This is a genomic window from Chromobacterium sp. LK11, assembly GCF_001043705.1.
Classification (GTDB): domain Bacteria; phylum Pseudomonadota; class Gammaproteobacteria; order Burkholderiales; family Chromobacteriaceae; genus Chromobacterium; species Chromobacterium alkanivorans.
Genome location: NZ_LDUR01000029.1, coordinates 1 through 57,671, shown reverse-complemented (window position 1 = coordinate 57,671; position 57,671 = coordinate 1). Strand labels below are relative to the sequence as shown.

The following is a 57,671-nucleotide window of genomic DNA, read 5'->3' as shown; positions in this document are numbered from 1 at the left end:
CGCCCTTCCTGTACAATGAAGACCTCGTCGGTATCCGCGTGCCGATGCCACACGAAATCGCCCTGCACTTTCACCAGCTTGAAGTGATAGTCGTTCATTTGAGCAATGATCTTGGGCCGCCATTGCTCTTGAAACAGCGCGTACTTTTCCTCCAGATTGACGACAAGAAAATCGTTTTGCATGACAAGGATCTCCTTCTTCATTGATCTTGATTTCGTCAGTCAAAAAACAGACATTACCATGACAGCCAAACTGCAAACATGCGGCGTGGCCCAGCCCCGAACCGCCGCCGCTACTGCCGCCTGTCGCTCTCGCGGATTGCCCCTCGCGCGCATATCGCCTAAGCTCTGTAACAAAACCGCAGCCGGCGCGGGCCGGCCATGACAACCTCTTTACCGTGGAACTCGAACCCATGTGCCAGTTATTGGGCATGAATTGCAATACTCCAACCGACATCCTGTTCTCCTTCGAAGGCTTTCACCGCCGCGGCGGTCAGACCGACCACCACGCCGACGGCTGGGGCATCGCCTTTTTCGAGAGCAAAGGCTGCCGCATCTTCCTGGACGATAAACCGTCGGTGGAATCGCCGGTGGCCAATCTGGTGCGCAACTATCCGATCAAGTCGGAAAACGTGATCGCCCACATCCGCAAGGCCACCCAGGGCGAAGTCAACCTGGCCAACACCCATCCCTTCATGCGCGAGATGTGGGGCCGCTACTGGATCTTCGCCCACAACGGCAATCTGGAGAACTTCCAGCCCGAAGCCGGCTGCCATTACAACCCGGTGGGCGGCACCGATTCCGAACGCGCGTTCTGCCACCTGATGGAGCGGCTGCGCGCCAAATGGTGCCAGCAGCCGCAGCTGGATGAGCTATTCGCCGAAGTGGCGCGGCTGGCGGCCGAGATTTCCAGCCACGGCGTGTTCAACTTCATGCTGAGCAACGGCGAGGTGCTGTTCGCCCACTGCTCCACCAATCTGCACTACATCATCCGCCAGGCACCGTTCAACACCGCCCACCTGGTGGACGACGACGTCAGCGTGGACTTCGCCTCGGTCACCACGCCGCACGACCGCGTGGCGGTGATCGCCACCCAGCCGCTGACCGACAATGAAAGCTGGACCCCGCTCGTCCCCGGCGAGCTGCTGCTGTTCCGCGACGGCTCCCCGCTGTCGCAGCACCTGCCGGACTGAGCGTCCGCCGACAAGCCCTTGCCGCCGGTGTTATGCTGGCGGCAACGTCTTGTGTTCCGCGAGGGCCGCCATGCAGCGATTCGACTTCAGCCACGCCCCCTTCGACGCCCTGAGTCCGGACGAGCGCCTGCGCCTGGAGGCCTGCGCCGACATCCTGTTCTACGCCGACGAGCAAACCGTGCTGGCGCCGGACGCGGCGGTGACCGCCATGTACGTGGTGATCAAGGGCGTGGTGCGGGAAATGGCCGGCGACGAGATCGTCGCGCTGTACCGGGCCCAGGACGGCTTCGACGCCCGCGCCATGGCCGCCGGCCAGACCTCCCACCGTTTCATCGTGCAGGAAGAAGCGCTGCTCTACAGCCTGCCGCGCGCCGAAGTGCTGGCGCTGACCGAGAGCAACCCGCGCTTCGGCGCCTATTTTTACGCCAGCGTGTCGGAAAAACTGGGCCGGCTGGCGCAGCGGGCCGGCCAGCGCGAACTGCAAACCTTGCTGGCGGCCACCGTGCGCGACGTCGGCGGCCGCCAGCCGGTGTTCGTCGACGGCGACGCCAGCCTGCGCGACGCGGCGGCGGCGATGAAGGCGCACAAATCCAAATCCGTGCTGCTGCGCGACAACGGACGGCTGGGCATCCTCACCACCACCGACTTCCGCGACATCGTGCTGAACGGCGTGTCCTCGGACGCGCCGGCGGCCGCGCATTGCCAGTACGAGCTGCTGACCATAGACATCGACGACTTCCTGTTCAACGCCCTGCTGCTGATGACGCGCCGCAATCTGCGCCGCCTGGTGGTGACCGAGCGCGGCGAGCCGGTGAGCATGCTGGCCCAGGTGGACGTGCTGTCCTATTTCTCCAACCACTCCCATCTGATCGCGCAGCGGCTGGAGCGCGCGGCCACGCTGGACGAGTTGACGGAAGTGGCGGAGCAGATCCCGCGGCTGGTGCGCATCCTGTCCGGCCACGGCGTCAAGGCGCTGCAACTGGGCCGGCTGGTGCAAAGCCTCAACGCCCGGCTGTTCGCCCGCGCCTGGCGGCTGATCGCGCCGCCGGAGCTGGTGGCCAACAGCTGCCTGTTGGTGCTGGGCTCGGAGGGACGCGGCGAACAGATACTCAAAACCGATCAGGACAACGCGCTGCTGCTGCGCGACGGCGCGGCGTGGCCGCAGCTGGAGGCCAGCTGTCAGGCCTTTTCCGCCGCGCTGGCCCGCTTCGGCTACCCGCCCTGTCCCGGCGACATCATGCTCAGCCATCCGGACTGGCGCTTCAGCGGCGCCGAGCTGCGCGACCGCCTGCACAACTGGGTGCACCGCCCGGACGGGCAAGCCTTGATGCGGCTGGCCATCTTCGTGGACGCGGAAGCCGTCTGCGGCGACGCCGCGCTGCTGGAGGACGCCCAAAGCTATCTGCGCGCCACCTTGCGCGACGACGCCGGCTTCTTCTCCCGTTTCGCCCGCGCCATCGAACAGTTCGACACCCCGCTGGGCCTGTTCTCCCATCTGCAGACCCGAGACCGCGACGGCCGCGCCGCGCTGGACCTGAAAAAAGGCGGCATCTTCCCGCTGGTGCACGGCATCCGCGCGCTGGCGCTGGAGTACGGGGTCGGCGACAACAACTCGCAGCAAAGGCTGCAGGCACTGGCGGCGCAAGGCCGGCTGGAGCGGAGCCTGGCCGAGGACGTGGGCGAGGCGCTGTCCTATCTGATGCAGCTGCGGCTGGAACAGGGGCTGGAGCGGCTTGGCGCCGGCAAGCCGGCCGACAATCTGCTGGAACCGGAAAAACTGTCCTCGCTGGAACGGGACCTGCTCAAGGACGCGCTGGCCGTGGTCAAGCGCTTCAAGGCGCAGCTGCGCCACCATTACCGGCTGGGCAGCTTCTGATGCTGACCGCCCTGCTGCGCCAATGGCAGCGCCGCCGGCTGCGCGATCCGGCCTACGCCGGCATGTATAGCGAGCATCCTGACGAACTGGTCAGCCTGGACTGCGAAACCACCAGCCTGAATCCGGCGGAGGCCGAGCTGCTGTCCATAGGCGCGGTCAAGCTGCGCGGCAACCGCATCCTCGCCAGCGAGGCGCTGTATCTGCTGGTGCGGCCGGAACGGGCGCCGCAAGCGGACAATGTGCGCATCCACGGCCTGCGGCCCATCGACGTCAATCAGGGCATGGAAGCCCGGGACGCGATGCGGCGGCTGCTGGACTTCGTCGGCGGCCGGCCACTGCTGGGCTATTACCTGGAATACGATATGGCGGTGCTCAACCGCTATATCCGCCCCTGGCTGGGCGTGCCGCTGCCGCAGCGGTGCATCGAGATCTCCGGCCGCTATTACGACTACAAGCTGCGGCAAAACCCGGACGCCCACATCGACCTGCGGCTGGCCAGCATCTGCCAGGACCTGGACATGCCCGCGCCGCCGCGTCACGACGCGCTCAACGACGCCATCAACGCGGCCATGCTCTACCTGGCGCTGAAACAGCGCGGCTATGGCTAAGAACCTGTTTACGATCTGCTGCGCTGCGGCGATACGGCGTTGAAAACACCTTCGAAATGCTCATGTACCACGTGTACATTCCGCTTTCTCAGCCGTTTTCGCCTTGTCTCGCTCTTGCTCGCGAGATCGTAAACATGTTCTAAGCCCGCAGCGCGAGGGCCGAACCTGCCGGAACATGGCGGCTTGCCATTTCCCAGCAGACTGATAGCTTGTTCTGTTTGCCGCTCACAACCTTGGAGGCACAGGCATGCACTCGAGCCGAATCCAGCTAGCGGACGGCGAACACACTGTTGTTGAATGGCACGGCGTTCTGGAACAAGCCCCGCAGGGCTTGATCCTGTTCTTGCCGGCCTTGGGCGTCAACGTGTCCTACTATCGCGCGCTGGGCGCGGCCTGGGCCGCGCGCGGCTATTGCGTGGCGGCGCTTGAGACCCGGGGCATGCGTCAAAGCTCGGTGCGGGACGTCCGCCGTCAGGACTTCGGCTACCGGGAAGTGCTGGCCGATATCGCCCATCTGCGTCGACGGCTGGGCGAACAGACATCCGGCCGGCCGCTGCTCCTGGCGGGACACAGCCTGGGCGGGCAATTCGCCCTGCTGCAAGCCTGCGAAAATCCGGCCGAGGTAGCCGGCGTGGCTTTGCTCGCGGGCGGCTCCAACTACTTCCGCGCCATGCCCGGCGCATTGTCCGCCTGGAAACGCGGCTTTGGCCTGCGGCTGATTCAACAACTCAACCGCGGCCTGGGCTACTTCCCCGGCGACAAGCTGGGCTTTGGCGGACGACAGCCGGGGAGGCTGATCCGCGACTGGACGCAGGAAGCCTTGCACGGCCGTTACCGGCCGGAAGGCGTGGACACCGACTACGAAGCGGCGCTGCGCCGGCTGGAACTGCCGGTGCTGCTGCTATCGCTGTCCGGCGATCGCTTCGTCCCCCGCTCCTGCGCGGATTTTCTGGCCGGCAAGCTGGCGCGCGCCAGCGTGACGCAGCGGGAATTGCAGGCCGCGGATCACGGCCTGCGCGCCTTCTCCCACTTTGCCTGGGCCAAGTCCCCGCAACTGGTGCTGGACGCGTTTCAGGCTTGGCGGGAACGGCTGCCCAACGCGGCGGCCTGACTAGCGCCCTTCGCCGCGCAGCCGCCGGTACACCGTGCTGCGCGCCACCCCCAGCTCCGCCGCCGCGCGGCTGACATTGCCCTGACAGCGCGCCAGCGTCTGTTCGATCAAATCGTCGCGGCCGGCGGCCAGCGTCGGAGAGAGGGTGGCCGCTTCGGCGCGGCAGCCGGCCGGCAGGTCCTCGATTCCCAGTTCCGCGCCGTCGTCGGCCAGGGCCAGCATGGTGCGCAGCGCGCTGTGCAGCTGGCGCGCGTTGCCCGGCCAGCTGCAGGCCAGCAAGGCCGCCCGCAGCGGGCCGCCCAGGCGCACGCCGCGTCGCGCGGCGCCCAGTTCGTCCCAGATCTCGTCGATCAGAAGCAGCAGGTCGTCGCGCTCGCGCAAGGGCGGCAGCCGCACCGGATAGTCCTGCAGCCGGTAGAACAGGTCGGCGCGGAACTCGCCGGCCGCCGTCATCGCCGCCAGGTCGCGGTGAGTGGCGCAGACCAGCGCGAAATCCACCGCCTGCGTTCGGCCGCCGCCCAGCGGCGTGACTTCGCGCTGCTGCAAGGCGCGCAGCAGCCGCGCCTGCATCGCCGCCGGCATGTCCCCCACCTCGTCCAGGAACAGCACGCCGCCGTCGGCTTCGCGCAGCTTGCCCGTCATGCCCTTGCGCCGCGCGCCGGTGAACGCACCCTCCTCGTAGCCGAACAGCTCAGACTCGATCAGCGCCTCCGGTATCGCCGCGCAGTTGACGGCGACGAAGGGGCCGCGGCCGCGCCGGCTGGCGGCGTGCAAGGCGCGGGCGAACACCTCCTTGCCCACGCCGGTTTCACCTTGCAGCAACACCGGAATGTCGGCGTTCAGCACTTTGACGGCGCGCTGCAAGGCGACCGAGGGCCGCGCCGCCGCGTCGGCCTTGGGCGTTTGCCGCTCCGTCGGCGCCTGACTCGCCGGCGGCGTGATGTGCAGATGAAAATGCTGGCCGCGCCGGCCTAGCCGCGTTCGCAGGCCGTCAGCCGGCTGCAGCTCGCCGTCGAACAGCTGGCCGAAGCGCGCCCGCCCCAGGTCGGTCCAGGCCAGGCCGAGCCAGGCCAGCGCGCAGCTATTGGCCTCCACCAGCACCTCGTCGGCGAAAACCAGCACGCCTTCGCGCGGCGAGCCCAGCAAGGCGTGGTTCAGGTGGAAGCGCACCAGCCAATGTTCGGAGGCCGGTCGCGCCAGCCAGCGGTGTTCGATCTGGCGCGCCGCCAGCCGCACCAGGCCCAGCGCGTGCGCGTCGTGGGCGCGCGCGTCGCTGCTGATGTTGAGCGCGCCGGCCAGCCGGCCGTTGGGCGCGAAGATGGGCGCGGCCGAGCAGGAGATGCCGCCGTTGCTGGCCAGATAGTGTTCGCCGCCGTTGACCTGCACCGCCGCGCCCAGCGCCAGCGCGGTGCCGATGGCGTTGGTGCCCCGGTCGCGCTCGCCCCAGGCCATGCCGGGCAGCAAGGCCACCTGTTCCGCCTTGGGCAGGAAACCGGGGCAACCGGCGGCGTTGAGGATCACGCCGTCAGCGTCGCTGAGCAGCACGATGCCGCGGCGGTCGACGACTTGTTCGCCCAGCCCGTCCAGCTCGGGCTGGGCCAGGCGCAACAACAGGCCGTTGGCCTCGCGCAGCGCGTTCAGCGCCGCGCTTTCCAGGCCGTCTTGCCGCCGCGCGCCCTGCGGCGGCAGGGCCTGCTGCCGGCAGCGCTGCCAGGATTGGGCGATTTCGCCCCTGAGCCCGGCCGGCGCCAGCCCTTGTTGGAAGAAGCTGCGGCGCGCCCGCTCCACGGGCGAGGCGATGGGATGATCCATGATGACTTCCCTCCGGACGTGAGCGCCGGCGCTAGGTCTCGCGAGCGGCCGCGAGACGGGACGAAAACGGTTGCGGCGGCGGATGAACCGCCACCTTAGCACGACGCGCGCCGGAGCCGGCGTCGCATCGGACGCGACACTGTAGCGTTTTGCGACAGCTTGCGCCGCGGCCAATCGGACAGGCCGCCCCCTTGGCGCCGGCGTCGGCCTGCTGCGGCGCAACGCGCGGCGCGCTGATCGCAACGGCCTGGCCGGCATGCCGCGTTTTGCATCGCAACACGCCGTCCCGGCGGCCGCCATTGGCACGCTTTCTGCTGCACAGCGGCCACCGCGGCCCGCCGCCGCGCGGCAACGGCCAATCCACAACAGGAGAAACACCATGCGTTACGCCCACCCCGGCACGCCCGGCGCGCTGATCGCCTTCAAGCCCCGCTACGGCAACTACATCGGCGGCGAGTTCACGCCTCCGGTCAACGGCCAGCACTTCACCAACACTTCGCCGGTCAACGGCCAGCCCATCGCCGAATTTCCGCGCTCCGACGCCGCCGACGTCGACAAGGCGCTGGACGCCGCCCACGCCGCCGCCGACGCCTGGGGCCAGACCTCGGCGCAGCAACGCTCCTATCTGCTGCTGCAGATCGCCGACCGCATCGAAGCCAATCTGGAGGTGCTGGCCGTCACCGAAACCTGGGACAACGGCAAGCCGGTGCGCGAGACGCTGAACGCCGACATCCCGCTGGCGGCGGATCACTTCCGCTATTTCGCCGGCTGCATCCGCGCCCAGGAAGGCACGGCGGCGGAAATAGACCACAACACCATGGCTTACCACATCCACGAGCCGCTGGGCGTGGTGGGCCAGATCATCCCGTGGAACTTCCCTCTGCTGATGGCGGCGTGGAAGCTGGCGCCGGCGCTGGCCGCCGGCAACTGCGTGGTGCTGAAGCCGGCGGAACAGACGCCGCTGGGCATCGCGGTGCTGATGGAGGTGATAGGCGATCTGCTGCCGCCGGGCGTGGTCAACGTGGTGCACGGCTTCGGCAAGGAAGCCGGCCAGGCGCTGGCCACCAGCAAGCGCATCGCCAAGATCGCCTTCACCGGCTCCACCCCGGTGGGCCGCCACATCCTGCAATGCGCGGCGGAGAACATCATCCCGTCCACCGTGGAGCTGGGCGGCAAATCGCCCAATATCTTCTTCGAAGACATCATGCAGGCGGAGCCGTCCTTCATCGAAAAGGCCGCCGAAGGGCTAGTGCTGGCCTTCTTCAACCAGGGCGAGGTCTGCACCTGCCCGTCGCGCGCGCTGGTGCAGGAATCCATTTACCCGGCCTTCATGGCCGAGGTGATGAAGAAGGTGCAGGCGATCAAGCGCGGCGATCCGCTGGACACCGACACCATGGTGGGCGCCCAGGCCTCGCAGCAGCAGTTCGACAAAATCCTGTCCTACCTGGACATCGCGCGCCAGGAAGGCGCCGAGGTGCTGAGCGGCGGCAAGCTGGAGCCGCTGGAAGGCGGGCTGGCTCAGGGCTATTACATCCAGCCCACCCTGCTGAAGGGCAACAACAAGATGCGGGTGTTCCAGGAGGAGATTTTCGGCCCGGTGGTCAGCATCGCCACCTTCAAGGACGAGGCGGAAGCCGTCGCCATCGCCAACGACACCGAGTTCGGCCTGGGCGCCGGGGTGTGGACCCGCGACATCAACCGCGCCTACCGCGTCGGCCGGGCGATCAAGGCCGGCCGGGTGTGGACCAACTGCTATCACCTCTACCCGGCGCACGCGGCCTTCGGCGGCTACAAGAAGTCCGGCATCGGCCGCGAAACCCACAAGCGCGCGCTCGACCATTACCAGCAGACCAAGAACCTGCTGGTGAGCTTTGACGGCAAGCCGCTGGGCTTCTTCTAACCCTTCCATCAAGAAAAAAGGCGGGGCCGATCGGCTCCGCCTTTGTCGTTCACCGCCGGCTCAGACCGGCGGCGTCCACTGCTCGCCCACCGCCGCGCCGCCCATCGCCGGATCGCTGTAGCCGTCGCGCCCGGTTTCCACCCGCCCGGCGAAACGGCGGCTGAAGCCGGGGAAGACCGGCGCGCCGACGCTGACGTCGTACCAGCCGTGGCTGTTCTTCAGCGGCCAATTCAACACCGCCTCGCCCTGCGGCCCCACGGTGACGCGTTGCGGCTCGCTCTTCGCGTAGGCGTTGGCGCGCACCAGGAACTCGCAGTTCTCGCGGCCGCTATTGTGCAGCTTCAGGTAAACGTCGCCGGCGGCCGGGTCGTAACAGACCTGGATTTCCGGCTGCGCCTTGCTCAGGCGGCCCAGCTGGCCGGCGTCGCCGGTGAAGTGGCGATGGAAGCCGTTGGGGCCCAATACCCACAGATCGTAAAGATTGGCGTCGTAATTGACCCGCCACAGCCCGGACAGCTGCTTGCCGGCCTCCACCGCGTAGCGGCGCGGCGGCGCGTCCAGATGGCGGCGGTCGTAGACGTGGAACACCGCCGCCGCCTGGCCGCTGTTGGCGAATATCAATTCCACGGTGCCGGCGTTGCCGTCCACGCGCGCGCTGGCGTGCAGTTCGTAAGGCAGCGCTCGCGAGCGGCGCAGGCCAATGGCCTGGACCGGCAGCTCCGGCAAGGCCGGCGCGCTGGGCTTGGTGCGGCCGGGCAAGGCGCGCGCCCGCGCCGCCAGCGCGGCGGTGGCCGGCAGCTTGGGCAGCTCCGCATTGGGATTGACGAAGTCGAAACAGGACAGCAGATCGCCGCACACCGCGCGCCGCCAGGCGCTGATATTGGGCTCCTTGACGCCGAAGCGCTGCTCGATGAAGCGGATCACCGAGGTGTGGTCGAACACCTGGGAGTTGACCCAGCCGCCGCGACTCCACGGCGAGATCACGTACATCGGCACCCGCGGCCCCGGCCCGTAAGGCACGTGGATCAGGTCGGCGCGCTCGTTGCCGGTCTCGCTGCTGCGCAGATGATGGTATTCGCCGTCGGTGGCCACGGTGGAGGCGCCGGCCAGAACCGCCTTGGCCGGATCGGCGTCCCAGCTCAGATAGCTGGGCGCGGCCGGCGGCGGCACGTGGTCGAAGAAGCCGTCGTTCTCGTCGAAATTGACCAGGAACACCGTCTTGCTCCACACCTCGGGGTTGGCGGTCAGCGCGTCCAGCACGCGGGCGGTGTAGTCGGCGCCCTGCGCCGGGCTGGACGGCCCCGGGTGTTCCGAGCCGTCGGCGGTGGCGACGATGTAGCTGACCTGCGGCAGGCGGTTGGCCAGCACGTCCTGGCGCAGATCGTCCAGCGTCCAGGTGGACAGGCCCTTGTTCTTCAGCGCCGGCTTGGCGCCGGCCTCGCCGAAATAGGCGGCGCGGAAGCTGCGGAAGCCGGCCACCGGATTGTCGGTGAAGTTGTCGGCCATGTCCTGATAGATCTTCCAGCCCACCCCGGCCTGCTCCAGCCGCTCGGCGTAGGTGCTGAAGGTGTAGCCGCCCTTGGGGTTGTAGTCGACCGAGTCGTAGGCGTTGGCGATCACCGGGCCCTTGCCCTTCTGCAGAGGATCGTTGCCGCCGCACCACAGGAACACGCGGTTGGGGTTGGTGCCGCCCTGAAACGCGCAGTGATAGGCGTCGCACAGGGTGAAGGCGTTGGCCAGCGCGTACTGGAACGGCAGGTCCGCCTCCTTGAAATGGCCCATGGAATGGTTCTGCTTGTACGTGGGCCAGGCGTTCATCGCGCCCTTGCCCCAGGCGTACTGCGCGTCCGACCACACATGCGGCGTGCCCTCCACCCGCATATAGGCGAAAGTCTGCTCGGTGTTGAGGTGGAACGGCGCCACCACCCGCGGCGGCGTGGCGCTATTGCCCTGATTGGTCTGATACCAGACGGTCTTGCGCTTGAGCAGGGCGCTGTCGGCCAGCGGCAGCGGGAAACGGTCGCCGAAGCCGCGCACGCCGGCCAGGCTGCCGAAGTAGTGGTCGAAGGCGCGGTTTTCCTGGGTCAGGATCACGATGTGCTCGACATCCTGCAAGGTGCCGGTGCGATTGTTGGCGGGAATGGCCAGCGCGCGCTGGATGGAGGCCGGCAGCAAGGACAGCGTCAAGGAACTGGCGGCCAGCGCGCTGCCGCGCTTGATGAACTGGCGGCGGGAAGTGGAAACGGGAGTGTCGGTCATGGCGGGCTTGTCCGGGTTCAGGGCGCGCAGCGGAGCTTGGCCGGCGGCTGGGTTTGATTGGAGTTGCCGTTGCCCGGTTGGCCGGCGTTGTCTTGATTGTCGCCCAGGCAGCCGGCGAGCGCGGCCGCCAGCAGACAGGCGGCCAGCCGGCGCGCCCAGCGGGCGGACCTTGGCGATAGAGTCGTAAGCGTCATCGGAGTGCAGTCGTCTTGTGGCGGCGCGCGCGCCGCGGTGAAAAACCAAGGGCCCGGAAGCGGAATCCGGGCCCTTGCCCAGCCCGGCGGAACGGCCGGGCGGGAAAACGATAGCGAGAACGCGTTACCTGATGATGGCGGTTTTGTGAAATCGGATATTCATGCCGTCGTCAAGACCGTCGCGCTCAAGACTGCGGCGGGGGCGGCGGCGCCAGCGCTTCCGGCGCCGCTTCCTCGCTCCGCGCGGAGAAGCGATACCAATCCAGCCTCCGGGTCAGCGTCATGATGGCGGTCAGCGCGGCGAACAGCAGCAGGCTGCCCAGCAGCAAGGCGTTGTCCTCGGACTGCAACAGGCCGTACAGCACCGCGTACAAGAGGCTGAGCAGGCCGGCGAAGCCCAGGCCGCGCTTCCAGCCGCCGAGGATGTGGCTGACGTAGAAGCCGATCTGGCCGACGCAGGCCGTCGCCGCCAGCAGATAGGCAGGCCCGAAGCCCAGGTGCTCGGACAAGGCCAGCAAGACCAGGAAGAACATCACCAGCGCCATGCCCACCAGCACGTACTGGATGGGGTGCACGCGCAGGCTGCGCAGCGTTTCCAGCAGGAAGAAGGACAAGAAGGTCAGGCCGATGAACAGCACCGCGTATTTGACCGAGCGCTCGTTCTGCTGATACTGGTCCACCGGCTGCACCAGGCCGGTGCTGAAGGACGGCAAGGCGCTCAGGCCGGACTTCCCTTCGCTGAAGGCCGCCTGCTGGAAGCGGTCGTTCAGATTGTTGGCGAACCAGCTGCTCTCCCATTGCGCCTTGAAGCCCTTGGCGTCCACATTGCGCTGCACCGGCAGGAAGTTGCCGATGAAGCTGGGGTGCGGCCAGTTGGACGCCAGGCTCAGCGTGCTGCTCTCGCCCACCGGCACATAGCTGATGCTGCGCGTGCCCTGAAGATTGAGCTGGAAGGCGAACGGCAGCGTCTGCGCCTTGGACAGGTCCAGCAGCTGCGGCAACGCCGCGTGTATGCCCTCGCTCATCCGCGGCAGGCCGGCGCCGGCCGCGAAGGGGAGCGCCTTGCCGCCGGCGTTCAGCCGCGGCACTTTGCCTATGCCGCGCGGATCGCTGATGCCCACCGCCAGATAGGGGGTTTTCAACTGAATCGATGGCTTGAGCAGTTCCGGCTGCGGCGGAATCTCGAAATGGCCGTTGAAGCCGGCCTCGCTGCCGAAGATCAACGCCTGATAAATGCCCAGCGAGCGCGGGCTGACTTTGAGCTTGCCGTCTATCGCCAACTGGCGCGGCAACACATAGCGCTCCAGCTCGTGCTTGACGCTTTGCGTCTTGCCGTTCTGCTTCTCCTCCACGGTTTCCACATAGGGAATCACCAGCACCGGACCGATCACGGTCTGCTCGCCGCTGGTGCTGGCCACCACTTTCTCCACCGCTTCTTCCTGGTAGTGTTTGCGTTCGGAGATCAGGTTGCTGATCGCGCTCACCGGCACCAGCAGCGCCAAGGACAGCGCCAGCAGGATCAGGATCTTGGTCAATAAGGGGTTTTTCTTCATCGCTTGCCTCCGGGTTTCATCACGGAAGACAGCGTAAGCCCTGGGAGTGAAGCGGAAATGGGCTGGTGTGAAGAGCGTGTGAAGTCCGCGCGGCTCAGCCCAGCGGCAGCCACAGCCGCGCCTCGGCGCCGCCGTCGGCGTGGTTGAACAGCTCGGCGCGGCCGCCGTGCAGCTGCGCCACCTCCCGCACCAGGCTCAGGCCCAGGCCGGTGCTTTTGCCGCTGTCCGGGCGCGGCAGCGAGTAGAAGCGCTCGAACACGCGCTCCAGCGCGTAATCCGGCACGCCCGGCCCGTGATCGCGCACGCGCAGCAGATAGCCGCCCTCTTCCGGCGCGCCGTCCAGTTCGATCACGCCGCCCGGCGGGCTGAACTCCAGCGCGTTGTCCAGCAGATTGGACAAGGCCTGCGCCAGCAGCAGCCGGTCGCCGTTCAGGCTGGCCGACGCCAGCCTGCGCACCATGCCGACGCCGCGCCGCGCGGCGGCCAGCGCCTTGCCGTCGGCGGTTTCCTCGATCAAGGCGGTCCAGTCCAGCGCCTGGGCGTCCGGCCGCAGCCGGGACTCCACCCGCGCCTGCCACAACAACCTTTCAATCAACTGCTGCATGCGCAGGCTCTGCGCCAGGATGTTGTCGACGAAGCGGCGGCGCGTTTCCGGCGGCGGATCTTCCCGCAGCAGCTCGCCGGCGCCGCGTATCGCCGCCAGCGGGCTTTTCAGCTCGTGGCTCAGCGTGTGCACATAGCCTTCCACATAGGCCTTGCCCTCCAGCTTGCGCCGCATCGCCTCCACCGCCTGGCCCAGGCTGTCCAGCTCCGGGCTGCCCAGCCGCGGCAGATTGGCCGGCTGGCCGGCCGCCACCGCCTCGGCGTAGCCCACCAGCCGGCGGATGGAGCGATTGATCCACCACACCATCACCGCGCCTATCAGCAGGGCCGCGCTCAGCAGCGCGCCGCCGGCCAGCATGATCTTGCGCTCGCTGCGGCGTATCACCGGCTCCATCGTCACATTGGGCTTGGACACGGTCAGCGAGCCGACGATGCGCCCGTCCAGCCGCACCGGGGCGGCCACGTGCATCACGCTGCTGTTTTCGTCCTTGGGGTCGCTGCGGGTGCTGCGCGCGCCGTATTCGCCGCGCAGCGTGCGGTAAACATCGTTCCAGCGCGAGTAATCGCGGCCCAGATCGCGGCCGCTGGAATCGAAAATCACCACGCCGCGCGCGTCGGTGACGTAGACGCGGAACTCCATATTGTTCTTGACGATGCCGGAGATGTTGGCGGCGATGGGCGGCCGCGCCTTGTCGCGGAAGGCGCGCGCCAGCCGTCCGTTGGCGATGTCGCCGTCGGCCAGGTCGGCGGCGGCGATGCCGGCCAGCACATTGGCGCTGTCCACCAGCGTGCCCTCGGTGGCGCGGCGCACCCCCGGCTTCACTTCCTGGGTGAAAATGGCCAGCACGAACCAGCCGGCCACCGCCACGATCAGGAAATAACCGAGGAACAGCCGCAGGCCGAAGCGCATGCTCACTCGCCCAGGCTGTAGCCCAGGCCGCGATGGGTCTGGATCGGCTGGGCGTCGGGGTCGATGTCGCGCAGCTTGGCGCGCAGGGTTTTGACGTGGGTGTCCACGGTGCGGTCGAAGCTGTCCTCGGCGTCGCGCCACACCCGCTCCATCAATTGCTGGCGCGAAAACACCCGGCCCGGCTCCGCCAGCAGGGTTTTCAGCAGCAGGTATTCGTAGCGGGTCAGGTTCAGCTTATGGCCGGCGAAATGAACGCAGGCGCGCGCCTCGTCCAGTTCGAAGCCGGCGGGCGCCGGCGCGGCGGCCGGGGTCTGGCCCTTGGCGTAGCGCCGCAGGATGGTGCGCGCGCGGGCGCTGACCTCGCGCGGCGAGAACGGCTTGGCCACGTAGTCGTCGGCGCCGATTTCCAGGCCGATGATGCGGTCCATTTCCTCGCTGCGCGCGGTCAGGAACATCAGCGGCAGATCGGCTCGCTCGCGCAAGCGGCGGCACAGCTCGAAGCCGTTGATGTCCGGCAGGCCCACGTCCAGGATGCACAGCGACGGGACGGCGTGGTCCAGCCGCTCCAGCAGCGGCAGGCCGCGCTCGAACCACTCGACGGCGAAGCCGTCGGTTTCCAAGGTGTAGATCAGGGTGTCGGCGATGCCGGCCTCGTCCTCGGCCAGCCAGATCAGCGGCTTCATGGCCGCGCCGGCGCCGGCGCCAGCCTTTGCGGCAGCAGCCGCAGCGCCTCGGCGTTGGACGGCGAGAACACTTTGTCGGCGGCCTCGTCCCAAGGCAGCCATTGCTGGGCCAGATGCTCGCGCGGCGCCAGCGTCACCGTCAGCGGCCGCTCCAGGCACAGGCCGAACACGTGTTCGTCGTTGTGGGTGACGCCGTCCGGATAACGGTGGCGCCAATGCGGATAGATTTCGTAGCGGTTGACCAGGCCCCAATCGCTGAGCCGGGGGTCGTCGCGCTCCAAAACCAGGCCGGTTTCCTCGGCCAGTTCGCGCAGCGCGGTGTCGCGCAAGGCTTCCTCGCCTTCGCGGCTGCCGGTCACGGATTGCCAGTAACCGGGCTTGTCGGCGCGTTCGATCAACAGCGCCTGGCCGTCCGCGGTGTGGATCACCACCAGCACCGATACCGGTTGCTTGCTGCCCATCAGCGCTTGCCTCCGTTGGCCGGGCTCTGGCTGGCCAGCAGGCCGGCCAGCTCCACCGCGGATTTGACGCCCATCTTGTCGAACACGCGGGCGCGGTGCACTTCCACCGTCTTCATGCTGATGGCCAGCTCCTCGGCGATCTGCTTGTTGAGCTTGCCGGTAAGGATCAACTGCATCACTTCGCGCTCGCGATCGGTCAGCAGGGACAGCGCGGCGGACACCTTGCTGCGGCGGCCGTGCAGCAGACGGTTCTGCTCGTCGCGCAGCACCGCGGCCTCGGCGCGCTCCAGCAAACGCTCGTCGTCGAACGGCTTCTCCATGAAATCCAGCGCGCCCAGCTTCAGCGCCGCCACCGCGTGCGGCACGTCGCCGTGGGCGGTGAGCATGATCACCGGCGGACAGTATGGCCAGCCGGCCAGCTTTTCCAGCAGCATGATGCCGCTCATGCCGGACAGCCTCAGGTCCAGGATGATGCCGTTGAAGTCGCCGCCGTCCGGGCAGGCCAGAAACTCCTCCGCGCTGTCGAAGCCGCTGGCCAGATAGCCCTGGCCGTCCAGCAGCCATACCAGCGACTCCCGCACCGCGGCGTCGTCGTCTATGATTGCCAAGCGTTTGCCTGCCATGGAGGCGTCTCCCCTGCCTTAGTCTTGCGGCTTGTCGTTGAGAATGCGGATTTCCCGCTGCGGGAACGGCATTTGAATGCCATGTTGCTGGAACAGCCGCCAGATTGCCATATTCAGATCGGATTTCAAGCCCATGAAGCCGTTTTCCGGGTCCGCCACCCAAAAGCCCAGCTCAAGATTGATGCTGCTGTCGGCAAACAGGGTGACGAAGCCGCGCGGCGCGGGGTCCTGCTGCACCCGCGGGTGATTGGCCGCCTGCTTGAGCAGCTCCAGCGCCTTGTCCAGATCGGTGCCGTAAGCCACCGACACCGGCAGGCTGGTCCACATGCTCTTGTCGGAATACGACTGATTCACCACGGTATTGGACATCAGCGAGTCGTTGGGAATCAGCGCCTCGGTGCCGTCCGCGCCCTTGAGCACCACGTAGCGCGAGGTCATCTTGGTCACGTAGCCTACGCGGTTCTCCACCATCAGCCGGTCGCCGATGCGGATGGAGTGGTCCAGCAGAATGATGAAGCCGGACACGAAATTGCTGGCAATCTTCTGCAAGCCGAAACCCAGGCCGATACCCACCGCGCCGCCGAACACCGACAGTACGGTCAGATCGATGCCCACCACCGGCAGCGCGATCAGCACGGCGGAGATCAGCAGCCCGGTGCGGGTCAGCTTGGCGAACACGATGCGCAGGCTGGGGTCCAGATGCTTCAAATTCATCAAGCGCGATTCGATCAGGCGGCTGGCCCACAAGGCCACCACCACGATGATGGACACCCACAGCAGGCCGTTGAGTATGGTCAGCATGTTCAAGCGGCTCTTGCCCACCGAGAACGACATCGACTCCAGCCACTCGATCACCACCATGTCGAAGCCTATGGCCCAGCTGACGAAGCCCAGCCACAGGGCCGTGGCCAGGAAGTGCTCGGTATGGCGTTCGAAACGGCCCTTGGGCAGCGCCTGGCGCACCACCGCGCAGCACAGCCGGATCAGGGTCAGCCAGAACAGCATCGCGCTCAGCAGGTGCAGCACCATCGCGCGCTCGTGCAGCAGGTGCACCCAGGCCGAACGCGACAGCATCACCAGCGCCTGCGCCGCCACCGGCAGCACCAGGCGGAAACCCACATAGGGCAAAAAGCGCTCGTAGCGCTCGGGGCTGTGATCGAAAAATTGCTTGAAGGCGAAACGGGCCAGATAGAAGGCGATGAACACGCACAACACGCCTATCGCCGACTCCATCATGCCGGACGGGGTTTGCAGAATGTCCAGCAAGGCATCGAAATCGATTTCTTCACGCTTGAACAGCAATGTGGTCTCCTAAAGCTTTGGAACGAGTCCCGATAAAAATCACAGCGGCAGATCGGCGGCGCGCGCCGTCTCCGTCAACTTGCCTTCCGTCAGGCGCAGCACCCGCTGGGTGCGCGCCGCCAGGTCCAGATCATGGGTGACGATGATCAGGCTGGTGCCCAGCGTGCGGTTCAGTTCCAGCATCAGATCGAACACTTGCTTGGCGGTGTGCACGTCCAGATTGCCGGTGGGCTCGTCCGCCAGCAGGCAGGCCGGACGGGTCACCAGCGCGCGCGCGATCGCCGCCCGCTGGCGCTCGCCGCCGGACAATTCGCCCGGCTTGTGCTGCAGCCGCTGGCCCAGGCCCACGCGGCCCAGCATCTCGCTCGCCTCCCGCTCCGCCTGCTTGCGCGGCATGCGGCGGATCAGCAGCGGCATCATCGCGTTTTCCAGCGCGCTGAATTCAGGCAACAGATGATGGAACTGATAAACGAAGCCCAGCGAAGCGTTGCGCAGCCGGCCGCGTTCGGACTCGGACATGGTCGCCAGATCGCGGCCCAGCACCTCCACCCGGCCGGCGCTGGGCGTGTCCAGGCCGCCCAGCAAATGCAGCAGCGTGCTCTTGCCGGAGCCGGACGCGCCGACGATGGCCAGGCTGGCGCCCTTCTCCACCGTCAGGCTGACTTCGGACAACACCGTCAGCTGCAGCTTGCCTTCGTTATAGGACTTGCCCAGCCCTTGGCACGACAACACATTACTCATAACGCAAGGCCTCCGCCGGTTGCGTGCGCGCCGCGCGCCAGCTGGGGTACAGCGTGGCGAACAAGGCCAACGCCAGGGAAATCAGGGTGATGGTGGAGACATCGCTCCACTGCACGTCGGACGGCAGGTAGTCGATCATATACACCTCGCTGGACAGAATCTTGCTGCCGATCACGCGTTCGATCAGCGGCACGATCACATCCAGGTTCAAGGCGATCAGCACGCCCGAGGCCACCCCGGACAAAGTGCCCAGCACCCCGGCCACCGAGCCCTGGATCATGAAGATTTTCATGATGCTGGCCGGCGACGCGCCCAGCGTGCGCAGAATGGCGATGTCCGCCTGCTTGTCCGTCACCACCATCACCAGCGTGGACACCAGATTGAAGGCCGCCACCGCCACGATCAGCGTCAGGATGATGGTCATCATCCTTTTCTCGATCTGCACCGCGCGGAAATAATTGGAATTGGTGTCGGTCCAGTCCGTCACCAGGTTTTGCGGCAGCTTGGCGCGCAGCGCCTGCTTCACCGTCGGCGCCAGCATCGGGTCGTCCAGCTTGAAGCGCACGCCGCTGACGCTGTCCCCCATCCGCGACAACACCTGGGCGTCGCGCAGGTTCACCATCGCCAGCGAGGCGTCGAACTCGAACATGTCCACCTTGAAAATGCCCACCACGGTGAACTGCTTGGAGCGCGGCAACATGCCCGCCGGCGTGATCGTGCCCTGCGGCACGAACAACATCACCTTGTCGCCCAGGCCCACATTCAGCTGGCGCGCCAGTTCCGCGCCCAGCGCCATGCCGAACTCGCCGGGGCGCAGGCTCTCCAGCTTGCCGGCCACCATGTGGCGGCCCACGTCCACCACCTTGTCCTCCAGCGCCGGCTCGATGCCGCGCACCAGGCCGCCGCGGACATTGCCGTAAGCGGAGAACAGGCCCTGGCCGTTGACGAAGGGCGCGGCGGCCAGCACATGCGGCTGCGCGCCGCCCAGCTGGGCTACCTGCCGCCAATGGTCCAGCCGGCCGTCGTAAGTGCTGACCTCCAGGTGCGAGGCCACGCTCAGGATGCGGCCGCGGATTTCCTTCTGAAAGCCGTTCATCACCGACAGCACGATGATCAGCGCGGCCACGCCCAGCGCGATGCCGACGATGGAAATCAGGGAAATGAAGGAAATGAAACCGTTGCGGCGCTTGGCCCGCAAGTAACGCAGGCCGATAAAGGCTTCAAAAGGCCAATGCATCAAAAAAGCCCCTTTCCGGAGCGAGTCGCGGGCTCGCCGCACGCGGCGGCCAACCCGAGGGGGTGGATGAAAACGGCGCTCAGCGCCCTTGATAGGGGTTGTGCAGGCTTTGCATCACCTGAACCAGGAAATCCTTCACCTGACCCTCGTCGCAGCCCATCAGCACCGCGTCTTCCAGCGCGTCCTGCGCCAGCTGGGCCAACTCCTCCAGGTTCTCCTGCATCACTTTCAGTTTTTCCACGCAAGCCACCACATTGCCTTGCGGGTCTTTCCACACCGGTATGTCCACTTTCAATGCCATCGTCTCGCTCCAAAGCACATTGCCCGCAACGCGGGCAATGTCGTTCCTGCATCCTTATCAGCTTAAGCCGCCAATCAACGCTTGGCTTTTTTCTTGGCGCCGGCGGAGGCTTTGCCACCCTTCTTCGCCGCCGCCTTGCCGCCGCTCTTGCCCGACTTCTTCGCTTCGGCCTTGCCGCCCTTTTTGGCGGCGGCCTCCGGCTTGCACTTCTTGCCCTTGCGGCACTTCGTCGCCGGAGCGCTTTCCGCCGCGGCCTTGCGCGTCGGCGCCGCCACGTTCAGATCGTCCGAGGTGTCAGCCGATTGCGCCGCCGTGCTGCGGTTCACCCGCCGCGCGCCGTTGAAGCGGCCGTTCCAGTAGCTCTGGTTGATATTGGCCACTTCGATGTTCTTGCCGGTGCGCGGCGCGTGAATGAACTTGCCGTTGCCCATATACATGCCGACATGGGAATAGCTGAAGCCGCGGGTGTTGAAAAAGACCAGATCGCCGGGCACGAGTTCGCTGCGATTGATGGATTTCCCCACGCGGGCCATTTCGGCGGAAGTGCGCGGCAGATTCACTTTCAGGGATTTTTGAAACACATAGCGGATAAAGCCGCTGCAATCCAGGCCGTTTTCCGGCGAATTGCCGCCGAAACGGTAGGCCACGCCCAAGAGGCTCATGGCTTGCAACAACAAATCCCCCACCGCGTCTTCCGCGGGGGAGGAGAATTTGGATATGGGATCGTCCTGGCCGGACTGCGCGCTAGCTTCCGCCGCGGGGCGCCCTTCCGGAGGGGCCTTTTCCGGCGCCGCTTCAGCGAATACCATAAAGCCCGCCAGCACCAGAGTCATTAAGCGGAGTTGCAATTTCATAGGCCGAACTCTATCGGACGGGGGCGGTAGTGTAAAGCCGCAGCCCGGCCGTTTCCAGCGCTTTGGGCCGGCCCGCTTGAACCTTGGACAAGACAGCCGGCACTAATGGCGTACAATCCATCGCATTGGCATGGCCGACGACAAAACCGCGCGGCGGGACGGCGCTGGCGCGCCCGGACGGCAAGCCTTTGTTTTTGAGTGAAAACCCAATGCCCACAAGGCAGAACCGATGCTGAGAGAAACTCTGATCGCCATGCGCGACCTGCCGCGACTGAAGGAAATCAGCGGCATCCTGATCCGTCACGGCCTGGGCGAATTCGCCCAAAGGCTAAAATTACCGCGCGCGGTGGAAAAAGCCGGCCAATGGCTGAACCTCAACCTGCCGGAGCCGGAAAACCGCCCGCCCACCCCGGTGCGCGTGCGCCTCGCCTTTGAAGAACTGGGCCCCACCTTCATCAAGCTGGGCCAGATTCTCTCCACCCGCGTGGACGTGTTTCCGCCGGACTGGATCACCGAATTCGAAAAGCTGCAGAACAAAGTGCCGCCGGTGCGACCGGAAGCGGTGCGCCGCCTGGTCAAGGCCGCGCTGGGCGACGAGCCGGAAGCCGTGTTCGCCCACTTCGACTTCAACCCCATAGGCTCCGCCTCCATCGCCCAGGTGCACCGCGCCACCCTGCACGACGGCAGCGACGTGGCGGTCAAGCTGCGCCGCCCCGGCATTGTGGACAAGGTGGAAGCGGACCTGCGCATCCTCAATCACCTGGCCGGCCTGCTGGAACTGGAGTTTCCCGACGTGCGCCGCTTTCAGCCGGTGGAAATCGTCGGTCAGTTCGCCCGCTCGCTGAAGCGCGAAATGGACCTGGCGGTGGAAGCGCGCAACTCCGAGCGTTTCGCTCGCGACTTCGCCGACGATCCGGAAGTGCAAGTGCCCAAGGTTTACTGGGACTACACCAACGCCGCCGTCAACGTGCAGGACTACATCGCCGGCGTGCCGGCCGCCCGGCTGGAACAACTGGCCGACAGCGGCCTGGACCCGGTGCTGCTGGCCCAGCGCGGCGCGGACGCGGTGCTGAAGATGATCTTGATCCACGGCTTCTTCCACGCGGACCCGCATCCGGGCAACGTCTTCTTCCTGCCCGAACACCGCATCGCCTTCATCGACTTCGGGATGGTGGGCCGCATCAGCCACGGCCGCCGCGACGAAATCGTCGACCTGCTCGCCGCCGTGGCCAACCGCGACGAGGCCGGCATCATCGACGTGCTGATCGAATGGACCGGCAACACCCCGGTCAACGAGCGCCAATTCGCCCACGACGTGGGCGAATTCCTGTTCCAATACGAACATGTTCCCCTCAAGGGCATCAACATCAGCCAGCTGATCGCCGACATCATGGCGCTGATTCGCGACCACTCCATCCTGCTGCCGCCGGACATGGCCATGCTGTTCAAGGCGCTGATCACCCTGGAAGGCCTGGGCCGACAGCTGGACCCTGACTTCCAGCTCATCGCCCACATCACCCCCTTCGTGCGCGAGCTTTCCATCGCCCGCTACCACCCGGCGGCCCTGCTCAAGCGCGGCCGCCACTCGCTGGGCGAAGCGCTGGCCATGCTCTCCAGCCTGCCGCGCGACCTGATGCGCATGGGCAAGGACATGCGCCACGGCAAATTCCGCGTCAACCTTGATTTGCAGCGGCTAGACAGCTTCGGCCGTCAGCTGGACCGCAGCACCAACCGGCTGACCATGGGCATCGTCACCGGCTGTCTGATCATCGGCTCCTCCATCGTGATGACCGTCAACGCCGGCCCCAAGCTGTTCGGCCTGCCCTTCTTCGGCTTCGTCGGCTTCATGCTGGCCATGTTCAACAGCGTGTGGCTGGTCTGGGCCATCTGGCGCTCCGGCAAGGATTTGTGACATGAAATCAAACAAGAAAAACCTCTTTGCGGCCGCCTTGCTCGGCCTGGCCGCCGCGGCCAACGCCGCCGACGTCATCACCCTCAACTGGCGCGACGGCGACGAAGTGGCCGCCGCCCTGCGGCCGCAGCTGCGCGACGGCGAAAAACTGGGCGCGCTGGGCAACCAGCTGATCCTGGACGCCCCGCCCGGCCGCAGCGCCGAGCTGCGCCGGCTGATCCGCCAACTGGACGTCAAATCCTCGTCCTTGCTGGTGGAAGTGGCCCAGGACGGCGTCAGCCGCGAAAGCAAATCCGCGGTGCAGCTAGGCGGCCAGGTTCAGGGCGGCGGCTACAGCATCAGCACCGGCAAGCCGATGACGGTGCGCCCCGGCAGCCAGGTGGTGATCGCCGGCGGCGCCAGCCAGTCCAATACCCGGTTGCAGGCCAGCCAGGCGCTGCGCATGTTGGACGGCAAGACCGGCTTCATCGAGATAGGCAGCAGCCGGCCGCTGCCCTGGCTGATGTTCGGCGCCGACGGCCGGCCAGTAGTGGGCGTGCGCTACCAGGACGCCGTCACCGGCTTCTACGCCCGCCCGCGGCTGCACGGCCAGCGCGTGACGCTGGAACTGGCCGCCAGCCAGCAAGCCTTCAACGGCCAGAACCTGGACAGCGCCAAACTGGCCACCACCGTGGAAGGCGCTGTAGGAGAATGGTTGACCGTGGGCGGCATCGGCCGCGACCAGAGCGGCCAGGAAACCGTGCTCATCGGCGTCAGCCGCAGCAATGTGCAACTGGAGCGCAGCATCAAGGTGAGAGTGACGCCGCAGTAAGACGCCGTTTGCAATTCGCGGCGCGCCATTGAGTACGGCGTCGAAACGCTCATGCACAACAAGCGCACTCCGCTTTCCCGCTAGTTTTCGCCTTGTCTCACTCTCAATGGCCCTCAGGGTTTTGAGCCTGGCTGGGCACTGCTTGAGGCGCCCCAAACCTCCTCAAGAAAGCGCCGCGCGGGAGTCGCAGCGCGGCGCCCACCCTACCCATGGCCAGCGCATAGGAAGGGAGCAGCCGTAGGCGATGCCCGCCAGCGCTCGCCTTGTGAACCGGTTCAGAGGAACTCCCCGCCCTAGCCCGCCGGCGGCAGCCAGCGCGCCCAGTCCGGCAGCTCGTCGTGGTCGCGGCGCGGGCCGCGGCCTTCCCTGTCCCCGCCGCGCGTCACCGTGCGCGGCGAATCATAAGCCGAAGCCGGACGCTCCAGCCTGGCCTCCAACTCCCCGCCGCGCCAGGTCCACACCATCGCGTTCAAGCGATTGCGCGCCTGACGCGCGCGCCACATGCCGCCGTCCTCGTCCACGGCCATCGCCTCCTCCTGATTGCAGCTGGCCACCAGCGTCCAACTGCGTACCCGGTAGTCCCGCAACTGCAGCAGGCGGTAAGCCGGAGCGCACTCCGCGTCGTCCGCGCGCAGCAACACCAACGCGTCCTTGCCCACCACGCGGGCGTCCACGATGCGCACCCGCTTCCATTGCGCGTCCAGCGGGGCCACCAGTTGCCTATCGTAGAATTTAAGCTCGAAGCGCCCGCCCAGAGAAGAGCGCAGCACTAGGTGATTGCCGGCCAGCGGCACGTCCTGATGCACGAAAGCCAACGCCTCCTGCAAATCCAGCTGGCGTTTGAGCGTACCGTCGGCGGAGCGTTGTTGCGAACAGGCGGGCAAGGCCAGCAACAGCGGCACCAGCAAGGCAAAGCGGCGAATCCTCGTCATGCCAGCCCTTTCGCGGCATGGTTGCTGATCGTTCAATACTACCACCAATATTTCCAGCTCCCGTCCGCCCGTCGTCTCAAGCCCGCCCCAAACGCTCCACGCCCGCCCCCTCTCCCCCTGCGCCCGGCGAACGCCGCGCTTGCCTAGCCCGCTGCGGGCCGGCAATAATGCGGCCGTGCTTGAGATTACAGGCACCGGGATTGCAAACCCGTCTCAGGAAAAGACACGCCATCGCTATGCCTTAAACGGCGGGCCATGGTGGGGAGGCCTATGGCCTGCCGGTTGTCTTTTCCCGGTTTTGCAATCCCTGTCATGCGCCTGCCTTCCCGATTGCAAACGGGAGCGCAGGGTTTACCCAGAAAGGAACCTGCACATGACATACACGCAAAAACCTCCTCGTCGTCGCTACCATCCCGACCCTCGGCCTCTGCCCTACCAGGCCTTGCCCTTCGCCGCCCTGCCCCCCGGTCAAGCCAGGGCGCACTGCTGGCACGTGCCGCCGCTTGCCGATCGCCGCCAAGCCTATCTGCTGGGACGGGAATACGCCGGCCACTACCTCGTCTTCCTGCAGGACAACCCAGGCAGCGCGGACCGTTTTCTGCTGGCGCGCATTGCCGAAGACGTCGACTTCAGCGCCCCCGGCGCGGCCAGCGCGTGCTGGGCCGGCTTCTTTCATCTGGTAGAGCAAGTGCTGACGCAGAGCATCGCGCCGCTGGACGTGTTCGACTACATCGACCGGCTCAACACCTATGAGGCTTCGCTGCAGCAGATCTTGCGTCAAACACCACCGAAAACTTAAGATGTGCACAAAAACAATGCCGGCCGATTCTGCTGCGCCAGTTCGCACTGCAATAGTCCCGCTCCCCATGGAGGCAATCGCCATGACAATGACAATTCCGCAACAAGCCGCAGCTAAAACAAAGCCATCTCAGGCTAAATTTTCGCGGCGAGCGACAAATCCGCCAGCCGCCGGCTTAACATGGACAAACAATTCATTTTGCATAAGCCGACGCCGCGCGACGCGGCGGCGGCCAAAACCAAAGGCAGCTCTTTTATTTTGAGGATGATGAATATGCGCACTATATGCGTGGGCTTGTCCGCCTTGCTGGCGGCTCAACTCGCAGTGGCGGACCCGATACCGGCGGAAAACGGCTTCTCCGGCAGCATCGGCCTGGGCGTGGGCGGCAACCGCGTCAAATCCAACCTTTTCAAGGGGGATAAAAATCAAAGAACCAACAGCCTGAACAGCGCGCCGGAATCCCATAACGACTCCTTCGCGTTGCCGGTGCTGGACCTCAGCTACACCTTCGCCGCCAGCCGCACCCAGATCGTGTTCGACAGCCAGATCCACGACCCGCTGGGCATGGACGACACCCTGGAACTGGGCGTGCGCCAGCAAGTGGGCAACAACGGCATCGTCTCCGCCGGCCTGCTCTACGGCGGCCTCAGCAAAAACACCTGGACCGACCCCTACGCCGTGGGCGTGGACCGCGACGGCACCAAGCGCAAATCCACCGGCCTGTTGCTGGGCTGGGAAAACATCATGGGCACCGGCTTCAAGGCCCAGCTGACCCAGCGCAACATCAAGATAGACGACGAGCGCAGCGGCCAGAGCGTGGCCGGCCTCAGCGCGGCGGACCGCGCCACGCTGAACCGCAACGGCGACGCCACCTTGTTGAAAGCGGGCTATGAATGGGCGTTCGCCCCCAATCAAACGCTGACCCCCGGTTTGAGCTGGGGCAAAGACAAGCTGGACGGCGGCGCGATGAGCAACAAAAGCTACGGCCTAAGCCTGGACTACGCCTACAGCAGCGATCTCAACACCTTCAGCGCCGGCCTGCAATTCCGCAAACAGCGCTTCGACCAGGGCAACCCACTGTTCGGCAATAAAAAAGCCGACAGCAACGCCTACGCCGTCGACCTCAACTACCTGCGCCATCAGCTGTTCGGCGAGAAAGCGCTGTCCGCCTTCGTCAGCGCCGCCTACGGCAAATCCAACGCCGACATCAGCTTCTACGACGCTGAAATCCGTTCGCTGGGCGTGGGGCTGATTTACTCGTTTTAAAAAGGCGCACCAAGCTCAGCCGTTTTTGAGTATGAATGGCTGCAATGTAAAAAACCCGCTTCCGCGGGTTTTTTACATTGTATTTTCCGATAAGCCTTACTGGATCATACGATACCAGCACCTGCCTTATCGTTTGCTCTTGCAGTAAAAAGTAGACTCCCCGCCCACTTTATTAATTTCATACTCCCACTTCACAATATCAGGCGTAGCGCCATATATGCCGGCAACGCCCATGCTGCCATCTTTATGAATATTGATATGAGCATTGCTGCCATCAATGCCAAAAATCAAGCTAGCCCCATCAGACGCATAAGGTACATTGTTCACAATAACCGGATCAATGTCCAATGTAACAATGCAATTGGAGGAACTGCCAAACTGTCGGCTGGGGATGGCAAGATTGCCTATCCCTGGATTCTGGCTGGGGCCCACGCCTTCAGGCAAAAAAGTCCATTCTTTTTCAACCGAATACACCAACACGCTACCTAAATTCAGAGATCGCCCATCCGCGCTCACAAATCGAAATGTCGTTCTCAAAAAGCTAGAATTTGCTTGGAATTCCATTTGTTCATCCTTGTCAATAGAGTATAGGCCGTACCACACTCGCAACGCCGTCAGCTTTGCACCATGCAACCAAACCAACCTCTATCACACTCTAGACAAACGTTCCGTAGAAATCCCAAACACCTGAAAAAATGTCAGGATTTGTCAATCTTCAAGTACCTTAGCCAAGATTTTCCGCTTTGCTTGAATGGCAAATGACAACATCCTATCAAGGTCAATATTAATATTTACATGACGCAACAGCAGGATGCCCGTCGCTTTATTTTCATTCAAAATACCAAAAGCGTCATTGCATCTCAATAAAATGAAGTCCAACCATTCTCCAAATTATTTTTCACATTCATTAAGGTGGAAACAAAACCAGCGAGATCCAAATCAATCACCCCATCCTTTAGTGGAAAAATTTGAACTCTAGCCCTCTCACCCTCGGGCTCACAATAAATCTCTGCCAACTACCTATCATTCTGAAATATTTCAAAAACAACATTATTTCGATCCGGCAGACTAGCTATTTGTACTAACAAATCATCGCTCATCTCAGAGATTCCAAGAGATCACTCAATCAACCCTATTCATTCTGCAGCATACTTGCATTCCACCTCTCATCAGCATGCTTTCACGACAAGCAGTCACCTCACAGCCTGCTCCAAGTACCCTTGTTTCTGCTGCTCAATTTGAGATAGAGCTACACCCCCCCCTGTCACAAGCCCCTGCTACAGGCGAAGCAGCTATTGTCCAAGCTCATTAAAACGAGCACAACAACCCTAGTGACTAATCATTCCCCAAATTACCATAGCAATCTGGCAGCACATACCCTTCAGGCAGCTCCGGCCACTCCCCCATTTTAAGTATGGCTTCCGCATCATCAGCAATTGCATCAAACAAACTTGACAAGCCCATTGCGTAACTCCTTAGCCTTAGCAACGCCGATTGCATTGCCAATTCATCGTTAACACTTTTTGCACGAGAAAGCAGGGCAGCTCTAGACTGGCAAAGTGCCATATACTTCAATAGCAAATTTTCTAGTGATGCCCTATAGTCAATCGACAAATCATCAACATCAACAGCACTAGAAGATTTTTCGTTAATAATTTCTAGAAAATCAATTTTCATTTCATCAAGAAAAGAATATGTTGCCACCCATCACCCTATCAAATAGAAAATTCATTTCTGCGTAAACCCGAAGCGGTTTGCTCCGCCTCCTGTTCTACTTTCCGAATGGTGTAACACTCTTTGCTTCCGGAAGCTTTATTCATCAAGGGCGATCTTGGTTGAAAAACAACCAAACCAACATGAGTCCAGCTCAGGGTTACATTAGTTTTCGCCCAATATACCCCCCAGCAGGACGGCCTTTACGCCCACAACAATTCGTTAAATTTAAAAAATCTCAAAATGCAGACCACTAACAATTAAATTAAATTTTTTAATATCAACAATCTCTCCTTGGAATTTTACATCCTCACTTTTCCGCAGAGTACCAATTATGCTTGCATCACACAAATAGCTGAACTCACTCCCGCCGAGGGCAGGAACCAAGGAGAAAAGTATTTTCTCAAGATCGGGATGCTGGATTTTTATGGCATTTTTCATAGAGAACGCGTCTTCCTTACTCTCTACCAAGTACCCAACCCCTGAGACCATAGCAAAACAGCAATCAATCTCAACATCTTTATCAAAGCCACTACTCAGAATAAAATTTTCCATTCATCTAACCATCAATGTGTGTAAACCACTTGGCCTGTAAATTTTTTCACAAAATCAATAACGGGAGTGAAATATTGCGTCCCCGTACCAGGATCTCTGATTGCAACCACTCGCTGACCCTGCCTAGAAGTCACCCCATCCACTACAACAAAATGTCCACCGCCGGAGTCAAGCGAAACCCTTGCTATTACTGCATTACCTCTAGACGTTCCTGCTGCAATATCATTAACAGACTGTCCCACTGCCCACTTTGCTGAAGGCAACCCATTTTTTTGCAATGCACCAGTTAAGCCAATCACATCTGTACCTATACCAGGAATTAGATTCGCATCTTTTGCAATTTGCGTGATATTAACCCATTTCCCCGTGTCATTTAATATCATTGTACAAGAAGTTGGGCCACATGCCACATTGCCAATGTTTGACACATATCGCTGATCTATAACTATACGCGACCCAGCCCTTGACATTGAATTTGTTTCTGTTTGCAAGCTACCGGCCACATCTGTCGCCAAGCTCCCAGAACTTTCCCCATCGGAAGCGATTGCCTTAGGCCCCTTCAACCCTATCAACCAACCAAAATCACCAACCGCAAGTTTAACAACATCCAGAACCCCACCATAACGCATGGCTGCGTTACGTATTGCGCCTCCCGCCATGTCATTGGCGCATTCAACTGTACTACACGTCAATCTTGCCAACTGCAAGCTGTTTGCAACCTCAGTAACACACTGACTATCTGCCTTGCAAATTGAGGATACACTAGACATTGCATTATTCAATGCGGTATTGAACGCCTTTTGGTACTCTGGGCTGAAGTTGTTTCGCCGATCACTTTCTTGAACCGCAACCTTAATTAAATCATTTTCACACAATGACTTAGCTGCACCTGATTTTCCTCCACACTGAGTTGCAAGCTTTCTTCCCAAAGCATCAATTTCTTTGGGCCTTAGTGTATTATTCTCTACTTCATTCTTGGCCGTCTGTGCCCCTGCCAGCGCTCCAGCACTATCACCGCCAGCCAACGAGCCAGCCAAACTACCCGCCATCGTCGTCAGCGCGGAAATGGTCTGTTTCTGGGACTCGTTGAGATCCTCGACTTTTTTCCCAGGATATAGCTGAGTTAACAGTAATTCTGCCACGACGGGAGCCGTTGCGCCGCCCGCAGCCCCCGCTGCCGCGCTCTCTCCCTTCATCTGCGCCAGCGCCGCGCCCAGCAAGGCGTGCGCCATCACATTGGCTTCTTTGTTGCCGTCGGTCATTTTCTTGACCACGCCGGCCAGGTAAGGCGCGGCGGCGCCGCTGATGGCGGCTTGCACATTGCCGCCGGCCAGGCCTTGCAGCGCGGCGGTGGCGGCTTGGGCGGCACGCTGGAAGTCACTGTTGGCACCCCATTTATCCTGTAGCGCCTTGTACTTTTCGCTCTTCGCGTACTCTGGGTTGCGCCGTACCTTCTCGTTTTCCTCCATCATCATCTCAGTGGCGACGATCTGGGTGGCTTGCGCGCCGATCTGGCCGATCAGCTGGGCTTCCTGCAGGCGGTTGAGCTCCTTCTCCTTGTCGAAGATCGGGCTCAGGCCGTTGGCGGCGTGTTCGGCGTCACGACTCAGGTCTTTCAGATCCTGTTGCTGCTTGTCCTGGTCGCGGACCTTGATCGCACCTTCGCTGACCGCGGCGTAGGTGGTGGATTCGGTGTGGCCGCTGCTGTTGCCTCCACCCAGCACGCTGCTGGCGCCCTGGCTCATCAGCGTGCCTTTCAGCGAGTCGGTGATGTTGCCGCCGCTGCTGATGCCGAAGCTTTGGCTCTCCACCTTGAAATCCGCCTGGTTGTGCTGATTGCTGAAGCCCAGGGTGCCGGTGTCCAGCGTGTTTTTGTCCGCCTTGGCGGTGCTGGCGATCACCGCGCCGTCCAGCTGGGTGTGGAGGCCCACCTTGACGTCGAAACCGCCCTGGCCGGCGTAGAGGCCGGTTTGCTCCTGCACGCTGACAAAGTCGCTATTGGCCTTTTGACGGCTGATGCTGATGGAGGCGCTGCCGCTCATGCTGCCGAAGGTGAAGCTGGCGCCGGCGGAAGCGTTGCTCTGCTCGCTGTGGTAACGGTCCTGATCTTGCAGACTCTGCAGCGTCAGGTTGCGGCCTATGTCCGCCACCACGGTCTTGCCGCTGGCGCTGGCGCCGGTCAGGCTCGCGTCGCGGCCGCTTTGCAGGTTCAGAGTGTCGCCGGCGCTAAGCACGGTTTCGTTCCAGCGGCTGCCCTGGCCTTCTTCCTTGCCCCTGCCCTTGTTGGCGTTGGCGAAGATGGAGATGCCGGCACTGCCATTGCTGACACCTATGCTGAGGCCTGCATTCCAGCCGCTGCTCTTGTTGCCGCCGCTCTGAGAGTCTTCATTGCGGCCAGCTTGCAACTGCAGATCCCGCGCGGCGTCCAGCGTCAGGTCCTTGCCGGCCTTGAGACGGCCGCCGGTAACGCTGATGTCGCCGTCCAGCACCTGGCCTTGGGCGTCTTTGGCGCCGCTGCCGGTGGCGGTCAGGCTGAGATTGCCGCCGGCGGTGAGCTGGCTGCCCTGGCTCTGGCTTTGCTGGCGCTGGCTGTGGGATTGGCTTTGCTGGTTGCCCACGGACAAGCTGATGCCGACAAAGCTTTGTTCCGCCGCCGGTTTCATCGCTTCCTGCTGGTAGGCTTGATAAGCCTGGTAGCCTGACAGACCGGCCTGAACGCCTTGCAGCGCAGCCAGGCGGCCGCTGGCTTTTTTGCTGTCCTGCGCCTGCTGCACGGCGGTGTTGGCGGCGGCGCCCACCACGCCGGACAAGGCCACGGTGAGGCCGCTCTTGCTGGCTTCGTGCTTCTCGTCGCGCTGATAGTGGTTGGCCACGTCTTCCACGCGAATGTTCTGCGCTTGCACGTCGATGTCGCCGCCGGCAACCAGGTCGGAGCCCTTGATCAGCGCATTGCGGCCGGCGTCGATATTGACCTTGCCCAGCACGCTGCCCACCGTGCTATTGGTTTGGCTGACGCTGGTTTCGCCCACCTGATCGCGCTGTTTCTGGCTGCCGATGGTGAAGCCGATGCCGCCGCTGCCCAGCAGGCCGGATCGTTTAACGCTTTCGTCGTGCTGCTGGTACTGGAGGTTTTCCGCTGTGGTGACGTTGACGTCGCGGCGGGCGCTCAGGTCCACGTCATGAGTGGCGGCCACGCTGCTGCCGGCCACGGTCAGGTCCTGTCCGGCTTGCAGGCTGATGCTTTCGCCGGACAAGCTGCTGCCCTTGGCCTGCGTTTGCCGTTCATCGGTCTGGCTGAGGCTTTGCTTGCTGTTGGCCAGATTTTTGCGAGTGCTGGCGGCTTGCTCCTGGAAGCTGTGGCTTTCTTCCACCGCGCCCACGCGGATATCGCGCGCGGCGCTGAGCTTGAGGTCGCCGTTGTCGCTGGCCAGTTCGCTGCCCTGCACGGTGAGGTCCGTCTTGCGCGCCTGGATGGTGACGCCTTGCTGGCCGCTGATTTGGCTGCCCTGCGCTTGCGTGTCGCGAATGGCTTGCTGGCGTTGGCTGCGGGTCTGGCCGATGTGATTGTTTTCGTAGTCGTCGATTTCCACATGGCGCTCCGTCGCGCCGATGTCCACTTGCGTGCCGGACAACAGCACCTGACCCTGGTCGCTGGCGACGCGGCTGCCTTGCACGCTCAGTTCCTGGCCGGCCACGGCGACCACGCCGGCTCCGCCGCTGAGCTGGCTGGCAATCAGCGTATCGGCCTGATAGCGCGCCTCCACCCGGGAGCTGGCGCTATCGGCGGTGAGCTTGGTGTTGTTGGTGGTTTTGTCCGCCTGCACCGTAAGCTTGTTGCCGGCGCTGACATTGAGCTGACCCTTGGCCTGGGCGCTGGAGCCGGTCAATGTCAGATCCTTGCCCGCGCTCAGGTTGAGCTTGCCGCCGGATTGCAGGCTGCTGCCCTGCGCGGTTTCCCACACGCCGCTGACGGTGGCGACGCCGCTGCCGCCCACGTCGGCGCCCAACGTGGCGTCGCGGTTGCCCATGCTGCCGGCGATCAGATCTACGCTGCCTTCCTTGCGACTGCGCGCGGTGCCCAAGGTCAAGTTGTTGCTGGCGCTGAGCGTCAGTTGTTCCGAGGCGTCCACCTTGGCGCCCTTCAAAACGATGTCCGCGCCGCTCAGGCTGACGTCCCGCCCGCTGACGGCGGCCTGCCGGCCGGCGTTTTGCAGATCGGTGTCCAGCCTCAGGCTGTCCGCCAACAGCTTGACGGTGTCGGCCTGGATCAGGCCTCCGGTATTGCTCAGAACCTCCGCCTTGGCCACCAGGCTTTGGTCCGCCTGCAGCTTGCCGCTATTGCTCAGGCTGGCGGCGGACAGGCTGAGGTCTTTGCCGGCGATCACCGCGCCGTCGCCGCTGAGGCTCACGGTGTTGTGCGCCAGATAGACGGTGGGCACCAAGACGGTTTGCGGGCCGTTGGCGGTGTTGACGGTTTCGCTGACCATCCAGACGATGTCTTGCTGCAAAGCGGCGATTTGCGCCGGGGTCAGCGCCACACCGGTGGTCAGCCGGAAGTCCTTGGCCACGTTGACGCCCTGGTTCATCAGCGTCTTGAATTGTTCGGTGGCGTCCTCTCCGCGCAGCGATGGACGGCCGGTCAGCGCCAAGATCTGGTCGCGCACCAGCTTTTGCTCGTAATAGCCGTCGCCCAGGCGCTTGTGCGCGCCCACCGGATCGTAGTTCAACTGCTTCAGCATGTAGTCGCTGCTGATGAAGTTGTTGTACTGGGTGAAGCGACTATCGGTTTCGATCAGATAGGAGGCCGTGGGGCTGGGGTTTTGCTGGAACAGCTGGTTGTTGGGCAGGCGGTCCAGCAAGCCGGGCTGAGCGGCGCTGCCCTTGAGCGGACCGGCTTTCGCGCCGGCCGCGGCGGAGCCCGCGGCCGCTGCCACGTCTTGCTTGTCCCAGCGCGCCTGCTCCGCTTCCGCGGCGGCCTTGGCCGCCTCGGCCACGCTGACCTGGGCCGGATTGACGGTGACGTTTTCTATGCTGGGCGCGCGCACGCTGACGCCCTGGTGGCCGGCGATGGTGGCGTCTATGGTCTGCAGCGCCACCGTTTTGTCCTGGGTGTATGTGGGATACCAGTGCCGCGTATTGCGGTCGTAGTGGTCCGTGCCGGTTTCCTGGGTGCGCTCGTTGACGGAGTAGCCGCGGTTGATCACGCGCGCGTCGCCTCCGCCATTGTCCGCTCCGTTGATGGTGACGGCGCCGTTGGCGGCGATGCGGCTGGCGTCGTTCAGCAATTGCCCGCTGACGCTCACCGTCATATTGCCGCCGGCGCTCAGGCTGGCCACTTCGCCGACGGAGATCAGCTTGTCGCGGGTCTTGGTGCCGCTGGCGGAACGGTTGCGCAAGTTGAACTTGTTGCCGGGATCGACAAAATCCAGTTCCAGCGGGTTGAGGTGGACGGCCGGGTTCCATTGTTCGTTGCTGCCGGACCAGACCTCTCGCCATACCGTGTGCTCATAGGGACAGGCGGCGCCCTGGAAGCAGCTGTAACCTTGGTAGAAGGTCATGTCGTAGCCGCCGCTGTCGTTCTTCTTGATGGCGTTGTAATTGACCCAGCGTTCCTGTGTGCCCTGGAAGCGGACCAGGGCCTGCTTCTTCGCTTCGTTCACTTGCAGAATGGTGCCGTATCGCGTCTTGGCCGCTTCCGCGTCGTTGACCGGCAAGGACTTGGTCACCGCGGACCAATCCCAGCCGCCCACGCGCTCGAACACATCAAAGTAGTAGTTGTATTTGTACCAGCTGTATTTTTCGCTCTCGGCCTCGCGCTTGATGTCCACGTGGGTGCGCTGGTTGTTGAACCGGGCGGCGCTGATGGCAACGTCGCCTTCGGCCTCTATCGTGGTGGAGATGTTTTCGATCAAATCTCCGCTGCTCAGGCTCAGGGCGCCGCCGCTGTAGATGTAGCCGCTGTCGCGGTTGCTCAGGCGGGCGCCGGCGTTAAGGCTGAGGCTGCGGGTGGCGGCCAGCACCGCCTGGCCGCCGTGGTTGTCGATGACGCCGCCGTTCACCGTGACGTCGCGGCCGCTGATCATGCCGCTGTTGTCCAGCCCCCCGGCGCTCAGCGTCAGTTGTTCCGCGTCCAGCCGGCCCTGGTTGACCGCCAGGCCGGCGCTATTGATGTCCAGGCGGCCGCTGGCGGCCAGCTTGGCGCCCGCGGCGTTGCTGAAACTGGCCGCTTGCAGGCTGACGTTGCCGGCGCTGGCCCACTGGCTTTCGTTGCGCAGGCTGCCGCTGGTGCGGAAACTCAGAGCCCCCTGGCTGGCCAGCGTCTCTCCGTCGCGGAAGACGTAGTCCTGCTGCAAATCCAGGCTGAGGCCGCTTTGTCCCACCATCTTGCCGCCCTGGTTGCCCAGTTGCCCGGCGGTCAGGCTCAGCGCCTGGCCGCTGTTCACCGCGCCGCCCTCGTTGTGGAGCCGGCTGGCGCTCAACTTCTGATTGCGATTGGAGATCAGCTTGCCCTGACGGTTGTCGATCTGGCCGCTCAGTTCCGCCTCCAGCGCGCCGGTGGTTTGGATCTGGCCGTATTGGTTGTCGAAACTGGCCAGCCCCAGGCTGACGTCTCCCAGGCTCAGCAGGCTGCCGTAGCGGTTGCTCAGTTCGCCGGCCTTGAGCGCCAGCGCGCCTCGGCTGTTGAGCAAGCCGCCGGTGTTGTCCACGGCGGCGGCCTGCAGCGCAAGGCCCTGGTCCGCCACGATCTTGCCTTGCTTGTTGTCCAGCGCATCGCTGACGGTCAGCCTCGCCGCGCCGCCGCTCTGCAGTTCGCCTTCCGCGTTATGCAACCGCGCCAGCTGGTAGTTTGCGTCTCCGCCGCTGAGCAACTTGCCTTGCTGGTTGCTCAGCAGGCCGCTGTCCACTTTCAGGCTCTGGCCGCTGCTGATCTTGCCGCGCCGGTTGTCCAGTTCCCCTGCGCGCAAGCGCTGGCCTTGGTCAGCCACCAGCTTGCCGTCCTGATTGTCCAGCAGGCCGCTGGCGTCCAGCGTCAGGTCGCCCAAGGTCTGGATCTGACCGCCCTGGTTGTTGAGCGCGCCCAGGGTCAGCGTCAAACCTTGCTGGCTGGCCGCCGCGCCGCCTTGATTGTCCATCTGGCCGGCGTTCACAGTGATGCGTTCGCCGCCCGCCAGCGTGCCTTGCCGATTGTTCAGCGCGCCGGCGTCCAAGCGCATCGCGCGCTGGGCGCTGATGCGCCCTTCCCGGTTGGCGATATCCCCCTGGGTTCGCACAGCCAGCGCGCCGCCGCTTTGCAGCTTGCCGCCGCTATTGTCCAGCGCAGCCAGTTGGAAGTCGCCGTCGCCCAGGCTGACGATGCCCCCGCCCCGGTTTGCCAAGGCGCCGGCTCGCAGCGTCAGCGCTTGTCGGCTGCTGATTTCGCCGCCGTCGTTGTTGAGGCTCGCGGTCTCGATCTCCTGATCCTGGTTGCTCAGCAGCTTGCCCGCGCCGTTGTCCAGCGCGCCGTCGGAGCGCAACGTCAACGCGCCTTCGCTCTCCACCTTGCCGCCGGCGTTGTCAATCTCGCCCGCTTGCAGGCCGACGGCCGCGCCGCCGTGGATGGAGCCGGCCTGATTGCTCAGCTTGCCCGTCGCCTTGATCGTCAGCGGTCCGCCGCCGTCTATCCGCCCGGCCTGGCCATTGTCCAGTTGCGCCGCTTCCAGCTTCAAGGCGGCGTCCGCCAGCAATGCGCCGCCGCGGTTGTCAAACGCTCCGCCCGTCTCCAGCGTTAAGGCGGCGGCGCTTTTCAGAGTGCCGCCGGCATTGTCCAGGCTGCCGACGTTCAGACTCAGGTCCCCATTGCTCCCCGTCAGGCCCCCCTGATTGTTGAAGCCGCCGCGCACGGTCCATTCTTGCGCCGTGCCGCCCAGGGCCAGCAGTTTGCCGCCGCCGTTGTCCATCTGGCCAAGACTCAGCGCCAGGCTGTCGGCCTCGATGCGGCCGCCGCGGTTGTCCAGCAGTTGGCCGATGCGGAAGTCGCCGCTGCCCTGGCCTATCTGTTCCCAAACGCCGCCCAGGTTGTTGAGCGCGGCGGCGCTAGCCTGCCATTGGCCCGCTTGCAGCGTGGCCGCGTCGCTGTCGATCTGCCCGCCGGCCTGGACGATCAGCCGGCCGGTGTTCAAGCTGGCGCGGCTGAGCCCCAACCCGTCCGCCGCTTTCAAGGTGGCGCTGTCCTTGGCGCGCAGTTTGGCGTCGGCGGCCTTGATTGTCGCCGCGTCCAGTTCCAGGCTGGAGCCGGCCAGCGCGTGGCCGCTCAGCTGCAGGCTGTCGCCGGCCTTCAGGCTCAGCGCGCCTGCCGCGCCCACTTGCCCCTTGTCGTCGCTGCCGGCGGCGAAGTCGCCGCTGGCGGCGATGCTGCGCGCCTTGACCCTTACTTCGCCGGCCGCCGCCATGGTGCCGCTCTGGCGCAAGGCGGCGTCGCCGTCCAAGGCCAACTTGCCGCGGCTGTAGCTGGCGCCGCCGTGTTCGATGTCGCCGGCGGCGTGGTACTGGATGTCGCCGCCGTTCTGGCGGCCGCTCAGGGTCAGCTGGCCGGCGCTGTCCAGCCGCAGCTGCTCGTCGCCGCTCAGCTGCCCGCTGCTGCGCACGCCTACGCCGGCTTCGGTGGCCAACAGGCGGATTTTGCCGGCGTACATGCCGCCCAGTTGCGCCACGTCGATGGCGAAGCCGGGCCGGCCGGCGCCGTCCGCCGCCAAGGCCTGGACGTTTTGATGGTCCGCGCTGACGCGGTTGCGGCCGGCGCTGACGCGCAGATTTTGCGCCCAGATGCCGGCCTGCACTTCCACCGCGCGCGCCATCAGATCCGCGTATTCGGTGCTGCCGGCCTGCATGCCGGCGCCTTCAATGCGGATGGCGCCGCTTTCCACCCGGTAGCCGGCCAGGCTGCCGTCCGGATTCAGCTCAGGGCGTCCGGTGGTCAAGGTCATGCGCCCGGCGTTGATGGTGCCGCAGCCGTCGCAGAGAATGCCGGAAGGGTTGGCCACGATGACCTGCGCGCGGCCGCCGGCCACTTCCAGGAAGCCGCGCAGCTGGCTGGGGTTGGCGCTGTTGACCTCGTTGAGGATCACCCGCGCCGGCGCGCCGGGACTGAGATTGGGATTGCCCTGTATCCAGCCGCCCAGCTGGGTTTGCACGCTGGTGGCGCTGTTGTTGAGAATGGCCCCGCCTTTGTCGACGTCGAACTGGCTGTACTGATTGCGGGACACCCCGGCGGCGCTGGGCGCCTGGATGTTCACCTGCGGCAGGCCGTTGGCGGTGCCGATCACGCCGGGACGCTGCGCCGCCGGCGCGTTCGGGTCCGCCACGATGCCAGCGGCCAACGCGCCGCCTGCGAACGCGCACCAGCTTGCCCAGACGATGCCGCGCAAGGTCACGGCCAAGCGCCGGCTTGCCGCCGCCGGCGCGGCGGAACGGCCGCCGCCCGCGCCCAGCGGCTTGACGATCTCGGCGACGGCCATGATCAGGCCCCGCGCGCGGTTGAAAATCAGACGGTAACAAAGACGGTTCATGGCCAAAACTCTCGACAAGAGCGAGGCCGCCAACGCGAGGCGTTGCCGCCGGCCCCAAATTCAAAAATCAAAATTGCAGGTTCAGACTGAAGCCCGACGCGGCGCCGGTCTGGAAACCGGCGGGTTTCTGGATGGGCCAGCCGGTGAACATGTCGTAGGACAGGCGCTTGAACAGGCTGCCGCGCATGCCGACCGCGCCGCCGGCCAGTTGCCGGCCTATCAACTGCGCGCTGGCGGCGCCGCTGACGCGGCCCAGGTCCAGCGCCAGATACAGTTCCTGGCCGCTGGGACCCATCGCCCAGGACAGCTCGTTGCGCCACAGCCAGCCGCGCTCGCTGGACAGGCTCAGGTCGCCGTCGAAACCGCGCACGGTGTAACGGCCGCCAATGGCGAACCGGTCTTGCGGCGCCAGCGCGCCCTTGCTCCACTGGCCTCGCCATTGGCTGTTGAGCCGCAGCTTTTGCGCGCCGATTTGCAGCGGCTGGTTGTAGCTCAGGTCCGCGGTCACGATGCTGGGCCGGGAGCTTCCGTTGCCGGTTTCTTCTTCCGGCGCGGGCAAGGCGCCCAGCATGCCGGTGCCGCGCCGCCAGTTGAGACCGGCGTCCAGCGTGGCGTCGCCCAGATAAGAACGCTGGTTCAGTCCCAGTTCCCAGCCTGCGGTCTGCCGGTGCTGCAGGCGGATTTCCGTGTCTTCGACGAAGTTGCGCGATTTGCGCTGGTAGGCTCGCAGGCTGAGCGTGGTCTTGTGCGCCTGGCTGCGATACACCACCCGCGACAGACTGAGCTGGCTGTTCTCGCTGTCGCCGCGGTACAGATATTTTTCGTTGGCGCCGGCGATGGTCTGGTGGTAACGGTAATCGTTGAGGCTCAAGCCCAGCTGCCAGTAACCCAGGGGCAGCGAGTAATGCAGCGAACGGCTTTTCGAGCCCAACGGGTCGTGCTGGAACAGGTCCTTGCCCTGGCTGTAATAGAACAGGTCGTTGACGGTGAGTAGATTGTCCAGCGACAGCGTGGCGCTGCCCTGATAACGGCCGGTGGCGTCGCTGCCGCCGTCGTCCAGGCTCAAGGACAGCCGGATGGGCAAGGCCTCTTTCCAGGCGATCACCAGATCGCTTTCGCCGTCTGCCCCGGCCGGCTCGATCTGGATGTCGGCGTCCGCCGTCGGCACTCGTTTGAAGTTTTCCAGCGCCTGTTCGATGTCGCGCAGGTTGAGCACGTCGCCCGGACGCGCCGGCAAGGCGTTGGACCAGCGCGCGCGCCATGACATCGGATCGGCGAAGCGGATGGCGTGGATGCGGCCGGGAACCAGCGTCAGGGTCAGCACGCCCGGTTTCAGATCCTGCGGCTTGACCAGCACCCGGGTGGTGACGTAGCCCTGTGCGATCAGGGCGTTCTGCACCCGCTTCATCGCCAGGTTGACCCCTTGCGCGCCTAGGCAACGGCCGGGGGCGTCGGCGGCGGCCAGCGCCCAGCGGAAACGCTCGGCCAGTTCCCCGGCCAAGCGCAGTTCATGGATGGCGAAGCACGGCGCTTCGCTGGCCGGATAGTCCGCCTGCGCATCGGCCTGGCGCGGCAGACGCACGTCGGGCGCCGCCGGCTGCGCCTGCTCTTGCAAGGCCCGCTCGCGCTCTTGTTGCAGAATCAGTTGCTGATTGGGAGACGGCAACTCCGCCGGCAGCTTGGACCAGGCCGGCGCGGCCAGGCAAAACGCGCTTAGCGACGCGAGAATGGCCCCGGCTGGCCGTTTTAACAGGAAGGCCACCGGTTTTAATTTAAAGTGCGACACTTACGAATGCTGGTTTTCTTGAAAACGGGCGATTCTATGACAAACGCCGCCTCTCCCCATCCGTATAACTACGTAACCCACGGGTGTGAATCTTCACACCAAATCGTTTGAAACATTTTGTTTTTATTAGGAATAAATGACCGACACCATTCCACCCCCTCATCCTTCCTTCTTTCCCGCCCGCTTGTCCGCAACGCATCCATCATGAAAATCTAAAATTCCGCTGAGGGCCGAGAAACCCCGGAACCAGGGCAAGCCGCCGCCGGTCTTTTTTACATCTCGCCCCTTGCCGCCGCTCCAGCCGCGTATAATTGCGATGGTATTTTCCGGAGCCTCGTCCATGTCTTTGCCATTCCGCCTTGCGCCCGCGCTTTTGGGTTTCGCCTGCGCCGCCGGCCTTGCCGCCGGCGTCACCACTTTCAGCCCCCAGGGCGAAGTCAAAGAAGTGCAGCAGGTGCGCGCCACCTTCAACAGCAGCATGATTCCGCTGGGCAATAGCGCCGCGCCGGCGCCGTTCGCCTGGAGTTGCGGCTTGAAGGCCAAGGGCCACTGGGTGGACGACAAGACCTGGGTGCTGGACGTGTCGGAAACCCCGGCTGCCAACACCGACTGCCGCTTCACGGCCAAGCCCGGCCTCAAGGATCTACAGGGCAAGGCCGTGGACACTGGCTTGAGTTTCCGCTTCTACACCGGCGCGCCGGTGGTGGTGGAGCGCTGGCCGCGCAACGGCCGCATAGAGGAAGACCAGGCCTTCGTGCTGCAATTCAACGGCGCCGGCGTGCCGGCCTCGTCCCTGTATTGCCAATCCTCCAGCTTGCCGGAGCGCATCCCGGTCCAGCCCTTGCCGGCCGGCGAGCGCGCGGCCCTGCTCAAGCATCTGAAACTGGAGCAGCAATCCGCCAAGGTGCTGACGCTGCGCTGTGGCCAACGGCTGGCGCCGGACAGCAAGCTCACCCTGGTGCACCAGCGCGGCGCGGCCGCGCCGGACCGGCTCAATTACCAGGTGCGGCCGCCGTTCACCGCCAATATGAGCTGCCTGCGCGAGAACGCAAAAGGCGCGTGCATCCCGTTCAAGCCCATCACCCTCAATTTCAGTTCGCCGGTGCCGGAAAAACTGGCGATGGCGATACGCCTGAGCGGCGCCGGCGCCGAGCGCGCTCCACAGGCGGAGGCGCGCGGCAAGGGCGAGCCGGTGGACAGCGTCAGCTTCGCACCGCCGTTCCCGCCGCTGGAAACGCTGACGCTGAAGTTGCCCAAGGACTTTGGCGACGAAGTGGGCCGGCCGCTGGTCAACGCCGAGCGCTTCCCGCTGGCCATCAAGCTGGCCGACTATCCGCCCTTGGCCAAATTCGCCGCCGCGCCGTTCGGCATCATCGAATCCGGCGCGGACGCGGCGCTGCCCATCACCCTGCGCGGGGTGGAGGGCGACCTCAACATCAAATCGGTGCAATTGGGCGGCCAGGCGCTGCGGCTGAACAAGGACCAGGACATGATGGCCTGGCTGGCCAAGGTGCTGCGCTATCACGAAAGCGCGCTGCCCGCCGGCAAGGACAAGACCATAGAAAGCCGGCGCTTGTCGCTGCTGGCCAAGGAAAAGGCCGCCCAGCCGCTGAAGCTGCCCAGCCAGCCTGACAAGCAGGGCAAATGGCCGTTCGAAGTGGTGGGCATCCCGCTGCCCAAACCCGGCCTCTACGTGGTGGAAGTGTCGTCCCGGCTGCTGGGCAAATCGCTGCTGGCCAGCACCAAGCCCATGTATGTGCGCACCGCCGCGCTGGTCACCAATATGGCGGTGCACTTCAAGAGCTCCAAGGAAAACGCCGCGGTGTGGGTGACCACATTGGACAAGGGCAAGCCGGTGCCGGCCGCCCGCGTCAACATCTACGATTGCAAGGGCAACGCGCTGTGGTCCGGCAAGACCGACGCCAAGGGCGTGGCCGCGGTCAAGTCCGTGCTGCCGGCCGGCAACTGCGACAACGAGGAACTGTCCGGCCTGTTCATCACCGCCGCCGCCAAGGACGCCAACGGCAACGACGACGTGTCCTTCGTCCGTTCCAGCTGGAACCGCGGCATCGAATCCTGGCGCTTCCCCTTCCCCACCCAGTGGAGCGACAGCCCCAATATCCTGGCCCACACCATCCTGGACCGCGCGCTGTTCCGCGCCGGCGAAACCGTGTCGATGAAGCATTTGCTGCGCACCCAGGTCAGCCGCGGCCTGGCCCAGCTCAAGCCCGGCCAGCTGCCGCAGCAACTGCGCATCGTCCACGACGGCAGCGGAGACGAAATCAGCCTGCCGCTGAGCTGGCGCAACGGCCGCTACGCGGAAAGCAGCTACGCGCTGCCCAAAGAAGCCAAGCTGGGCGAGTACACACTGTACCTGGAGCGCAAGGGCGCGCGCGGCCCGGACGACAAGGACAAGCCGTCCAGCCCGGAGCTGGACGGTTACTCGCTGCACAGCGGCAGTTTCCGGGTGGAGGAATTCCGCCTGCCCACCATGACCGGCCGCGTCTCCACGGTGAAGAACGCCGGCATCGCGCCCAAACAGCTGCCGCTCAACGTATCCCTGTCCTGGGGCAACGGCGGCCCGGCCAAGGGCTGGCCGGTGGAAGTCAGCGCCATGCTGGCCGACGCCTACCAACGCATCAAGGGCTATGAGGCTTACAGCTTCTCGCCGCCGCAGCGCCAGCGCGACCAGGCCGAATCCTCGCTGGACGGCAAAGTGCTGCTGGACAAGGCCGCGCTGCAGCTGGACGCCAACGGCAACGGCAAGACCACGCTGGACAAGCTGCCCAAGCTGGACCGCCGCTACGACCTGGTCACCGAGGCCGCCTACCGCGACCCCAACGGCGAAGTGCAAACCCTGACCCGCCGCATTCCCTTATGGCCGGCCGGCCTGCAAGTAGGCATCAGCGTGGACAGCTGGATCACCGCCGGCCGCGCGCTGCAGCTCAAGGCCGTGGTGCTGGACACCGCCGGCAAGCCGCTGGCCGGCAAGAACGTCAAGATCAGCCTGCGCGAACACCGCTACCTGTCCAGCCGCAAGCGGCTGGTGGGCGGCTTCTACGCCTGGGACCACAACGAAGAGACCGACGACAAGGGCAAGGTGTGCAGCGGCAGCACCGACGGCCGCGGGCTGATGTTCTGCGAAGTCAACCTCAAGGACGCCGGCGACATGGAGCTGATCGCCGAAGCCGCGGACGACAACGGCAATCTGGCGCAAAGCGCGCAATCGGTGTGGGTCAGCAAGCACGACGAATTGTGGTTCGACGTGGACAACAACGATCGCATCGACATCCTGCCGGAAAAAATCAGCTACGCGCCCGGCGAAACCGCCCGCTTCCAGGTGCGCATGCCCTTCCGCAAAGCCACCGCCTGGCTGGCGATTGAACGCGAAGGCGTGATCGAAACCCGGGTGGTGGAGCTGGAAGGCAAGAACCCGGTGATCGAACTCAAGATCGAGCCGGGCTGGACCCCCAACGTCTACGTCTCGGTGCTGGCGGTGCGCGGCCGCGTACGCGAGGTGCCGTGGTACTCCTTCTTCACCTGGGGCTGGAAAACTCCGAGCGAATGGTGGGACGCCTACTGGAACGAAGGCGGCGATTACACCCCGCCCACCAGCATGGTTGACCTGTCGCGGCCGGCCTTCAAATACGGCATCGCCGAAATCCAGGTGGGCGACGCCGCCAAGCGGCTGGACGTCACCGTGAGCCCGGCGCGCAAGAGCTACGGCATCCGCGAAACCGCCGAAGTGGCCATCCAGGTCAAGCTGCCCGGCGGCAAGCCGGCGCCGGCCGGCACTGAAGTGGCCTTCGCCGCGGTGGACGAAGCGCTGCTGGAACTGCAGCCCAACCGCAGCTGGGAACTGATGCAGGCGATGTACCAGCGCCACAGCTACGGCGTGGAAACCGCCACCGCCCAGCTGGAAGTGGTGGGCAAGCGCCATTACGGCCGCAAATCGCTGCCGCCGGGCGGCGGCGGCGGCAAGGCGCCCACCCGCGAACTGCTGGACACCCTGCTGCTGTGGCAGCCGCGCGTGGTGCTGGACGCCAACGGCAGCGCCCGCGTCAAAGTGCCGATCAACGACGCGCTGACCCGCTTCCGCCTGGTGGCGGTGGCCGACGTGGGCAATGATCTGTTCGGCACCGGCGAAGCCGGCTTCAACGTCACCCAGGACTTGCAGCTGAGTTCCGGCATCCCGCCGCTGGCGCGCGAAGGCGACCAGTTCAGCGCCGGCGTCACCGTGCGCAATGGCGGCGACAAGCCGCTCAAGGTCAAGGTCCAGGCCGGCGCGCCCGGCTTGCCGGACTTGCCGCCGCAGGAGATCAGCCTGCCGGTGGGCGAGGCGCGGTTGTTGAGCTGGCCGGTGACGGTGCCCAACGACGTCAAGGAATTGAAATGGAGCTTCAGCGCCCAGCAAGTGGACGGCAAGGCCGCCGACAAGCTGGCGGTGCGCCAGGAAATCGAGCCGGCTGTGCCCGTCACCGTGGAGCAGGCCACGCTGCAACGCGTGGCGCCGGAACTGAGCATCCCCGTCGCCTTGCCGCCGGGCGCCCTGCCCGGCCGCGGCGGCATCCGCGTCAGCCTGCAGGCCAAGCTGGGCAATGAACTGCCCGGCGTGCGCCGCTGGTTCCAGGACTACCCCTATGTCTGCCTGGAACAGCGCAGCTCGGTGGCCCTGGGCCTGGCCGACGCCAAGCGCTGGGATCAGCTGATGAGCGAACTGCCGCTGTATCTGGACGGCAGCGGCCTCGCCGCCTACTTCCCGCTGGCCGAAGGCGCGCCGGACCGCGGCAGCGACATCCTCAGCAGCTACCTGCTGGCCGCCGCCCACGAAGCCGGCGTCGCCATTCCGGAAGCTCAGCGCGCGCGGCTGCTGGACGGCCTGACCGCCTTCGTCGAGGGAAGGCTCAAGCGCGATCTGCCGCTGGGCCGCCAGGACGCCGACGCCCGCCGCCTGAGCGCGATGGAAGCGCTGGCGCGCTACGGACGCTTCCGTCCGGCCATGCTGGACGTGCTGGACCTCAATCCGCAGAAAATGAGCACCGCCATGCTGGTGGACTGGCTGGCTCTGCTGAACCGCGCCGCCGACGTTCCACAGCGCGCCGCGCGGCTGAGCGAGGCCGAGAACCTGCTGCGCGCGCGTCTCACCTACCAGGGCACGCGCATGGGCTTCAGCACCGAGGCCAGCGACAACGCCTGGTGGCTGATGGGCAGCGCAGACGTCAACGCCGCCAAGCTGCTGCTGACGGTGCGCAAGCTGCCGGGCTGGCAGGCGGACATGCCGCGCCTGCTCACCGGCCTGCTGGGGCGTCAGCAAAAAGGCCATTGGGGCACCACCACCTCCAATCTGTGGGGCAGCCTGGCCGTTGCGCAATTCTCGCGCCAGTTCGAAACCGCGCCGGTCAGCGGCCAGACCAGCGCCGCGCTGGGCGGCGCCAAGCTGAACCTGGCCTGGCCGCAGGAAGGCGTCAAACAGCTGGGCCTGCTGCCCTGGACCACAAACGGCGGCAGCCTGCAGCTCAAGCACGCCGGCGGCGGCGCGCCGTGGGCCACGGTGCAGGCCGAGGCCGCCATCGCGCTCAAGGCCCCGCGCTACGCCGGCTACAGCATCAAGAAAACGCTGAGCCCGGTCAGCCAGAAAACCAGCGGCCAGTACCAGCCCGGCGACGTGGTCAAGGTCACGCTGGAGATCCAGGCGCAAAGCGATATGACCTGGGTGGTGGTCAACGACCCGATCCCGGCCGGCGCCACCATCCTGGGCTCCGGCCTGGGCAGGGATTCGGCGATCAACGCCAAGGCGGACAACGACGGCGACCCCGCCGACTACGTGGAGCGGCGTTTCTCCGGCTACCGCGCCTACTACGGCTACGTGCCGCGCGGCGGCCTGAAAACCAGCTACACCATGCGCCTGAACAACCCCGGCGCCTTCAAGCTGCCGCCGACGCGGGTGGAAGCGCTGTACGCGCCGGACGTGTTCGGGATGTTGCCCAACCCGGTGTTCAAGGTTGGGAAAGGGGAAAATTAAGCCTGCGCCCCCTCTTTGGCCGATGTCAAAGAGGGGGCGCAGCAAGCGGGCAATGCCTCATGCCCGCGCGTCGACAGCTTTCGTTCAAGACAAAGGTCGCCGCCTTCGACAACCGCCGCTCATGGAATGACGATGGACACGCTGAGCACGCGCGTTCCCAGCCTTTCTCCAAAGGAGCCGTCGGACTTGGGGCGGCCGTAGAGATGGAGCGTGATGCGGAAATCTTCTCGACCAGAGTCCGTCACATCATGAGTCCAGTAAAAAAACGATGCTTTTTCAACATGGAGCCGCGTCATATTGATTTCGGAACTGGCGGCATCCTGCTCGGGCAGCAACTGCCCTCTTTTGCAGAGGCATGGAGCGGTGATCGAAGTGGCTGCTTGTCCGCCGAGGTGGTCAACGGCATAAGGGATGACGCCCATCCCCTGACTTGGAGAGGCGCTCGCGCCATACCAGCGTATCGTATTCCCCACCCTGGCATCGGGCAGAGACAATAGGAGCAGACCATTCTGTAAACGCTCCTCGACTAGGGTATGACTGGAAAAAACCCGTACCGCACCTTCATTGACTGCTGCGGGCGAATCCTCCCGCAGACCCAAGACGTTTTGCGGCACGTCCGGTTGCAGCGCCAGGGTCAAGTCGATAACCGGATTCATAATTCATCCTTACAATAGGTGAAGTGCCGGCAAGCTAAACAGTTTGCCGGCACTTCGGTTTCAATAAAACCTGATACTTCAAGAAACCTGGATAACCGGATCCCAATAGAAGTAACCAAGGGTTTTAACTTGATTGCCGCTTACTTGCTCGGTGATATAGAACCAAACCTGGTAATTTTCAGTGCCCGTGTCAGTCACGTTGCACCCAAGGTAGTAGTTTGGAATTTGTTGCGCGGTATAATTCAGGGGATCCACCACTTTGTCCGCATTCTGGTTGGGAATGGGCACCCAAGGTCTGGACTCGGTCGGAACCGGGATGGAGGTCACCTGACTGCCGGAGAATTTTTGGATTTTGTAAACGATAACGCTTTGGCTGACGTTCGAAGACAGAGACAATGCACGCCACCGGATCACATCGTCCACTTCAGCCTTCACCGCCAAATCAGCGGAAGCTTGTCCGCCAGTAACAAAACGGCTCTCCGCCACCATATAAACGTCCTGATGGGCGATGCCGGTTGGCTGTCCAGAGTTTTGGCTTGGACTAGGGTACTTGTTGAGAATGGTTTGCGTATCGAACACCATTTCAATGTTGACGATATTGCTCATCACTTCCTCCGTATATGGATCGTCTCAATAAGGCGAAATAATTTCACCCAAAGGCCATTTATTGATACAGCATGACCATGGGAATAGAACCTAGTGCAAATACCTAATTGACAACTTGCTTGCTGCAATATTTAATTACGATTAAAAATATTTGACCATGAAATATCACAATCAAAATCTATTTCTGTAAAATCAGCATGCAATGCATACCCCACCGCCATGCCATCCACTCCGCCGCAAACTCGGTCTCGCACATGACGCGCATCCTCCCTCTTCGACTGCTGCGCTCCAAACCTCCACGCCATGCCTGCCTTTGCGAGCAAACCTCCATAAAGGGATGGACGTGGTTGGCGGCGCTGGCTTTGTGCGGCGCCGCCGCCCAGGCGCAGGCCCAGCCCAGTTTTCAGCAGGTCAAGGCGGAATGGCGGCCGTCTGACGTGGTGGTGCTGGACCGCAACGGCCAGCCCCTGCAGCGGCTGCGAGTGGACAAGCAAGGCCGGCGGCTGGACTGGGTGAGTCTGGCCGACACTTCGCCGGCCTTCCGCCACGCGCTGGTGGTGTCGGAAGACCGGCGCTTCTACCAGCACAGCGGCGTGGACTGGTCCGGCGTGGCCGCGGCGGCCTGGGGCAATCTGTGGAACACCCGCACCCGCGGCGCGTCCACGCTGACCATGCAGTTGGCCGGCTTGCTGGACAACGACCTCAAGATAGGCCGCAACGGCCGCAGCCTGTGGCAGAAAATGGGCCAGGGCTGGTCCGCCGCCTGGCTGGAAACGCATTGGAGCAAGGCGCAGATCCTGGAGGCTTACCTGAATCTGGTGGGTTTCCGTGGAGAGTTGGTGGGCTTGTCCGCGCTGTCCGCCACCTTGTTCGGCAAACTGCCGGCCGGCCTCAATCTGGAAGAATCCGCCATCGCGGTGGCCTTGATCCGCGCGCCCAACGCCGCGCCGGACAAGGTGGCCGCCCGCGCTTGCCGCATCCTGCAGGACATGCGCCGCCAGCCCAACTGCGCGGCGCTGGCGGTTCGCGCCCGCCAGGCGCTGGCGCAAAGCCGCGCCGCCAATCCGCTGGCGGAGCAGGACGCGCCCCACTTCGCGCAAAAACTGCTGCAACGCCAGCCGCTGGCGGCCGGCAGCCGTGTCGGCTCCACTCTGGACCTGGGCCTGCAACGCTACGCCGTCTCGGTGCTGCGCCGCCACCTGGCCGCGCTGGCGCAACGCAATGTGCAGGACGGCGCGCTGGTGGTGCTGGACAACGCCAGCGGCGACATCCTGGCCTGGGTGGGCTCCAGCGGCCGCGGCCTGTCCAACGCCGCCGAAGTGGACGGCGTCACCTCGCTGCGCCAGGCCGGCTCCACGCTCAAGCCCTTCCTCTACCAGCTGGCGCTGGAGCGCCGTTACCTGAGCGCCGCCTCCCTGCTCAACGACAGCCCGCTGGACCTGCAAACCGGCTCTGGGCTGTACGCGCCGCAAAACTACGCCAAGGACTTCAAAGGCCTGGTGTCGGCGCGCACCGCGCTGGCCTCCTCGCTCAATGTGCCGGCGGTGCGCGCCATCGAAATGGTGGGCCCCAACGCGCTGCGCGACCGCCTGTACCGGCTGGGCCTGAGCAGCCTGCAACAGGACGGCGACTACTACGGCTACAGCCTGGCGCTGGGCGCCGCCGACATCCGCCTGCTGGAACTGGCCAACGCCTACCGCACCCTGGCCAACCAGGGCCTGGCCAGCCCTGCCCGCTGGACGCTGGCGGACCCAAAACCCAAACCGCAGCGGCAGCTGGACGCCGCCAGCAGCTTCATCATCGCCGACATCCTGTCCGACCGCACCGCGCGCGCGCGCACCTTCGGCCTGGAAAGCGCGCTGTCCACCCGCTACTGGAGCGCGGTCAAGACCGGCACCAGCAAGGACATGCGCGACAACTGGGCGGTGGGCTTCTCGCGCCAGCGCACCGTGGCGGTGTGGGTGGGCAACGCCGCCGGCGAGCCGATGTGGGACGTATCCGGCATGCACGGCGCGGCGCCGGTGTGGCAGGCGGTGCTGGACCGCGCCCAGCAAGGCGCTCCGGCCTCCCTGCCGCCGGCCCCGCCGCCCGGCGTGGTGAGCCAGAACGTGCGCTACGAGGGCGATGTCGAAGCCAGCCGGCGCGAATGGTTTCTGGCCGGCACCGAGCGCGCGCTGATCGTGCCGGAGCGCGGCGGCACCAGCCAGACGCCCGGCATCGCCGCGCCGGTGGACGGCAGCGTCTACGCGCTGGATCCGGACATCCCGCCGGCCAATCAGCGTCTGCTGCTGCGCGCGCGCGGCGTGGCCCGCCCGCAATGGTGGCTCAACGGCAAGCGCCTGGGCTCAGGCGCCAGCCTGCCCTGGTTCCCCTGGCCCGGCCGCCACGCGTTGGAACTGCGCGACGCCAAGGGCCTGGTGGTGGAGAAAATCCGCTTTGAAGTCCGCGGCGCGGTGGCCGTGCCTGGCCGAAAGGCCGGCAAAGCCGGGTCCCGCGTCAACTGATAGCAGCAAACGCCGCTTCATGCCATAAACATAAATGGCGAGTCGATTTCATCTCAACGACAAGGAGCGGCACATGAAATATTCATTCGAAAACCTGGCTCTATCCGGCGGCGGCGTCTGGGGCATCGCCTACCTGGGCATGTTGGAGGAACTGGAAAAGGCCGGCGCGCTGGCGCAAATCCAACGCGTGGTCGGCGCCTCCGCCGGCGCCATCTCTTCCATGCTGATCAGCTTCCAGCTCAGCGCAGCCGAGACCAAGAAGCTTGCAGACTCCTTGGTCTATAGCAAAATCCCGCAAAAAACCACCGAGCCGCGCTCGGTGCAACTGGACGCCGCCTACCACGCCTTCCAGGCCCATGCGCCGGGCATCACGCCCGACGACTTCGTCTGCCTGCTGCGGCTGATCAACAAGAAGGGCTGGTACTCCAGCGAATATTTCTACCACTGGCTGCAAGGCGTGGTCGCCAGTCAGTTCAAGGATGGCCGGCCGGGCAAGAAATACACTTTCGCCGATTTCGCCAACCCCGCACTGCACAAGAACGAACAAGCCTTCCGCCAGCTCCATGTGATCGGCTGCGACGCCAACACTCACCAGGCCATGGTGTTCTCCACCGAACTGACCCCGAACGTGGAAGTGGCCGAGGCGGTGCGCATCTCCATGTCCATCCCCTTCTTCTTCGAGGCGCAGAATTTCACCTACCCAGGCCAGGAAACCGGTGTGTTCGTAGACGGCGGCACCATCTGGAACTACCCGATCAACTTCTTCGACGACAAGTACCCAGCAAAGCCAAAGCAGGGAGAAGAGAAGGAGGAGAAAACCTTCGGCGCCCGTTTCGACGCGCCACCGGGCGAGCCGTCGTCGGACGCCAACCTGATCCAACACATCCAGAATATCACCCAGAGCGCCTGGCAAGCGCAAAACCTGAACTACCAGCATTCGCCGCGGGATCAGGCGCGCAGCATCAATATTCCCACCGAAGGCGTCTTGGCCACGGACTTCAATATCAAGACCGGTGACGACAAGTATCAGCGGCTATTCGAGGCCGGCGCCGCCGCCACCCGCGCCTTCCTCGCCGGCTGCGAACGCTAAGAAGCGGTTCAAAGTCTCGCGAGCCAGAGCGAGGCAAGGCGAAAACAGCTGAGAAAGCGGAATGTACAAGCGGTACATGAGCATTTCGAAGGTGTTTTCAACGCCGTATCGTCGCAGCGCAGCAGATCGTAACAGCCGCCCGCGCCTGACGGCGCGGGCGGTGCTCACTCCGCGGCCAGCAAGCGCCAGCGCTGATTCGCGCCGCCGTGGCAGCTCCATTGAATCAGCTGCTGGCCCGCCTGGGCCGAACCATTGGCCACATCCACGCATTTGCCTGCCTGCGCGCCCACCAGGCTATACCCGCCGGCGCCGTCCGCCTTCAGGCTGAAACGCTGATTGGCCTGGCCGCTGCACGGCCACTGGATCAGCTTGCCTCCATCCTGCTTGGACCCGCCCTCCACATCCAGGCACTGTCGGGAGTGCGCGGCGGTCAATTGAAAAGCGTCGCCGCTGACGGCCAGCTGCCATACCTGGTTCTGCCCGGCGGCGGCCTGCTGCACCACCGCCGCGCCGGCGGCCGCGCTATTGTCCTTGACCGTCAGCCACAGCCCGCTGCTCGCCGACTGCAGCCGGTAAGACTTGCCGGCCTGCGGCCCGACGGCGCTGCTGTCTATCAACTTGCTTGCGCGCGCGTCGCTACGGTCCAGCACGTCGGTCAGCGTCAAGCTCACTTGCAGCTTGACCGGCGCCGGCGTTCCCGCCGGCAGCTTCAAATTGACCGCGCGGCGCTCGCCGGAGATTTCGCCGCCTTGCGCCAAGGTCTTGCCGCTGGCGGTGTCGCTTACGCTGAGCTGGTATTTGAACTGCGGCGCGCCATAGGGGCTGGTTTGCCAGCTCACCGTCACCGCGCGCGCGGCGGCGTCGTAAGCCGCGTTCAGCTGATCGATCTTGGCCGGATCCGCTTCCGGCGCGGCCGGGCGGCGGGTGGTGGAAATCAGCGGCGATTGAAAACCGGCCAGCGGCGCGCCCTGCTGCATCACAAAGCGTCCCTGCGAGGACACCGCGTGCTGCTTGGCCTGCGCCGGCGTCAGCTCGGTAACGGTGGGCGTGGCTCGGGTGATCGCCTGCCAGCCCTGCGCGCCGCGCGCCCAGACATCGTAGTACTCGGCGGTGCGGGTCACGTCCTTGGCCTGGCCGCTCCAGTTCTCGATGAAGCTGTTGGCGGACTGAGCGGCGAAATCGACATTGGCCACCGGGAAATCGAAAGTGGCGTGGTGGGTCCAGACCCGCGTGGCCGCGTCCCGCGTCCACATGCCAAAGTAGGTGTGGCCGTTTTGCTGCCAGTTGCGCACCAGGGACGTCACCGGCTGGCCCAGCGTCCACTTGGTCTGCAAGTCGAAATACTTCAGCCCCTCGCCCTCGCCGCCAAAACGCTCCACCTTGGCGCCGGGCTTGGCGTACACCGCGCGGATGGGGATGCCGCGCACCGATATCGGATCCCAGATCGAAAAGATATAGGCCGGCGCGCCGTTGTTGTGGCTCTGAATGCCGGTGTAGCCGCCGGCCTCGCGGCCGCCGTTCCAGCCCAGGGTCTCGTAATAGGTATGCTGATGCGTGTTCAACACCTTCACCGTCATCATCAGAATGTCGGCGGAAACATTGGGGTAATTGAGATGGGCGGAACCGGTACCGGCCAGCGCCGGCACGACGGGAACACAGATAAGGGCCAAGCGGGCGACGCCGCGGCTGAGTGAAAACATGGCAACACCTTTATCCAATGAGGGAAACCATGGCCGGCCGCATACGACAACGGCCTGCCGCCAAACACTTAACAAGTGAGTGAACCACAGGCCGCCAGGTTCCGCCTCTACGGCGGAATGGCACTATTTACACCGGCTCAACGCTGGATCAGATAGCGTATCGTCGGGCCGTCCTGCTGGATTTCCAGCACGGTGTAGCCATGATTCTTGGCGTCCAGCGGGATGTTGTTGATCGACTGCGGGCAATCGGTCACCACCTCCAGGATTTCGCCCGGCCGCAGCTGCGGCATCGCCTCCAGCGTGGCCACCGCCGGATACGGGCAAGGCTCGCCCATCATGTCCAAACGGTAATTGGGGGTATAACTCTGCTTGCTCATGCCGCCTCCTTGCTGAATCTCGCCGCCTGCGCCTTATTGGCGAAAAAGCGTTTTTCCCACCACAACACCGCCAGCATCGCCAGCGCCAACATCGCGTAAGTCAACACCAGGCCGCCTTGCGGACCAAACACCGCCAGCAGGTTGACCTTAGCGTAATCGGTGGCCACCGCCGGCGCAATGTCGTCCCACCACGCCGCCAGCAAGGTGGCGCCGACGATATTGCCCAGCCCCACCCACCAGTAATGCACCTGGCCCTCCACCGCGCGGTACATCCAGCCGGTTTCGCAACCGCCGGCCAGCACGATGCCGAAGCCGAACAAGACCCCGCCTATCACCGCGTTGGGGCCGGCCCACAGAATCTTGGGCGGCACGCCCAACTGCACATAGCTGTACACGCCGATCACGCTGACCGCCATGCCGGCGATGATGGCCTTGGCCATTTGGGTGCGGCCGGTCAGCCACAGGTCGCGGAAGGCCGAGGTGAAGCACACTTGGGCACGCTCGATGATCAGGCCGAAAGCCAGGCCGAACAAGGCCGCCAGTCCCAGCTTGGGCATGGAGAAGGTCCGCGCCAGCGCCCACAGCGTGAAGGCGACGAAAATCAGCATGCCCAGGCGGAAGCGGCGCCGCGCCTGATCCTCGCGCTGCTGCAAGGGCTGCGGCGCGCTCACCTTCTGCAGCTTCACCGGAATGCGGAACACCGGCAGCATGGTCACCCGCGCGCCAAACCAGGAACCGGCCGCCGTAGCCAGCGCAAACAGCCAGGCGTGCAAGGAAAACTGCGGAATGCCGGTGAAGAAGGCCGCCAGATTGCAGCCCATCGCCAAGCGCGCGCCAAAGCCGGCGATCAGGCCGCCCAGCACCGCCTGCAGGATGCGCACGCGATGATGCGGCATGCGCAGCTTGACGTTGTTGGCCCACAAGGCCGCGGACAGGCAGCCGGCGAACATGCCGATGATCATCATGCCGTCCACGCGGTCCAAGGGCGTGCCCTCAAGATGGATCACCTTGAAATAGCCCCAGGTTTCCGGGTGAAAACCGAACAACTGCAAAGCGTGGCCGCCCCAGCGCGTGAACTCCCCGGTCACCGCCCAGAAGGTGCCGGTAATGCCGAAATAATAAGCGGACAACACCCCGGCGGCGATCACCGCCGGCACCGGCGCCCAAAAGCGCACCAGGTATTGCATCTTGAAATCCTGCCAAGTCATGGCTCAGACGTCTCCCAATAAAAAAACCCGCCCGCGGGCAGGGTCAAAAGCACAGGCTTGGCATTGTAAAGCAACACGTCGGCCTCTTCAGCCGTGAATTGTCGCACCGGGCCGCCATCTGCGGCAAACCTAAAAGTCCAGCGAGCGCACCGTCACCATTCCGTCATCCGCCGCGCCTAAGCTGTACCGTATCCCACCATGTCGGCCGCGCGCCATGCCCCCCCCCCCATCGCACAGCAACAATACGGTTCGGACCAGGCCGGGCTGATCTACAGTTTTTGTTTTCATCCGGACGGCGCCGGCGCGGAGATTGACTCCGCCCAGGCGCAAGCCTGGCTGCGCGCGCCGCCGGACGGCGACGCCTTTCTGTGGCTGCATTTCAATCTGGCCAATGCCGCCAGCGAGCGCTGGCTGCGCGCGGCCTTGCCGCTGCAGGAGGATTTCTTCGAGGCGCTGCGCGGCGGCTCCAATTCCACTCGCATCGAGTTGCTGGATCAGGCCTTGCTGGCGGTGATCAACGATGTGGCCTTCAGCTTTGGCCTGGCCTCGTCGGACATCGCCACCCTGTGGGCGCATGCGCAGCCGCGGGTGCTGATCACCGCGCGGGTCAAGCCGCTGCACTCGGTGGACCGGCTGCGCGCGGCGGTGCGCGGCGGCGCGGCCTTCCGTTCGCCGGCGGCCTTGCTGGTGCACTTGCTGCAGAACCAGGCTGACGCGCTGGCCGGCATTGTGCGCGCCAGCGGCGCGCAGGTGGATGTGCTGGAGGACCGGCTGCTGGCGCAAAGGCTGGACGACCAGCGCGCGCAGCTTGCGGCGATGCGCCGCTCCCTGGTGCGCCTGCAACGCCTGCTGGCGCCGGAACCCAGCGCGCTGTTCCGGCTGCTGAACCGGCCGCCGGCCTGGCTGGACGCCGCCGACGCGCAGGCGCTGCGCCAGTCGTCGGAGGAATTTGCGTTAACGCTCAACGATCTGGCGGCGCTGGTGGAGCGCATCAAGCTCTTGCAAGAGGAGCTGGCGGCGCGCCTGAACGAGCAAAGCAACCGCACCCTGTTCACGCTGACCCTGGTCACGGTGCTGGCGCTGCCCATCAATATCGTCGCCGGCTTCTTCGGCATGAACGTGGGCGGCGTGCCTCTGGCCAATCATCCGCACGGCTTCTGGGTGCTGGTGCTGCTGGTGGCCAGCTTCAGCCTGCTGGCCGGCTGGTGGGCGTTCCGCCGTCAGCGCGGCGTGTAGGCGGCCCTCACGCGGCCCCGCCTGCCGGCGCGAACATCCGCTGGCACAGAAAATCCACGAAGACGCGCAGCTTGGGCGACAGCTGGCGGCTGGACGGCCACAGCACATGGAACATGCCGGTCTGGCCCAGATAAGGCTCCAGCACGGTTTGCAGCCGGCCGGCGGCCAACGCGTCGCGCACGATGAAGTCCGGTAGGTAAGCCAGGCCCTGATCCTGGCTGGCGGCGCAGATCAGCGCCTCGATATTGTTGCAGCTCATGGCGCTGCTGGGCGGCCAGTCCTGGCCGGCCGGCGCGCCGTCCAGCGCCCAGGCTTGCAGCTTGCCGGTGCTGGGGAAGCGGTAGCGCAGGCAGGCGTGCTGGGCCAGGTCCTCCGGGCTTTGCGGCGTGCCGCGATCGCGCAGATAGCCGGGCGAGCCCACCACCAGCAGGCGAAACGGCCCCAAGGGCCGCGCCATCAGCCGGGAATCCGCCAGCGGGCCGCTGCGCACCACCGCGTCCAGGCCCTCTTCTATCACGTCCACCATGCGGTCGGAAAAATCCAGGTCCAGCTCCACTTCCGGATAACGCTGCATGAAGTCCGGCAGGATGGGCAGCAGCATGCGATAGCCCACCACCGGCAGGCTGACCCGCAGCTTGCCGCGCGGCGCGGCGCGGCTCTGCGCCAGTTCGGCCTCGGCGTCGTCGATGTCGTCCAGGATGCGGCGGCAGCGTTCGTAGAACAGCTCGCCCTCCGCCGTCAGCCGCACATGGCGGGTGCTGCGCTGGAACAGCCGCACCCCCAGCTTCTCCTCCAGCCGCGCCACGCTCTTGCCCACGGCGGACGAGGACACGCCCAGCGCGCGTCCGGCGCCGACGAAGCTTTGCGCCTCCGCCGCGCGCACAAAGGCGGCCAAGCCGCTCAAACTATCCATGAAGCCCTCAATTAAAGAGTTTTTGTCCGCTTAATTTGGACACATCGCCTGTTTTTCGTCAATTGCCGTCAAATTATCATGTGTTCGCCCAATGACCATCCGCATCCGCCCGCCGCGCCGCGCGGGCGCTTGTCCCACTCTTTGAAAGGCGAAATCATGCATCCCTCCAAACCGGCGCCCTCCCAACGCGCTCCTTTACTGACCCTGGCCGCGGTCTGCCTGGCCGCGCTGACCACGCCGCTCAGCTTCACCGGCCCGGCGCTGGCCTTGACCGCGATAGGCCGCGAGCTGGGCGGCAGCGCTCAAGCGCTGACCTGGGTCACCAACGCTTTCATGCTCACTTTCGGCGGCTGCCTGATGGCGGCCGGCGCGCTGGCGGATCAATACGGCCGCAAACGGGTGTTCATGCTCGGCATCGGCCTGTTCTCGCTGTCCTCGCTGGGCTTGTTCCTGGTCGGCAGCCTGCTGTGGCTGGACTTGCTGCGCGCGGCCCAGGGCCTGGGCGCGGCGCTGTCCTTCGCCAGCGGCCTGGCCGCGCTGGCGCAAAGCTTCGCCGGCGCGGCGCGCACGCGGGCCTTCAGCCTGATAGGCACCACCTTCGGCATCGGCCTGGCCTTCGGCCCCCTGCTGTGCGGCTTTATGATCCAGGCCTGGGGTTGGCGCTCCATTTTCGCGCTGGCCGGCCTGGTGGGCCTGCTCTCCCTGGGCCTGGCCGCCTATTGCATGCGCGAATCGCGCGATCCGCAGGCCGCCGGCCTGGATTGGCCGGGCGCGCTCAGCTTCACGCTGGCACTGAGCCTGCTGACTTACGGCGCGCTGGCGGCGCCGGAGCTGGGCTGGGGCAACCCGCAGGTGATCGGCCTGTTGCTGGGCTCGGCGGCGGCGTTCTGGCTGTTCGTGGCGCTGGAGCGGCGCGCGGCGCGGCCGATGCTGGACCTGAGCCTGTTCCGCTATCCGCGCTTCGTCGGCGTGCAATGCCTGGCCGCCGCGCCGGCTTACGCCTTCGTGGTCTTGCTGGTGCTGCTGCCCTTGCGCCTGGTGGCCGCGGAAGGCGTCAGCGAGGCGGAGGCCGGCCGGGTGATGCTGGCCTTGTCCGCGCCGATGTTGGTGCTGCCGCTGTGCGCGGCCTGGCTGACGCGCTGGCTGTCCGCCACGGTGCTGTCCGCCGGCGGCTTGCTGTTGTGCGCGCTGGGGCTGTGGTGGCTCAGCCACTATCCACAGCTGTCCGCGTTGCAGCAGACGCTGTGGCCCTTGCTGTTGATAGGCGTGGGCATCAGCCTGCCCTGGGGCCTGATGGACGGCCTGGCGGTCAGCGTGGTGCCCAAGGAGCGCGCCGGCATGGCCGCAGGCATTTTCAGCACCACGCGGGTGGCCGGCGAAGGCATAGCGCTGGCCTTGGTGGGCGCGCTGCTGGCGGGGCTGCTGCAGCAGCGGCTGGCGCCGCTGTCCGCGGCGGCGCCGCAGACCTTGGCCGAGGCCGCCAGCCTGGGGGCCTTGGGCAAGCTGGCCGCCGTAGGCGAGCTGTTGCCAGGTCTGTCTTCCGAAACGCTGTCCCAGGCCTACGCCGCCGCCTTCCAGCGGCTGTTGACGGTGCTGTCCGTCCTGACCGTGCTCAGCGCGCTGGTGGTGGCGCTGTTCCTGCGCGGAGCCGGCCAGGCGCAGCCGGAGGAGACCGCCGCGGAACCGGCGCTGGATTCCGCCTGCTCTTGAGCGAGGACGCCGGTTTGCCTTCCCGCGAGCCGGCGCTCAGAACGTGTTTACGATCTCGCGCGCTAAGGTGAGACAAGGCGAAAACCGCTGAGAAAGCGGAGTGTACACAC

42 protein-coding genes (1 of these 42 running past the window's edge) are annotated in these 57,671 nt (G+C 64.8%); 14 read left to right on the top strand and 28 right to left on the bottom strand.

The window, feature by feature from the left end:
* On the bottom strand, positions 1 to 203 hold the 5' portion of the coding sequence (locus tag VK98_RS17310; protein WP_197083084.1) for a cupin domain-containing protein. 193 nt of this gene lie to the left of the window's left edge; the window shows 203 of its 396 coding nt (coding positions 1–203); the start codon lies at positions 201 to 203; its stop codon lies beyond the left edge, outside the window.
* 209 nt (positions 204 to 412) lie between these two features.
* On the opposite strand from VK98_RS17310, the gene VK98_RS17305 reads away from it, so the two are divergent.
* The 4 genes from VK98_RS17305 to VK98_RS17290 all read left to right on the top strand — a co-directional run bounded on the left by VK98_RS17305 (position 413) and on the right by VK98_RS17290 (position 4,787).
* Positions 413 to 1,192 carry a class II glutamine amidotransferase gene (locus tag VK98_RS17305; RefSeq protein WP_048415220.1) on the top strand — a complete coding sequence of 260 codons (780 nt, stop codon included), beginning with the start codon at positions 413 to 415 and terminating at the stop codon, positions 1,190 to 1,192.
* A 70-nt stretch (positions 1,193 to 1,262) separates the two neighbouring features.
* A complete protein-coding gene (locus VK98_RS17300; RefSeq protein ID WP_048415219.1) occupies positions 1,263 to 3,068 on the top strand; it encodes a putative nucleotidyltransferase substrate binding domain-containing protein in 1,806 nt (601 codons plus the stop codon).
* Positions 3,068 to 3,676: a 3'-5' exonuclease gene (locus tag VK98_RS17295; protein WP_048415218.1), complete on the top strand. Its 609-nt coding sequence runs from the start codon at positions 3,068 to 3,070 to the stop codon at positions 3,674 to 3,676. The genes VK98_RS17300 and VK98_RS17295 overlap by 1 nt, the downstream gene beginning before the upstream one ends.
* A 247-nt stretch (positions 3,677 to 3,923) precedes the next feature.
* The gene (locus VK98_RS17290; protein ID WP_048415217.1) at positions 3,924 to 4,787 is read left to right on the top strand and encodes an alpha/beta fold hydrolase; all 864 of its coding nucleotides are present in this window, start codon (positions 3,924 to 3,926) and stop codon (positions 4,785 to 4,787) included.
* Here VK98_RS17290 and VK98_RS17285 read toward each other — a convergent pair whose 3' ends face one another.
* On the bottom strand, positions 4,788 to 6,599 hold the full coding sequence (locus VK98_RS17285) for a sigma-54-dependent Fis family transcriptional regulator (protein WP_048415216.1): 1,812 nt from the start codon (positions 6,597 to 6,599) through the stop codon (positions 4,788 to 4,790).
* Positions 6,600 to 6,978: 379 nt separating this feature from the next.
* Between VK98_RS17285 and VK98_RS17280 the strand changes: the two genes are divergently transcribed.
* Positions 6,979 to 8,499, top strand: coding sequence for an aldehyde dehydrogenase family protein (locus VK98_RS17280; protein ID WP_048415215.1), 1,521 nt, complete (start codon positions 6,979 to 6,981; stop codon positions 8,497 to 8,499).
* Positions 8,500 to 8,559: 60 nt separating this feature from the next.
* On the opposite strand, the gene VK98_RS17275 is transcribed toward VK98_RS17280, so the two are convergent.
* From VK98_RS17275 to VK98_RS17225, 12 genes are all read right to left on the bottom strand, one after another.
* A complete protein-coding gene (locus tag VK98_RS17275; RefSeq protein ID WP_048415214.1) occupies positions 8,560 to 10,758 on the bottom strand; it encodes a phosphocholine-specific phospholipase C in 2,199 nt (732 codons plus the stop codon).
* Between the two features lie 17 nt (positions 10,759 to 10,775).
* On the bottom strand, positions 10,776 to 10,952 hold the full coding sequence (locus VK98_RS24045) for a hypothetical protein (RefSeq protein WP_197083083.1): 177 nt from the start codon (positions 10,950 to 10,952) through the stop codon (positions 10,776 to 10,778).
* 185 nt (positions 10,953 to 11,137) lie between these two features.
* Positions 11,138 to 12,505, bottom strand: coding sequence for a cell envelope integrity protein CreD (creD, locus tag VK98_RS17270; protein WP_048415213.1), 1,368 nt, complete (start codon positions 12,503 to 12,505; stop codon positions 11,138 to 11,140).
* Between the two features lie 94 nt (positions 12,506 to 12,599).
* Positions 12,600 to 14,018: a two-component system sensor histidine kinase CreC gene (gene creC / locus VK98_RS17265; protein ID WP_048415212.1), complete on the bottom strand. Its 1,419-nt coding sequence runs from the start codon at positions 14,016 to 14,018 to the stop codon at positions 12,600 to 12,602.
* Positions 14,019 to 14,020: 2 nt separating this feature from the next.
* Entirely contained in the window at positions 14,021 to 14,701 is a 681-nt protein-coding gene (creB, locus tag VK98_RS17260; RefSeq protein WP_048415211.1) for a two-component system response regulator CreB, read from the bottom strand.
* Positions 14,698 to 15,162 carry a dihydroneopterin triphosphate diphosphatase gene (nudB, locus tag VK98_RS17255; RefSeq protein ID WP_048415210.1) on the bottom strand — a complete coding sequence of 155 codons (465 nt, stop codon included), beginning with the start codon at positions 15,160 to 15,162 and terminating at the stop codon, positions 14,698 to 14,700. Before nudB ends, creB begins: the two co-directional genes overlap by 4 nt.
* A complete protein-coding gene (locus VK98_RS17250) occupies positions 15,162 to 15,785 on the bottom strand; it encodes a response regulator transcription factor (RefSeq protein WP_048415209.1) in 624 nt (207 codons plus the stop codon). Before VK98_RS17250 ends, nudB begins: the two co-directional genes overlap by 1 nt.
* Positions 15,786 to 15,803: 18 nt before the next feature.
* On the bottom strand, positions 15,804 to 17,087 hold the full coding sequence (locus tag VK98_RS17245; RefSeq protein WP_231589313.1) for a mechanosensitive ion channel family protein: 1,284 nt from the start codon (positions 17,085 to 17,087) through the stop codon (positions 15,804 to 15,806).
* A gap of 39 nt (positions 17,088 to 17,126) precedes the next feature.
* The gene (gene lolD / locus VK98_RS17240; protein WP_039754126.1) at positions 17,127 to 17,828 is read right to left on the bottom strand and encodes a lipoprotein-releasing ABC transporter ATP-binding protein LolD; all 702 of its coding nucleotides are present in this window, start codon (positions 17,826 to 17,828) and stop codon (positions 17,127 to 17,129) included.
* Positions 17,821 to 19,065: a lipoprotein-releasing ABC transporter permease subunit gene (locus VK98_RS17235; protein WP_043593116.1), complete on the bottom strand. Its 1,245-nt coding sequence runs from the start codon at positions 19,063 to 19,065 to the stop codon at positions 17,821 to 17,823. Before VK98_RS17235 ends, lolD begins: the two co-directional genes overlap by 8 nt.
* Positions 19,066 to 19,144: 79 nt before the next feature.
* Positions 19,145 to 19,366, bottom strand: coding sequence for a hypothetical protein (locus tag VK98_RS17230; protein ID WP_048415208.1), 222 nt, complete (start codon positions 19,364 to 19,366; stop codon positions 19,145 to 19,147).
* A gap of 74 nt (positions 19,367 to 19,440) precedes the next feature.
* On the bottom strand, positions 19,441 to 20,175 hold the full coding sequence (locus VK98_RS17225) for a C40 family peptidase (RefSeq protein WP_231589312.1): 735 nt from the start codon (positions 20,173 to 20,175) through the stop codon (positions 19,441 to 19,443).
* Positions 20,176 to 20,449: 274 nt separating this feature from the next.
* On the opposite strand from VK98_RS17225, the gene VK98_RS17220 reads away from it, so the two are divergent.
* Complete coding sequence (locus VK98_RS17220) at positions 20,450 to 22,132, top strand: AarF/ABC1/UbiB kinase family protein (protein WP_048415206.1); 1,683 nt, start codon at positions 20,450 to 20,452, stop codon at positions 22,130 to 22,132.
* A gap of 1 nt (position 22,133) precedes the next feature.
* Positions 22,134 to 22,943 (top strand): hypothetical protein, encoded by an 810-nt coding sequence (locus tag VK98_RS17215; protein ID WP_048415205.1) that lies wholly within the window; start codon positions 22,134 to 22,136, stop codon positions 22,941 to 22,943.
* A 293-nt stretch (positions 22,944 to 23,236) separates the two neighbouring features.
* Here VK98_RS17215 and VK98_RS17210 read toward each other — a convergent pair whose 3' ends face one another.
* The gene (locus VK98_RS17210; RefSeq protein ID WP_156187928.1) at positions 23,237 to 23,875 is read right to left on the bottom strand and encodes a hypothetical protein; all 639 of its coding nucleotides are present in this window, start codon (positions 23,873 to 23,875) and stop codon (positions 23,237 to 23,239) included.
* A 373-nt stretch (positions 23,876 to 24,248) separates the two neighbouring features.
* Between VK98_RS17210 and VK98_RS17205 the strand changes: the two genes are divergently transcribed.
* Both VK98_RS17205 and VK98_RS17200 read left to right on the top strand, forming a co-directional pair.
* Entirely contained in the window at positions 24,249 to 24,674 is a 426-nt protein-coding gene (locus tag VK98_RS17205) for a hypothetical protein (RefSeq protein WP_156187927.1), read from the top strand.
* 273 nt (positions 24,675 to 24,947) lie between these two features.
* Entirely contained in the window at positions 24,948 to 25,940 is a 993-nt protein-coding gene (locus tag VK98_RS17200; protein WP_197083082.1) for a DUF2860 family protein, read from the top strand.
* Positions 25,941 to 26,066: 126 nt separating this feature from the next.
* Here the strand turns inward: VK98_RS17200 and VK98_RS23855 are convergent, their stop codons facing one another.
* From VK98_RS23855 to VK98_RS23845, 7 genes are all read right to left on the bottom strand, one after another.
* Positions 26,067 to 26,504, bottom strand: coding sequence for a hypothetical protein (locus tag VK98_RS23855; RefSeq protein ID WP_156187926.1), 438 nt, complete (start codon positions 26,502 to 26,504; stop codon positions 26,067 to 26,069).
* A gap of 144 nt (positions 26,505 to 26,648) precedes the next feature.
* Entirely contained in the window at positions 26,649 to 26,819 is a 171-nt protein-coding gene (locus tag VK98_RS23850; protein ID WP_156187925.1) for a hypothetical protein, read from the bottom strand.
* A gap of 456 nt (positions 26,820 to 27,275) precedes the next feature.
* Positions 27,276 to 27,644, bottom strand: a complete 369-nt coding sequence (locus VK98_RS23470; RefSeq protein WP_197083081.1) for a hypothetical protein — start codon at positions 27,642 to 27,644, stop codon at positions 27,276 to 27,278.
* 237 nt (positions 27,645 to 27,881) lie between these two features.
* The gene (locus VK98_RS17195) at positions 27,882 to 28,208 is read right to left on the bottom strand and encodes a hypothetical protein (RefSeq protein ID WP_156187924.1); all 327 of its coding nucleotides are present in this window, start codon (positions 28,206 to 28,208) and stop codon (positions 27,882 to 27,884) included.
* Positions 28,209 to 28,219: 11 nt separating this feature from the next.
* Positions 28,220 to 37,753, bottom strand: a complete 9,534-nt coding sequence (locus VK98_RS17190) for a hemagglutinin repeat-containing protein (RefSeq protein WP_053077451.1) — start codon at positions 37,751 to 37,753, stop codon at positions 28,220 to 28,222.
* A 67-nt stretch (positions 37,754 to 37,820) separates the two neighbouring features.
* Entirely contained in the window at positions 37,821 to 39,539 is a 1,719-nt protein-coding gene (locus tag VK98_RS17185; protein WP_197083080.1) for a ShlB/FhaC/HecB family hemolysin secretion/activation protein, read from the bottom strand.
* Between the two features lie 159 nt (positions 39,540 to 39,698).
* Positions 39,699 to 39,881: a hypothetical protein gene (locus tag VK98_RS23845; RefSeq protein WP_156187923.1), complete on the bottom strand. Its 183-nt coding sequence runs from the start codon at positions 39,879 to 39,881 to the stop codon at positions 39,699 to 39,701.
* On the opposite strand from VK98_RS23845, the gene VK98_RS17180 reads away from it, so the two are divergent.
* The gene (locus tag VK98_RS17180; protein ID WP_156187922.1) at positions 39,880 to 45,561 is read left to right on the top strand and encodes an alpha-2-macroglobulin; all 5,682 of its coding nucleotides are present in this window, start codon (positions 39,880 to 39,882) and stop codon (positions 45,559 to 45,561) included. The genes VK98_RS23845 and VK98_RS17180 overlap by 2 nt on opposite strands.
* Positions 45,562 to 45,680: 119 nt before the next feature.
* Here the strand turns inward: VK98_RS17180 and VK98_RS17175 are convergent, their stop codons facing one another.
* Together VK98_RS17175 and VK98_RS17170 are read right to left on the bottom strand one after the other, a co-directional pair.
* Entirely contained in the window at positions 45,681 to 46,217 is a 537-nt protein-coding gene (locus VK98_RS17175; protein ID WP_048415200.1) for an AidA/PixA family protein, read from the bottom strand.
* 78 nt (positions 46,218 to 46,295) lie between these two features.
* Positions 46,296 to 46,823: an inclusion body family protein gene (locus VK98_RS17170; protein ID WP_048415199.1), complete on the bottom strand. Its 528-nt coding sequence runs from the start codon at positions 46,821 to 46,823 to the stop codon at positions 46,296 to 46,298.
* 347 nt (positions 46,824 to 47,170) lie between these two features.
* Here VK98_RS17170 and pbpC point away from each other — a divergent pair, with 347 nt between their 5' ends.
* Positions 47,171 to 49,327, top strand: coding sequence for a penicillin-binding protein 1C (gene pbpC / locus VK98_RS17165; RefSeq protein WP_231589311.1), 2,157 nt, complete (start codon positions 47,171 to 47,173; stop codon positions 49,325 to 49,327).
* Positions 49,328 to 49,400: 73 nt separating this feature from the next.
* Complete coding sequence (locus VK98_RS17160) at positions 49,401 to 50,417, top strand: patatin-like phospholipase family protein (RefSeq protein ID WP_048415198.1); 1,017 nt, start codon at positions 49,401 to 49,403, stop codon at positions 50,415 to 50,417.
* Positions 50,418 to 50,581: 164 nt separating this feature from the next.
* On the opposite strand, the gene VK98_RS17155 is transcribed toward VK98_RS17160, so the two are convergent.
* From VK98_RS17155 to yedE, 3 genes are all read right to left on the bottom strand, one after another.
* Complete coding sequence (locus VK98_RS17155) at positions 50,582 to 52,117, bottom strand: RICIN domain-containing protein (protein WP_082159100.1); 1,536 nt, start codon at positions 52,115 to 52,117, stop codon at positions 50,582 to 50,584.
* Positions 52,118 to 52,254: 137 nt separating this feature from the next.
* Positions 52,255 to 52,494 carry a sulfurtransferase-like selenium metabolism protein YedF gene (gene yedF / locus VK98_RS17150; protein ID WP_048415196.1) on the bottom strand — a complete coding sequence of 80 codons (240 nt, stop codon included), beginning with the start codon at positions 52,492 to 52,494 and terminating at the stop codon, positions 52,255 to 52,257.
* Positions 52,491 to 53,702: a selenium metabolism membrane protein YedE/FdhT gene (gene yedE, locus VK98_RS17145; RefSeq protein ID WP_048415195.1), complete on the bottom strand. Its 1,212-nt coding sequence runs from the start codon at positions 53,700 to 53,702 to the stop codon at positions 52,491 to 52,493. The genes yedF and yedE overlap by 4 nt, the downstream gene beginning before the upstream one ends.
* Positions 53,703 to 53,900: 198 nt before the next feature.
* On the opposite strand from yedE, the gene VK98_RS17140 reads away from it, so the two are divergent.
* Positions 53,901 to 54,938 carry a transporter gene (locus VK98_RS17140; protein WP_048415194.1) on the top strand — a complete coding sequence of 346 codons (1,038 nt, stop codon included), beginning with the start codon at positions 53,901 to 53,903 and terminating at the stop codon, positions 54,936 to 54,938.
* A gap of 7 nt (positions 54,939 to 54,945) precedes the next feature.
* Here VK98_RS17140 and VK98_RS17135 read toward each other — a convergent pair whose 3' ends face one another.
* Positions 54,946 to 55,851 carry a LysR family transcriptional regulator gene (locus VK98_RS17135; protein WP_048415193.1) on the bottom strand — a complete coding sequence of 302 codons (906 nt, stop codon included), beginning with the start codon at positions 55,849 to 55,851 and terminating at the stop codon, positions 54,946 to 54,948.
* A 156-nt stretch (positions 55,852 to 56,007) separates the two neighbouring features.
* Here VK98_RS17135 and VK98_RS17130 point away from each other — a divergent pair, with 156 nt between their 5' ends.
* Positions 56,008 to 57,561, top strand: coding sequence for an MFS transporter (locus VK98_RS17130; protein WP_048415331.1), 1,554 nt, complete (start codon positions 56,008 to 56,010; stop codon positions 57,559 to 57,561).
* Positions 57,562 to 57,671 lie beyond the last annotated feature (110 nt).

What these genes read in the sequence shown, in the direction of transcription:
- VK98_RS17220 (WP_048415206.1), top strand. Translation starts at nt 20,450, where the DNA reads ATGCTGAGAGAAACTCTGATCGCCATGCGCGACCTGCCGCGACTGAAG.
- VK98_RS17290 (WP_048415217.1), top strand. Translation starts at nt 3,924, where the DNA reads ATGCACTCGAGCCGAATCCAGCTAGCGGACGGCGAACACACTGTTGTT.
- VK98_RS17135 (WP_048415193.1), bottom strand. Translation starts at nt 55,851, where the DNA reads ATGGATAGTTTGAGCGGCTTGGCCGCCTTTGTGCGCGCGGCGGAGGCG.
- creC (WP_048415212.1), bottom strand. Translation starts at nt 14,018, where the DNA reads ATGCGCTTCGGCCTGCGGCTGTTCCTCGGTTATTTCCTGATCGTGGCG.
- yedE (WP_048415195.1), bottom strand. Translation starts at nt 53,702, where the DNA reads ATGACTTGGCAGGATTTCAAGATGCAATACCTGGTGCGCTTTTGGGCG.
- VK98_RS17215 (WP_048415205.1), top strand. Translation starts at nt 22,134, where the DNA reads ATGAAATCAAACAAGAAAAACCTCTTTGCGGCCGCCTTGCTCGGCCTG.
- VK98_RS17250 (WP_048415209.1), bottom strand. Translation starts at nt 15,785, where the DNA reads ATGGCAGGCAAACGCTTGGCAATCATAGACGACGACGCCGCGGTGCGG.
- VK98_RS17225 (WP_231589312.1), bottom strand. Translation starts at nt 20,175, where the DNA reads ATGGTATTCGCTGAAGCGGCGCCGGAAAAGGCCCCTCCGGAAGGGCGC.
- creB (WP_048415211.1), bottom strand. Translation starts at nt 14,701, where the DNA reads ATGAAGCCGCTGATCTGGCTGGCCGAGGACGAGGCCGGCATCGCCGAC.
- VK98_RS17295 (WP_048415218.1), top strand. Translation starts at nt 3,068, where the DNA reads ATGCTGACCGCCCTGCTGCGCCAATGGCAGCGCCGCCGGCTGCGCGAT.
- VK98_RS24045 (WP_197083083.1), bottom strand. Translation starts at nt 10,952, where the DNA reads ATGACGCTTACGACTCTATCGCCAAGGTCCGCCCGCTGGGCGCGCCGG.
- VK98_RS17210 (WP_156187928.1), bottom strand. Translation starts at nt 23,875, where the DNA reads ATGACGAGGATTCGCCGCTTTGCCTTGCTGGTGCCGCTGTTGCTGGCC.
- VK98_RS17300 (WP_048415219.1), top strand. Translation starts at nt 1,263, where the DNA reads ATGCAGCGATTCGACTTCAGCCACGCCCCCTTCGACGCCCTGAGTCCG.
- VK98_RS17205 (WP_156187927.1), top strand. Translation starts at nt 24,249, where the DNA reads ATGACATACACGCAAAAACCTCCTCGTCGTCGCTACCATCCCGACCCT.
- VK98_RS17130 (WP_048415331.1), top strand. Translation starts at nt 56,008, where the DNA reads ATGCATCCCTCCAAACCGGCGCCCTCCCAACGCGCTCCTTTACTGACC.
- VK98_RS17285 (WP_048415216.1), bottom strand. Translation starts at nt 6,599, where the DNA reads ATGGATCATCCCATCGCCTCGCCCGTGGAGCGGGCGCGCCGCAGCTTC.
- VK98_RS17280 (WP_048415215.1), top strand. Translation starts at nt 6,979, where the DNA reads ATGCGTTACGCCCACCCCGGCACGCCCGGCGCGCTGATCGCCTTCAAG.
- VK98_RS17180 (WP_156187922.1), top strand. Translation starts at nt 39,880, where the DNA reads ATGTCTTTGCCATTCCGCCTTGCGCCCGCGCTTTTGGGTTTCGCCTGC.
- VK98_RS17170 (WP_048415199.1), bottom strand. Translation starts at nt 46,823, where the DNA reads ATGAGCAATATCGTCAACATTGAAATGGTGTTCGATACGCAAACCATT.
- VK98_RS17200 (WP_197083082.1), top strand. Translation starts at nt 24,948, where the DNA reads ATGCGCACTATATGCGTGGGCTTGTCCGCCTTGCTGGCGGCTCAACTC.
- creD (WP_048415213.1), bottom strand. Translation starts at nt 12,505, where the DNA reads ATGAAGAAAAACCCCTTATTGACCAAGATCCTGATCCTGCTGGCGCTG.
- yedF (WP_048415196.1), bottom strand. Translation starts at nt 52,494, where the DNA reads ATGAGCAAGCAGAGTTATACCCCCAATTACCGTTTGGACATGATGGGC.
- VK98_RS17160 (WP_048415198.1), top strand. Translation starts at nt 49,401, where the DNA reads ATGAAATATTCATTCGAAAACCTGGCTCTATCCGGCGGCGGCGTCTGG.
- VK98_RS17175 (WP_048415200.1), bottom strand. Translation starts at nt 46,217, where the DNA reads ATGAATCCGGTTATCGACTTGACCCTGGCGCTGCAACCGGACGTGCCG.
- nudB (WP_048415210.1), bottom strand. Translation starts at nt 15,162, where the DNA reads ATGGGCAGCAAGCAACCGGTATCGGTGCTGGTGGTGATCCACACCGCG.
- VK98_RS17275 (WP_048415214.1), bottom strand. Translation starts at nt 10,758, where the DNA reads ATGACCGACACTCCCGTTTCCACTTCCCGCCGCCAGTTCATCAAGCGC.
- VK98_RS17195 (WP_156187924.1), bottom strand. Translation starts at nt 28,208, where the DNA reads ATGGAAAATTTTATTCTGAGTAGTGGCTTTGATAAAGATGTTGAGATT.
- VK98_RS17305 (WP_048415220.1), top strand. Translation starts at nt 413, where the DNA reads ATGTGCCAGTTATTGGGCATGAATTGCAATACTCCAACCGACATCCTG.
- VK98_RS17190 (WP_053077451.1), bottom strand. Translation starts at nt 37,753, where the DNA reads ATGAACCGTCTTTGTTACCGTCTGATTTTCAACCGCGCGCGGGGCCTG.
- VK98_RS17235 (WP_043593116.1), bottom strand. Translation starts at nt 19,065, where the DNA reads ATGCATTGGCCTTTTGAAGCCTTTATCGGCCTGCGTTACTTGCGGGCC.
- VK98_RS17155 (WP_082159100.1), bottom strand. Translation starts at nt 52,117, where the DNA reads ATGTTTTCACTCAGCCGCGGCGTCGCCCGCTTGGCCCTTATCTGTGTT.
- VK98_RS17230 (WP_048415208.1), bottom strand. Translation starts at nt 19,366, where the DNA reads ATGGCATTGAAAGTGGACATACCGGTGTGGAAAGACCCGCAAGGCAAT.
- VK98_RS17140 (WP_048415194.1), top strand. Translation starts at nt 53,901, where the DNA reads ATGTCGGCCGCGCGCCATGCCCCCCCCCCCATCGCACAGCAACAATAC.
- VK98_RS23855 (WP_156187926.1), bottom strand. Translation starts at nt 26,504, where the DNA reads ATGGAATTCCAAGCAAATTCTAGCTTTTTGAGAACGACATTTCGATTT.
- lolD (WP_039754126.1), bottom strand. Translation starts at nt 17,828, where the DNA reads ATGAGTAATGTGTTGTCGTGCCAAGGGCTGGGCAAGTCCTATAACGAA.
- VK98_RS23845 (WP_156187923.1), bottom strand. Translation starts at nt 39,881, where the DNA reads ATGGACGAGGCTCCGGAAAATACCATCGCAATTATACGCGGCTGGAGC.